Annotated in this window: 51 protein-coding genes and 1 tRNA gene (1 of these 52 running past the window's edge); 35 read left to right on the top strand and 17 right to left on the bottom strand. The window is 35.5% G+C overall.

Going from position 1 to position 57,671, the window contains the following annotated elements; all coding sequences use genetic code 11:
- Positions 1-2,237, bottom strand: partial view of a DUF5686 and carboxypeptidase-like regulatory domain-containing protein gene (locus tag EKM02_RS05735; RefSeq protein ID WP_126452981.1) — the 5' portion only. The gene continues 250 nt to the left of window position 1, outside the view; only the first 2,237 of its 2,487 coding nucleotides appear in the window; its start codon is at positions 2,235-2,237; its stop codon lies beyond the left edge, outside the window.
- Between the two features lie 221 nt (positions 2,238-2,458).
- Positions 2,459-3,526, bottom strand: coding sequence for a pyruvate dehydrogenase complex E1 component subunit beta (locus EKM02_RS05730; RefSeq protein WP_255416277.1), 1,068 nt, complete (start codon positions 3,524-3,526; stop codon positions 2,459-2,461).
- A gap of 224 nt (positions 3,527-3,750) precedes the next feature.
- On the opposite strand from EKM02_RS05730, the gene EKM02_RS05725 reads away from it, so the two are divergent.
- From EKM02_RS05725 to EKM02_RS05705, 5 genes are all read left to right on the top strand, one after another.
- Entirely contained in the window at positions 3,751-4,497 is a 747-nt protein-coding gene (locus EKM02_RS05725; protein WP_126452978.1) for an electron transfer flavoprotein subunit beta/FixA family protein, read from the top strand.
- A gap of 102 nt (positions 4,498-4,599) precedes the next feature.
- Complete coding sequence (locus EKM02_RS05720; RefSeq protein WP_126452975.1) at positions 4,600-5,580, top strand: electron transfer flavoprotein subunit alpha/FixB family protein; 981 nt, start codon at positions 4,600-4,602, stop codon at positions 5,578-5,580.
- A gap of 138 nt (positions 5,581-5,718) precedes the next feature.
- Positions 5,719-6,348 (top strand): bifunctional nuclease family protein, encoded by a 630-nt coding sequence (locus EKM02_RS05715; protein WP_126452972.1) that lies wholly within the window; start codon positions 5,719-5,721, stop codon positions 6,346-6,348.
- 153 nt (positions 6,349-6,501) lie between these two features.
- Entirely contained in the window at positions 6,502-7,806 is a 1,305-nt protein-coding gene (locus EKM02_RS05710; RefSeq protein ID WP_126452969.1) for a metal-dependent hydrolase family protein, read from the top strand.
- A gap of 13 nt (positions 7,807-7,819) precedes the next feature.
- Positions 7,820-8,644: a thymidylate synthase gene (locus tag EKM02_RS05705; protein ID WP_126452966.1), complete on the top strand. Its 825-nt coding sequence runs from the start codon at positions 7,820-7,822 to the stop codon at positions 8,642-8,644.
- 22 nt (positions 8,645-8,666) lie between these two features.
- Here EKM02_RS05705 and EKM02_RS05700 read toward each other — a convergent pair whose 3' ends face one another.
- On the bottom strand, positions 8,667-8,963 hold the full coding sequence (locus EKM02_RS05700) for an isoamylase early set domain-containing protein (protein ID WP_126452963.1): 297 nt from the start codon (positions 8,961-8,963) through the stop codon (positions 8,667-8,669).
- 238 nt (positions 8,964-9,201) lie between these two features.
- On the opposite strand from EKM02_RS05700, the gene EKM02_RS05695 reads away from it, so the two are divergent.
- From EKM02_RS05695 to EKM02_RS05675, 4 genes are all read left to right on the top strand, one after another.
- On the top strand, positions 9,202-9,534 hold the full coding sequence (locus EKM02_RS05695) for a 2TM domain-containing protein (RefSeq protein ID WP_126452960.1): 333 nt from the start codon (positions 9,202-9,204) through the stop codon (positions 9,532-9,534).
- Between the two features lie 12 nt (positions 9,535-9,546).
- The gene (locus EKM02_RS05690; RefSeq protein WP_126452958.1) at positions 9,547-10,029 is read left to right on the top strand and encodes a dihydrofolate reductase; all 483 of its coding nucleotides are present in this window, start codon (positions 9,547-9,549) and stop codon (positions 10,027-10,029) included.
- 600 nt (positions 10,030-10,629) lie between these two features.
- Positions 10,630-11,361, top strand: coding sequence for a bifunctional demethylmenaquinone methyltransferase/2-methoxy-6-polyprenyl-1,4-benzoquinol methylase UbiE (gene ubiE / locus EKM02_RS05680; protein ID WP_126452956.1), 732 nt, complete (start codon positions 10,630-10,632; stop codon positions 11,359-11,361).
- A 1-nt stretch (position 11,362) separates the two neighbouring features.
- Positions 11,363-12,067, top strand: a complete 705-nt coding sequence (locus tag EKM02_RS05675) for a porin family protein (protein ID WP_199878461.1) — start codon at positions 11,363-11,365, stop codon at positions 12,065-12,067.
- Positions 12,068-12,120: 53 nt separating this feature from the next.
- Here EKM02_RS05675 and EKM02_RS05670 read toward each other — a convergent pair whose 3' ends face one another.
- The gene (locus EKM02_RS05670) at positions 12,121-12,846 is read right to left on the bottom strand and encodes a TrmH family RNA methyltransferase (RefSeq protein WP_126452954.1); all 726 of its coding nucleotides are present in this window, start codon (positions 12,844-12,846) and stop codon (positions 12,121-12,123) included.
- A 37-nt stretch (positions 12,847-12,883) separates the two neighbouring features.
- On the opposite strand from EKM02_RS05670, the gene EKM02_RS05665 reads away from it, so the two are divergent.
- From EKM02_RS05665 to accD, 3 genes are all read left to right on the top strand, one after another.
- Positions 12,884-15,451 carry a BamA/TamA family outer membrane protein gene (locus EKM02_RS05665; RefSeq protein ID WP_126452952.1) on the top strand — a complete coding sequence of 856 codons (2,568 nt, stop codon included), beginning with the start codon at positions 12,884-12,886 and terminating at the stop codon, positions 15,449-15,451.
- A gap of 59 nt (positions 15,452-15,510) precedes the next feature.
- Complete coding sequence (fbaA, locus tag EKM02_RS05660) at positions 15,511-16,578, top strand: class II fructose-bisphosphate aldolase (protein ID WP_126452947.1); 1,068 nt, start codon at positions 15,511-15,513, stop codon at positions 16,576-16,578.
- Between the two features lie 108 nt (positions 16,579-16,686).
- The gene (gene accD, locus EKM02_RS05655; protein WP_126452945.1) at positions 16,687-17,541 is read left to right on the top strand and encodes an acetyl-CoA carboxylase, carboxyltransferase subunit beta; all 855 of its coding nucleotides are present in this window, start codon (positions 16,687-16,689) and stop codon (positions 17,539-17,541) included.
- 155 nt (positions 17,542-17,696) lie between these two features.
- Here accD and EKM02_RS05650 read toward each other — a convergent pair whose 3' ends face one another.
- Positions 17,697-18,947, bottom strand: coding sequence for an ABC transporter permease (locus EKM02_RS05650; RefSeq protein WP_126452943.1), 1,251 nt, complete (start codon positions 18,945-18,947; stop codon positions 17,697-17,699).
- Between the two features lie 196 nt (positions 18,948-19,143).
- On the opposite strand from EKM02_RS05650, the gene purH reads away from it, so the two are divergent.
- The 6 genes from purH to rodA all read left to right on the top strand — a co-directional run bounded on the left by purH (position 19,144) and on the right by rodA (position 26,370).
- Positions 19,144-20,670 (top strand): bifunctional phosphoribosylaminoimidazolecarboxamide formyltransferase/IMP cyclohydrolase, encoded by a 1,527-nt coding sequence (gene purH, locus EKM02_RS05645; protein WP_126452941.1) that lies wholly within the window; start codon positions 19,144-19,146, stop codon positions 20,668-20,670.
- 54 nt (positions 20,671-20,724) lie between these two features.
- On the top strand, positions 20,725-21,753 hold the full coding sequence (locus EKM02_RS05640; RefSeq protein WP_126452939.1) for a rod shape-determining protein: 1,029 nt from the start codon (positions 20,725-20,727) through the stop codon (positions 21,751-21,753).
- A 106-nt stretch (positions 21,754-21,859) separates the two neighbouring features.
- Positions 21,860-22,684, top strand: coding sequence for a rod shape-determining protein MreC (gene mreC / locus EKM02_RS05635; protein ID WP_126452937.1), 825 nt, complete (start codon positions 21,860-21,862; stop codon positions 22,682-22,684).
- A complete protein-coding gene (locus EKM02_RS05630) occupies positions 22,677-23,183 on the top strand; it encodes a rod shape-determining protein MreD (RefSeq protein ID WP_126452935.1) in 507 nt (168 codons plus the stop codon). The genes mreC and EKM02_RS05630 overlap by 8 nt, the downstream gene beginning before the upstream one ends.
- Positions 23,180-25,129 carry a penicillin-binding protein 2 gene (gene mrdA / locus EKM02_RS05625; protein ID WP_126452933.1) on the top strand — a complete coding sequence of 650 codons (1,950 nt, stop codon included), beginning with the start codon at positions 23,180-23,182 and terminating at the stop codon, positions 25,127-25,129. The genes EKM02_RS05630 and mrdA overlap by 4 nt, the downstream gene beginning before the upstream one ends.
- 5 nt (positions 25,130-25,134) lie before the next feature.
- On the top strand, positions 25,135-26,370 hold the full coding sequence (gene rodA / locus EKM02_RS05620; protein ID WP_126452931.1) for a rod shape-determining protein RodA: 1,236 nt from the start codon (positions 25,135-25,137) through the stop codon (positions 26,368-26,370).
- 355 nt (positions 26,371-26,725) lie between these two features.
- On the opposite strand, the gene EKM02_RS05615 is transcribed toward rodA, so the two are convergent.
- A complete protein-coding gene (locus EKM02_RS05615; protein WP_126452929.1) occupies positions 26,726-28,984 on the bottom strand; it encodes a carboxy terminal-processing peptidase in 2,259 nt (752 codons plus the stop codon).
- Between the two features lie 206 nt (positions 28,985-29,190).
- On the opposite strand from EKM02_RS05615, the gene surE reads away from it, so the two are divergent.
- The 5 genes from surE (at position 29,191) to EKM02_RS05590 (ending at position 34,128) form a co-directional block, all read left to right on the top strand.
- Positions 29,191-29,970, top strand: coding sequence for a 5'/3'-nucleotidase SurE (gene surE / locus EKM02_RS05610; protein ID WP_126452927.1), 780 nt, complete (start codon positions 29,191-29,193; stop codon positions 29,968-29,970).
- Complete coding sequence (locus tag EKM02_RS05605; protein ID WP_234423155.1) at positions 29,930-30,235, top strand: hypothetical protein; 306 nt, start codon at positions 29,930-29,932, stop codon at positions 30,233-30,235. Before surE ends, EKM02_RS05605 begins: the two co-directional genes overlap by 41 nt.
- An 80-nt stretch (positions 30,236-30,315) precedes the next feature.
- Positions 30,316-31,428, top strand: a complete 1,113-nt coding sequence (lpxB, locus tag EKM02_RS05600; protein ID WP_126452925.1) for a lipid-A-disaccharide synthase — start codon at positions 30,316-30,318, stop codon at positions 31,426-31,428.
- 49 nt (positions 31,429-31,477) lie between these two features.
- The gene (locus EKM02_RS05595; protein ID WP_126452923.1) at positions 31,478-31,996 is read left to right on the top strand and encodes a C40 family peptidase; all 519 of its coding nucleotides are present in this window, start codon (positions 31,478-31,480) and stop codon (positions 31,994-31,996) included.
- A 95-nt stretch (positions 31,997-32,091) separates the two neighbouring features.
- The gene (locus EKM02_RS05590) at positions 32,092-34,128 is read left to right on the top strand and encodes a ComEC/Rec2 family competence protein (RefSeq protein ID WP_126453149.1); all 2,037 of its coding nucleotides are present in this window, start codon (positions 32,092-32,094) and stop codon (positions 34,126-34,128) included.
- 4 nt (positions 34,129-34,132) lie between these two features.
- Here EKM02_RS05590 and EKM02_RS05585 read toward each other — a convergent pair whose 3' ends face one another.
- From EKM02_RS05585 to EKM02_RS05570, 4 genes are read right to left on the bottom strand one after another with little or no spacing between them, the layout of a single operon-like run.
- Positions 34,133-34,591 (bottom strand): thioredoxin family protein, encoded by a 459-nt coding sequence (locus EKM02_RS05585; protein ID WP_126452921.1) that lies wholly within the window; start codon positions 34,589-34,591, stop codon positions 34,133-34,135.
- A gap of 45 nt (positions 34,592-34,636) precedes the next feature.
- Positions 34,637-36,442, bottom strand: a complete 1,806-nt coding sequence (locus EKM02_RS05580) for a peptide MFS transporter (protein WP_126452919.1) — start codon at positions 36,440-36,442, stop codon at positions 34,637-34,639.
- A 4-nt stretch (positions 36,443-36,446) separates the two neighbouring features.
- Positions 36,447-37,991 carry a peptide MFS transporter gene (locus tag EKM02_RS05575; RefSeq protein WP_126452917.1) on the bottom strand — a complete coding sequence of 515 codons (1,545 nt, stop codon included), beginning with the start codon at positions 37,989-37,991 and terminating at the stop codon, positions 36,447-36,449.
- Positions 37,992-38,000: 9 nt separating this feature from the next.
- Positions 38,001-40,172, bottom strand: coding sequence for a S9 family peptidase (locus tag EKM02_RS05570; RefSeq protein WP_126452915.1), 2,172 nt, complete (start codon positions 40,170-40,172; stop codon positions 38,001-38,003).
- A gap of 179 nt (positions 40,173-40,351) precedes the next feature.
- Here EKM02_RS05570 and EKM02_RS05565 point away from each other — a divergent pair, with 179 nt between their 5' ends.
- Together EKM02_RS05565 and EKM02_RS05560 are read left to right on the top strand one after the other, a co-directional pair.
- Positions 40,352-41,668, top strand: a complete 1,317-nt coding sequence (locus EKM02_RS05565) for a hydroxymethylglutaryl-CoA reductase, degradative (RefSeq protein WP_126452913.1) — start codon at positions 40,352-40,354, stop codon at positions 41,666-41,668.
- A gap of 51 nt (positions 41,669-41,719) precedes the next feature.
- Positions 41,720-42,637 carry a GYDIA family GHMP kinase gene (locus EKM02_RS05560; RefSeq protein WP_126452911.1) on the top strand — a complete coding sequence of 306 codons (918 nt, stop codon included), beginning with the start codon at positions 41,720-41,722 and terminating at the stop codon, positions 42,635-42,637.
- Between the two features lie 104 nt (positions 42,638-42,741).
- Here the strand turns inward: EKM02_RS05560 and EKM02_RS05555 are convergent, their stop codons facing one another.
- The 6 genes from EKM02_RS05555 to EKM02_RS05530 form a co-directional block, all read right to left on the bottom strand.
- On the bottom strand, positions 42,742-44,838 hold the full coding sequence (locus EKM02_RS05555) for a peptidylprolyl isomerase (protein ID WP_126452909.1): 2,097 nt from the start codon (positions 44,836-44,838) through the stop codon (positions 42,742-42,744).
- A gap of 108 nt (positions 44,839-44,946) precedes the next feature.
- Entirely contained in the window at positions 44,947-46,206 is a 1,260-nt protein-coding gene (locus tag EKM02_RS05550) for a hemolysin family protein (RefSeq protein ID WP_126452907.1), read from the bottom strand.
- 3 nt (positions 46,207-46,209) lie between these two features.
- Positions 46,210-46,404, bottom strand: coding sequence for a hypothetical protein (locus tag EKM02_RS05545; RefSeq protein WP_126452905.1), 195 nt, complete (start codon positions 46,402-46,404; stop codon positions 46,210-46,212).
- A gap of 11 nt (positions 46,405-46,415) precedes the next feature.
- The gene (gene lptC, locus EKM02_RS05540; RefSeq protein WP_126452903.1) at positions 46,416-46,970 is read right to left on the bottom strand and encodes an LPS export ABC transporter periplasmic protein LptC; all 555 of its coding nucleotides are present in this window, start codon (positions 46,968-46,970) and stop codon (positions 46,416-46,418) included.
- A gap of 45 nt (positions 46,971-47,015) precedes the next feature.
- Entirely contained in the window at positions 47,016-48,266 is a 1,251-nt protein-coding gene (locus EKM02_RS05535) for a hypothetical protein (RefSeq protein ID WP_126452901.1), read from the bottom strand.
- On the bottom strand, positions 48,259-48,993 hold the full coding sequence (locus EKM02_RS05530; RefSeq protein ID WP_126452899.1) for a type III pantothenate kinase: 735 nt from the start codon (positions 48,991-48,993) through the stop codon (positions 48,259-48,261). The genes EKM02_RS05535 and EKM02_RS05530 overlap by 8 nt, the downstream gene beginning before the upstream one ends.
- A gap of 98 nt (positions 48,994-49,091) precedes the next feature.
- On the opposite strand from EKM02_RS05530, the gene EKM02_RS05525 reads away from it, so the two are divergent.
- The 8 genes from EKM02_RS05525 to EKM02_RS05495 all read left to right on the top strand — a co-directional run bounded on the left by EKM02_RS05525 (position 49,092) and on the right by EKM02_RS05495 (position 55,162).
- A tRNA-Phe gene (locus EKM02_RS05525) sits at positions 49,092-49,164 on the top strand.
- Positions 49,165-50,068: 904 nt separating this feature from the next.
- Complete coding sequence (locus EKM02_RS05520; protein WP_126452897.1) at positions 50,069-52,228, top strand: S9 family peptidase; 2,160 nt, start codon at positions 50,069-50,071, stop codon at positions 52,226-52,228.
- Positions 52,229-52,648: 420 nt separating this feature from the next.
- Positions 52,649-52,999 carry a nitrite reductase (NAD(P)H) small subunit gene (locus EKM02_RS05515; protein ID WP_126452895.1) on the top strand — a complete coding sequence of 117 codons (351 nt, stop codon included), beginning with the start codon at positions 52,649-52,651 and terminating at the stop codon, positions 52,997-52,999.
- Between the two features lie 29 nt (positions 53,000-53,028).
- Positions 53,029-53,616, top strand: a complete 588-nt coding sequence (locus EKM02_RS05510) for a DUF4202 domain-containing protein (protein WP_126452893.1) — start codon at positions 53,029-53,031, stop codon at positions 53,614-53,616.
- Between the two features lie 12 nt (positions 53,617-53,628).
- Positions 53,629-53,796: a hypothetical protein gene (locus EKM02_RS14755; protein ID WP_158614723.1), complete on the top strand. Its 168-nt coding sequence runs from the start codon at positions 53,629-53,631 to the stop codon at positions 53,794-53,796.
- Between the two features lie 12 nt (positions 53,797-53,808).
- Complete coding sequence (locus tag EKM02_RS05505) at positions 53,809-54,348, top strand: hypothetical protein (RefSeq protein ID WP_126452891.1); 540 nt, start codon at positions 53,809-53,811, stop codon at positions 54,346-54,348.
- Positions 54,349-54,387: 39 nt separating this feature from the next.
- Positions 54,388-54,822: a hypothetical protein gene (locus EKM02_RS05500; protein ID WP_126452889.1), complete on the top strand. Its 435-nt coding sequence runs from the start codon at positions 54,388-54,390 to the stop codon at positions 54,820-54,822.
- The gene (locus EKM02_RS05495) at positions 54,785-55,162 is read left to right on the top strand and encodes a hypothetical protein (RefSeq protein ID WP_126452887.1); all 378 of its coding nucleotides are present in this window, start codon (positions 54,785-54,787) and stop codon (positions 55,160-55,162) included. Before EKM02_RS05500 ends, EKM02_RS05495 begins: the two co-directional genes overlap by 38 nt.
- 41 nt (positions 55,163-55,203) lie before the next feature.
- Here the strand turns inward: EKM02_RS05495 and EKM02_RS14870 are convergent, their stop codons facing one another.
- Entirely contained in the window at positions 55,204-55,491 is a 288-nt protein-coding gene (locus EKM02_RS14870) for a helix-turn-helix domain-containing protein (RefSeq protein WP_255416278.1), read from the bottom strand.
- Positions 55,492-55,640: 149 nt separating this feature from the next.
- Here EKM02_RS14870 and EKM02_RS05485 point away from each other — a divergent pair, with 149 nt between their 5' ends.
- Together EKM02_RS05485 and EKM02_RS05480 are read left to right on the top strand one after the other, a co-directional pair.
- Positions 55,641-56,969 carry an RHS repeat domain-containing protein gene (locus EKM02_RS05485; protein WP_126452883.1) on the top strand — a complete coding sequence of 443 codons (1,329 nt, stop codon included), beginning with the start codon at positions 55,641-55,643 and terminating at the stop codon, positions 56,967-56,969.
- Between the two features lie 11 nt (positions 56,970-56,980).
- A complete protein-coding gene (locus tag EKM02_RS05480) occupies positions 56,981-57,571 on the top strand; it encodes a hypothetical protein (protein ID WP_126452881.1) in 591 nt (196 codons plus the stop codon).
- Positions 57,572-57,671: the final 100 nt, after the last annotated feature.

Here is a 57,671-nt window from a genome sequence, read left to right as displayed (position 1 = left end):
ATGAACGGTATTCTGGAAAAAAGACGCCCGTTGAAATTGTGATTCCACTGTAAAGTAGCATATTGATCCGATACAAATTCATAGAAATTAAGATTACTGAAGGTGTTTTCAATCGTGAAAAAAGTTTGATTTCCCGGAATCACATTTATCAATCCTAACGGAACTGTTCCAAAAGTTTTTCCTACTTCCATAATAATATTGGTTCGCCCCAATGGACCAATAACTATAGGCTGTTTGTAATATAATTGTACTTTGTCATATTTGAAATTACTGTTCAAAAGCCCTTTGAATCCATGGCTGTAATTAATAAAAAAACGACTAAAAGGACTGTCAACATTGCTTCTTTCAACCCCAAAACCAATCGTTTTTCGCTTTGGAGAATACTCGATCTGAATGTTCGCTTCGGATTGTTTTACATCACTTTTAGTAGCTAAATTGGCTATGTTGGTATAATAATCCAGGCTAAAAGTAGGCGATGCAGACTCCAGCGTACGATACGAAATCCCAGCCTGAAAAGTCAAGTTTTTTACTGGCTCCATTTCTATGGCAACATTAGTCAAATTGATGTTGGTTAACTTCCCGTTACTGCCAGATGAGAATACGGACGACGAAGCAAAACTTCGGCCTAAAACATCATTTGTAGTAGTTAAACTGGCTCCTATTTGTTCAATGTCTCGCCTATTTCCGCCGGATAAAATGATCCTATTTTTCTTGTCGACCATCCATTTTCCGGAAAGTCCGTATTTAAATTTATCATCATCAAACCCATACGCAGTATACGCCTGAATGCGCCAAGGATCGTTAGGACCAAAATAGGTTCTTCCTCCTACTCGCAACCGTACACCCTCTACTTCATTGTATCCAAATGTAGAAAAAACAGGTCCATAATCAAAGTTATTAAACTCCACATAACCACTTCCTAGTATGGATACTAAGCTGTACAATTGTTTGAATTTATTTACGGTTTGCAGGGTATCAAGCATTTTATAAACGCCCAATTCATCCTTGCTTAAGTTTTCAAAACGGTTTTCATTCCAATATTCCTCGGATTTATTGTAGACTTCGTCATCCATATAATTGACTTCGGCTTTATAAAAAGCAACAGGCAATTCTGTATTGAACTGATGGTTCCGGTAAAAACTAGTTCTTTTTCCATAAACACCTTTCGAATTTTCTTTTTTGTTCAAAGCAAAGTCAGACATCAAATAATCCTTGGTCAACAAGAAAACCGAGTCACTGACTACTTCAAATTCCTGCTCTAAGTAAATATCTTTTACCCAGTTGATATTGGCACTTTTGGTCACTGCCATATTGATTTTCTTGATGGCAAATGTGGAATCATTCACCCAAAAATCTCCTTTGAAAGTCAATTCGTTTTTTCGTCTTGGATAAAAAACAATATTATAGCACCATTTATCATCAATATACGAACTGTCTTTCAGTACATAATTGTAGACATCAATTCCTGTTTTAGACAGCGGACTTGTAAAGCTTTTGTCAAAAAAAGTCAAGTAATTATTGTAGATATTATAATCTGAATACAAGTCTTTTATAAAAGATAAAATCTGTTGATTTCCATCAAATCCGGACGTTTTATTGGCTTTAATTTTTTCTTTTACCTTATTTAATTTGTTGTCTCCATAAACATCATGGAGTGATTCATTTATAAAAATAGGCAAATAGGTTTTCCCGGTTACTCGGGACGTATCCATTTGATCGAATATAAATTCCATCCCTTTAAAAAGTTTGCTTTTCATAAAAGCACTGTCAATAGAATTCATATCAAATTCTATTTTCTCGTACTTTTCCATCTGGTATTGGTCAAACTGATACAACCCGTTTTTACGTTTCCTTTCCCAGATTTTCCTCAGAATATCGAGCGCAGGATTGTCCTTTTTTGATGTTTTTCCGGCAAAAACCACTACTTCGTTTAAACTTTCGGCTTCATTCAACTGAATTTTGAAATTATAATTTACCGGTTTATCTAAGTAAATTTCTTTTTCAGAAAACCCAACGGAGGATATGAGTAAAGTAGTATATGTTTTTTTGGATTCCAGGTAAAACTTACCGTCCTCATTAGTCACAATTCCTTCACTGGAACCTTTGAAAACTACATTGGCAAATGGAATGGGCAGGTTGGATTTATCAACCACAACACCACTCACTTTTGTTTGCGCAAAACTAGTAGTTGCTGAGACCAACAACAAAAGCAGAAACAATAAGAGATTCTTTTTCATATGTAGATAATATTTGTTTTTGTAGGAATATGGTATCGCCAGATCTTAATTGGTGTTTGAGACAGCTTCTGTCATGGCGCTTTCATAGTCATTCAAAAAAAAACTTCATCAAATTAAAGAATTGATGAAGTTTCAAATATAGTTAATTAAGACCGCAGGATTAATTGATTATTAAAAAACGGGTTATTAGCCCTTATTCCAACTCAAACGATTCCAACTGACTATTTTTTATACAGTACTTTTTTAACCGCTTTTACTACATCACCAGCATTAGGCAACCATTCTTTCAATAAAACCGGAGAGTACGGCGCTGGCGTATCTGCAGTCGTAATGCGTTGAATAGGCGCATCCAAGAAATCAAAAGCACGTTCTTGAACAATATAGGTAATTTCAGAAGCCACACTTGCAAAAGGCCATGCTTCCTCAAGAACTACTAATCTATTTGTTTTTTTAACCGATGTTAAAATCGTCTCATAATCCATAGGACGTACAGTTCGCAAATCGATAATTTCACAAGAAATTCCTTCTTTGGCTAATTCATCCGCGGCAATGTGTGCTTCTTTGATGATTTTTCCAAAAGAAACAATTGTCACATCCGTACCTTCACGCTTGATATCAGCAACTCCAAGCGGAATTACATATTCGCCATCTGGAACTTCACCTTTATCCCCATACATTTGTTCAGATTCCATGAAAATCACAGGATCGTTATCACGAATAGCCGCTTTCAACAAACCTTTGGCATCATAAACCGTAGAGGGAACTACCACTTTAAGACCCGGAGTATTCGCAAACCAGTTTTCTAACGCTTGTGAGTGCGTTGCTCCTAATTGTCCTGCCGAAGCTGTTGGACCACGAAAAACGATTGGCACATTAAATTGTCCACCCGTCATCTGACGCATTTTGGCAGCATTATTTATGATTTGGTCAATACCTACTAAACAAAAATTGAACGTCATGTATTCCACAATCGGTCTGCATCCATTCATGGCTGATCCTACTGCAATACCAGTAAAACCAAGCTCAGCGATAGGAGTATCAATGACTCTTTTCTCGCCAAATTCAGCCAGCATACCTTTAGATGCTTTGTAGGCACCATTATATTCTGCAACTTCTTCACCCATTAAGTATATGGACTCATCGTGACGCATTTCTTCACTCATCGCTTCGCAAATGGCCTCTCTAAATTGTATCGTTCTCATATTTTTTTTATATTTTGTCCTCCTGAGCGCAGTCGAAGGATAATTTTCGAAAAGCAAAAATAAATATTTAATATCATTTAAAAGCATAAATTACTCTAAATTAATTCAGGATTTATAGCGATAATTTTCAGGAGCTATTTCCGGCTCTCCGCTGTATCTTCCTGTGGCTAAAGGAGCCACAAGAAGGATGCCGCTGCTATCCGGGCTACGAAAACGTAGTAGTTCTGTAAAATATTATGCATGCATAGTATATTATTCAAATTAATATTTTAAATTTGTAAAAGAAATTACGAATAATTAAATATATCAGTATGAAAATATTAGTTTGCATCAGTCACGTTCCTGATACTACTTCAAAAATTAACTTTGTCAACGGCGATTCTGAATTTGACACCAATGGAGTTCAATATGTAATCAATCCAAATGACGAATTTGGTTTGACACGCGCTATTTGGTTCCAAGAACAACAAGGCGCAACGGTTACTGTTGTAAATGTTGGAGGTCCAGAAACCGAACCTACTTTAAGAAAAGCGCTGGCAATAGGCGCTAACGAAGCCATTCGTGTGAACGCAACTCCTACTGACGGATTTTTCGTAGCCAAACAACTTGCTGAAGTAATTAAAAACGGAAGTTACGATGTAATCATTGCCGGAAAAGAGTCTTTAGACTATAATGGCGGAATGGTTCCTGGAATGATAGCCGGGATTTTAGGATACAACTTCCTTAATTCTTGTACAAGTCTTACTGTTGATGGAACTAATGTAAAAGCAGTTCGTGAAATTGATGGTGGAAAAGAAACCGTTGCTACAACTTTACCATTAATCATTGGAGGACAAAAAGGTTTGGTGGAAGAAAAAGATTTGCGTATTCCAAACATGAGAGGAATCATGACTGCAAGAACAAAAGCATTAACAATACTGGAGCCTGTTGACGCTGCTGTGAATACAAAAGCAGTAAAATTTGAAAAACCAGCTCCTAAATCAGCCGTAAAATTGATTGCTGCTGACAATTTAGATGAATTAATCAATTTATTACATAACGAAGCAAAAGTAATCTAACTGTCATAAAGCGGAATGTCAAAAGTCAAATGAATAGAAGTTTACACTAATTTCCCTTTTTGACTTTAGACTTTTAAACTTTAAGACTAAAATAAAAAAATCATGTCAATATTAATATACGCGGAATACGCTCCCGACGCTTCGGGAGGAAAATTTAAAAAAGTAGCATTCGAATTGGCTTCCTATGCAAAAAAAGTAGCCGAAAGTCTAGGAACCACTGTTACGGCTGTAACCGTAAATGCTGGGGATGTTTCTGAATTATCAAAATACGGAGTAGACAAAGTATTAAAAGTAACCAACGATAAATTATCCGGGTTTACTGCAAAAGCATACGCTGATGTGATCAAACAAGCCGCCCAAAAAGAAAACGTAAAGTTAGTTTTACTTTCATCCACTACAGACAGTATTTATCTTTCCTCACTTGTTGCAGTAGCTTTAGAAGCCGGCTATGCGTCAAATGTGGTTGGATTACCAGTTTCAACGTCGCCTTTTCAAGTAAAAAGAAATGCTTTTTCAAACAAAGCGTTCAATATCACTGAAATTGCCACAGACGTAAAGGTACTTGGGCTTGCCAAAAACTCGTATGGAGTTTTTGAAACACCTTCAACATTAACCGAGGAAGATTTTAACCCAAATATTGGAGAAGCTGATTTTGGTGTAAAAGTAGAATCAGTTGAAAAAGTTTCTGGAAAAGTTTCAATAGCTGATGCGGATATTGTAGTATCGGCTGGACGTGGATTGAAAGGTCCGGAAAACTGGGGAATGGTAGAGGAGTTAGCAACTGTTCTTGGCGCTGCAACTGCTTGTTCAAAACCAGTTTCTGATTTAGGATGGAGACCTCACGGAGAACACGTTGGGCAAACAGGAAAACCGGTAGCTACAAACCTTTATATTGCAATTGGAATTTCAGGAGCGATTCAACACATTGCGGGAATCAACTCTTCTAAAGTAAAAGTGGTCATCAACAGTGATCCCGAAGCGCCTTTTTTCAAAGTAGCGGATTACGGAATTGTAGGTGACGCGTTTGAAATTATACCGCAATTGATTGAGAAGTTTAAAGCTTTCAAAGCTCAGAATTCATAAATTATAGCATCCCATTAATTTAAATGCTACTTAAAAATAAGATATTTGTATCTTTGCTTTTAAGTAGCATTTCTTTTTTATAATTGCTGCTTGATTTTTATTAAAAAAAGTACCTCGTACTTTCCCATTACATCAATTATGAGCTTAGTTAAACTATCTATAAAAGGAATTTCATACAGTCAAACTCAAAACGGAGCCTACGCATTAATCTTGAATGAGGTTGACGGAGAACGAAAATTACCCATTGTCATTGGTGCTTTTGAAGCCCAATCCATCGCTATAGCATTGGAAAAAGAAATAAAACCACCACGTCCTCTGACCCATGATTTGTTCAAAAACTTCGCAGAACGATTTGACATTGTAGTCAAACAAGTCATTATTCACAAACTTGTGGACGGTGTTTTTTATTCGAGTATCATTTGCGAAAGGGATAAAATTGAAGAAATTATTGATGCCCGAACTTCAGATGCCATTGCGTTAGCATTGCGTTTTAACGCACCTATATTCACTTACAAAAACATTCTGGACAAAGCCGGAATTTATTTAAAATCAAATCCTTTAGATCCTAATAAAGACTCGCAGGAAATTGACGATGTACTTTCTAATCCGGACACTTTTGGTCGTGAAGAAGAAAGCAATCAATCCGGAGAAACCTATTCTAAACACAGTCTACCGGAATTAAATGAATTGTTAGATCAAGCCGTGTCGCACGAAGATTATGAGAAAGCCGCAAAAATTAGAGATGAAATCTCAAAGAGAGAACTGTAATTGTACCCATTTTTACTTTCCGTAGGATTGAAATAAAATCAGATTGTTACTAAATTTCAAAGGATTGAATCGCTTGTTTTTGAATAAATACACTTAAATTCACCAAAAACACTTAGTACCATGTTTCTTTTATAAAATTGATAAAAATAAGCTATGAAAAAAAACCACTTTCTACTTCTCGCAACATTATTTATTTGTTCAGCTGCCTCATCCCAAGACTATTATCTGCATTGTGGAAAAATTTTAAATACACTATCAGGTAAAGAATTAACAAACCAAACGATCATTGTTTCTAAAAACAAAATTACAAAAGTACAAGAGGGTTTTATCGCTAAAGTCAAGCCTGAAGACATTGAGATCAACCTGAAAAACAAATATGTTTTACCGGGTCTTATTGACTTACATGTTCACATAGAAGGCGAACATGACACTAAGAGCTACATGTCAAAATATATAGACAACGAAGCTGATGTTGCATTTCAAGCCGTTCGATGTGCCGAAATCACTCTTCTAGCCGGATTCACTACGGTGAGGGATTTAGGTGGAACCGGAGTAAATATCTCCATAAGAAATGCCATCAATAAAGGAATCGTAAAAGGTCCCCGAATTTTTACTGCCGGAAAATCAATTGCTACAACAGGCGGTCATGCAGATCCTACTAACGGAAGCAACCGAAAACTGGTAGGCGATCCAGGTCCACATGAAGGCGTAATCAATTCTCCAGAAGAAGGAGTAAAAGCAGTGAGAGAGCGTTATAAAGAAGGAGCTGATGTTATTAAAATTACAGCTACAGGTGGTGTTTTGAGCGTGGCAAAAAGCGGTAAAAATCCGCAGTTCTCTCTAGAGGAAATTAAAGCCATCACCACAACAGCCAAAGATTACAACATGCTCACCGCTGCCCATGCCCATGGCGACGAAGGAATGCAAAGAGCCATATTGGGCGGTATAAAAACCATTGAGCACGGCACCTTTATGAGTGAAGAGACAATGGAATTAATGAAAAAATACGATGCTTATTTAGTTCCTACCTTAACGGCTGGAAAAGAAGTAGAAAAAAATGCAGAAATTACTGGTTTTTATCCTGACATCGTAGTTCCAAAGGCCAGAGAAGTTGGCCCACAACTGAAAGCTACTTTTGCCAAGGCGTATAAAAAAGGAGTCCAAATTGCTTTTGGAACTGATGCCGGCGTTTTTGCTCATGGTACAAATGCAAAAGAATTTGGGTATATGGTTGAAGCCGGAATGCCTGCATTAGCCGCGATACAATCAGCAACGATTACGAATGCTATGTTATTAGGGCTTGAAAATGAAGCAGGTCAAATCAAAGAAAACTTTTTGGCAGACATCATTGCAGTGGATGAAAATCCTTTGAATGCGATCAAAACTCTGGAAAAGGTCGTATTTGTAATGAAGGACGGAAAAGTATATAAAAACGAACAACCGCTTACCGCACAATAGAATCATATAGACAATGAAGCAATATTTAGATTTAGTACAACACGTAATGGAAAACGGTTGTCAAAAAGGAGATCGTACGGGAACCGGGACAAAAAGTGTCTTTGGTTACCAAATGCGTTTTGATTTAAATGAAGGTTTCCCGATGGTAACTACTAAAAAACTACACCTAAAATCCATTATCTACGAATTGCTTTGGTTCTTAAAAGGAGACACAAATATTAAGTATCTTCAAGAAAACGGCGTTAAAATTTGGGATGCTTGGGCTGATGCCAATGGAAATTTAGGGCCTGTTTACGGCCACCAATGGCGCAATTGGAATAGTGAAGAAATTGATCAAATATCGGAATTAATTAAAGAGTTAAAAACGAATCCTAACAGCCGCAGAATGCTGGTTTCAGCATGGAATCCATCGGTTCTGCCTGACACGACAAAATCATTTGACGAAAATGTAAGTAACAATAAAGTTGCCTTGCCGCCTTGTCATGCGTTCTTTCAGTTTTATGTTTCTGGGGGTAAGCTATCTTGTCAGTTGTACCAGCGAAGCGCTGATATTTTTTTAGGAGTTCCTTTTAATATCGCTTCGTATGCGTTACTCACCATGATGATTGCGCAGGTTTGTGATCTAGAACCTGGTGAATTCATTCACACTTTTGGCGATGCACATATCTATAACAACCATTTTGAACAACTGGAATTGCAATTGACCCGTGAGCCAAAACCATTACCAAAAATGATTTTAAATCCCAATATAAAAGACATCTTTGCGTTTGGTTTTGAAGATTTTACCCTTGAAGGCTATGAACCTCATGCCACGATAAAAGGAAGTGTTGCGGTATAAAATAATAAAAAACGGTGTTTAGCTATACTACTAAAACACCGTTTTCATTTCCAGCAAACGCATTCCATTTGAAAGAATCTGCTTCTGGTTCATTGACAAATACTCCGTCGATAACGTATTTGAATTCGTAAGCAGCGTCTTTGGCTAGATCAAATACTCCCTTGAAAGTTCCGTTTTTTAATTTGCTTAAAGCCCCTTCAGCAACATTCCAATTATTGAAATCACCCACAACAGAAGCATGACTTGCTGCCTTTGCCGCTACTGAAAAAGTAACTTTACAAACTGGCTTTGTTTTTATAAATTGTTTTTTAATCGGCATAACATATTCATTTATAGGTTTATAAAACAAAGTAAATGAAATATATTGAAGTTTCAATAGCCCTTGTAAAGTTTTAATGGAATACCGTAAACTATGTTAATTTTTGATAAATTCAATAATTTAAGTGATTGTAAATTTACTATTCAAAAATCAGAAAACGTTTTCTGGTGAAATAATCCCGAAGCAAAATAGTGACTTTGCAAAATAAATTTTACCTTTATAAACTAAAATCAGGGCGATGGAAAAAGAATTACACGAACAATATGAATATGCAAGACGAAGAATAAAACAAAAGAAACGATTATATTTTCATTTTGTTCTTTTTGTTTTGGGAAGTTTATTGCTATTTGTTGCTCATAATTTCCTTGACAGTACGGTAGTCTCGTATTGGTATCTTTGGATTATTACAATATGGCTATTCCTTTTTATTTTGCATTTTATAAAAATTTTTATCACGGATCGATTTATGAATAAAGATTGGGAAAGAGAACAAATTGACAGACTTGTAGTTTTGCAACAAAGGAAAATAGAGCAGCTACAATCCAAAATAGCAAATGACGAACCTAAATAATAGTATGAAATTATGATTATAATGATTGCAGCGGCAGCTGAGAATAACGCATTAGGAAAAGATAATAAGATAGTGTGGCATTTACCAAATGATTTTAAAAGATTCAAGATGCTAACTTCGGGGCATCATATCATCATGGGGCGAAAGACGTTTGAAAGCTTAGAAAAACCGTTACCCAATAGAACACATATTATTATCACGAGACAGCAAAACTATAAAGCTGATGGATGTATAATAGTTGCAAGTATGGAACAAGCTCTTGAATCTTGTCCAAAAGAAAAGGACTCCTTTATTATAGGCGGTGGTGAAATTTACGCTTTAGGAATGCCTTACGCCGATAAATTAGAAATTACCAGAGTCCACGAGAGTTTTGATGTTGATGCTTATTTTCCTGAGATCGATAAAAAGAAATGGAAGATTGATGCAACCGAGTTTAATGCAAAAGATCAAAACCACAAATTTGATTACACTTACGAAACATTCGTCAGAATATAAAATTAAAAAACATCCCAATTTAGGGATGTTTTTTTTTAACCATTGATTAAGAGCAATGACCTAGTCTTGAAACAGTATTTGATAAACTAATATAAAAATTACAAACACTAGTAACACTCCAGAAACGAAGATTATAATGTTTGATGTTTTTTGAGAATACATCTCAAAAAAGCCTTTAATACCAAATACCACGAAGGTACTAAAGACGAAAAAAATTAAAATTTCCAAAAACAAATTTAATCCTAAGAACGTATGTTGCGCTTTAACTACAATACTGCCTTGTAAAACAGCATTTTCAAAACAGCTAACAAGAACAAATGAGATAAATAGCGCTAAAAATATCCATTTGATTAGGTTCACTGACTCTTTTTTAATCATTTAATATGGTTCTTTCTTGAGTAACAAATTTGTGCAATAAAAATGGGAGATACAATACCCACTTTTAGTGATATTTCAAATAAAAAAAGGGGTCTTATTTTAATGAACTTAGTCTTATTTAGTTCGCAAAAAATCATTCCGGCACATAAAACAAAACTTACTTCTAATTTAAAGAACTCGTTTTTAGTTCATCCCGTTTGTATTATATTTGCATAAAAAAAAATGTCAGAAAAGATAACTCCTTATAAAAGTTCTGCCTTAGGTAAAAAAGAACAGGTTGCTCAAATGTTTGACACCATTTCAGGCAACTATGACAAATTGAATCGTGTCATTTCTTTTGGAATTGATATAAAATGGCGTAAAAAAGTTTTGCAGATGGTTGCTAAATCCAATCCAAAAATAATTCTGGATATTGCTACGGGCACCGGAGATTTAGCGATTTTAATGGCACAAACCAATGCTGAAAAAATCATTGGCTTAGACATATCTGCCGGAATGCTGGAAGTTGGAGTCCAAAAAATTGCTGCCAAAAACCTTACTGCTACTATTGAAATGATTTTGGGCGACTCAGAAAACATGCCTTTTGAAGACAATTATTTTGATGCGATTACCGTTGCTTTTGGTGTTCGAAATTTTGAAACGCTGGAAAAAGGATTAGCTGAAATTTTAAGAGTTTTAAAACCAAATGGTGTATTTGTAATTTTAGAAACGTCAGTGCCAGACCAAACGCCTTACAAACAAGGCTATACTTTTTACAGTCAAAACATCCTGCCTTTGATAGGTAAATTATTCTCTAAGGATAACGTTGCCTACGGTTATTTATCTGAATCAGCTGCCGCTTTTCCTTATGGTGAGGCGTTAAACAATATTTTAAGAGAAATTGGGTTTATAGATGTTGTAGCATTGCCGCAAACCTTTGGTGTGGCCACCATTTACTCAGCTTCTAAAAAATAACATGAAAAAAATAATTGCCTTACTCTTTTTTGCTTTTATTCTAAACGGATATGCCCAAAAGTCTCGAACTATTTTCAGCAGAGATCCCATTGTTAATTTGGAAAATTTTCAAAAAAAGAAAGTTTATTATGGCTTTTACTTAGGATTCAATTCCTATGATTTTAAAATTGATTATAAAACAAAAGGTCCTGATATACTGGTCAAAAAAACAACCGGTTTCAATGTGGGAATTGTTGGTGATGTAAAATTACAGGAATACATTAACTTGCGATTTGAACCTGGATTGTATTACACAAAAAGAGACTTGTATTACCCTAATTTTTCAAACAGCGGCGATGCGCTTAGAGAAGTGAACAGCACATACATCCATTTTCCTTTATTGTTGAAATTTTCCTCCCTAAGAACCGGCAATATTCGCCCCTATTTAGTGGGAGGATTATCCGCTACTTTGAACTTATCCAGCAACTCTAAGTTGATGGATGATAATTTGCAGCAACGCTTTCGGGTTAAATCATGGACTACTAATTATGAATTGGGTTTTGGAATTGACCTTTTTTCAGAATATTTTATATTTTCGCCTTCCATAAGAGGTGTTTTTGGACTTAATGACGAACTAATTAGAGACAATGACCCCAGCAGTCCTTGGACAGGGAACGTTGAAGCCTTAAAGACCAGAGCCATTTTAATTAATTTTACTTTCCATTAAAAAGTAGTTTGGCCGTTTTAAGTTCTCCCGTAAACTATGACTGCACGTTGCTATCAGCCTCTACAAAACTCACTTAAGACAATTGCTGTTGCTGCAGCTACATTTAGACTTTCCGTTTTTTGAAGATTCCCAAAACGAGGAATTGTGAGTCGGTTGTGGACCCCTTTTTCAAGAGCTGGAGAAATTCCATTAGCTTCATTCCCCATGATAATAATTCCCTGTTGAGGAAGAGTTGCTTTATAAATATTTTCTCCATCCATGAAGGTTCCAAAAATTGGAAATTTTGTCTGCGATAAAAAAACATTCAAATCAACATAATTTACATTCACCCTAGCAATGGAGCCCATTGTTGCCTGAACCACTTTTGGATTATACAGATCCACCGTTTCCTTTGAACACAAGACTTGTTGTATCCCAAACCAGTCACACAAACGCAATATAGTCCCTAAATTTCCAGGATCCCGAATAGAATCAAGCGCTAAAATCAAACCGGTTTCAGTAATTGATTTTTCTACTGGCATCTTAAAAACGGCTAAACACGTATTCGGAGTAGCTAATGCGGTAACTTTTTTTAAATCGTTTTCTGAAATAATGGTTTTTTTTTCTTGGCTTACCGAATCAAAATCATTTTGGGTGGTAAACAGATGCTCCAATTCAAAATTAGAATCCAATAGTTCCTGAATTCCTTTGACACCCTCGGCAAAAAATAATTTATTAGCTATCCTATATTTTTTTTGCTGCAAACTCGTTATAAGTTTTATTTGGTTTTTACTAACCATAAAATAATGTACTTTTGAATTAAATATTTTAGAACACTTGAAAAAAATTTCTACAAAAATAACTGCATTTATTGTAATTGCAATACTAATTTGCGCTTGTGACGCTGTAAAAAGAGTTCCTGACGGGAAATTACTGCTTACAAAAAATGAAATTGAGGCCAATGGCAAATCCATTAAGGAGGAAGCTATTTTTAATCAGTTGTATCAAAAACCAAACAGTACCTTGCTGGGCTATCGTTTGCGCTTGAACCTTTACAATCTTGCCAATCTAAATCCAGATTCAACCTATCAGGCTAAGTTTGCTAACAACCCCGAAAAATACAAAAGACAATCCAAATGGCTGTCTGAAAAACAAGTCAACAGACTAGGAAAGTCTTTTTTATATTATGGCATCCATAATTTTTTAAAAAAAACAGGAGAGCCTCCTGTAATTATCGACAAAGAAAGAGCTGACAAATCAGTATTGCGATTGAAATATTACTATTTCAACAATGGCTATTTTAATGTAAATGCAAATTACAACATAGACACTCTGAGCCTTAAAAAAGCTAAAATAAAATACGCCATAACGCCCGGAAATGCCTTTTTCCTAGATACTTTAAAAACCACTATTTTAACTCCAACATTAGACTCTTTATACCAAACCAATAAATCCAATACCTTTCTAAAATCAGGCAATCAGTACAAAACAGAAGATTTTGAGAATGAAAAAAACCGAATTACCACTCATTTTAGAAATAACGGAGCCTATTATTTTCAGTCCAACTACGTTACTTTTGATATTGACACGATTAACAAAGTAAATCAAGCAAATATAAACCTGGTCATTAATAATTATTCGTACCAAGATCAGGATTCTAGCAAAACGGTGCCTTTTAAAATTTATAAAATAAGTGATGTAAATATTTATACGGACTATTCCTCAGAGAATAACAACCGGACTATTACAGATAGTACAACCTACAAAAACTTCAATTTATACAGCCATCAAAAATTAAAATACAAGCCTCGCGCCATCACGAACGCCATATTCATTACGAAGGGAGGTTTATATGCTGATTACAAAACAGTCTTGACCACACGCTACCTAAACAACCTCAAAGTATTCAACTACCCCTCTATACAATATGAAGTTGACAAAAGAGACAGTACAGCACAATCGCTGATCGCTAAAGTATACCTGACTCCCCGAAAAAAATATAGTTTTGGGACTACACTAGATGTTACCCATTCTAACATTCAGGATTTTGGTATCGGATTGAGTGTTTCAGAAACAATCAGAAATGTTTTTAATGGTGCTGAAACACTGGAAATTGCAGCCCGTGGCAATATAGGTTCCTCACAAGATCTTGCCAATCCAAATAATAATTTTTTTAATGTATCCGAGTACGGGTTGGATTTAAAATTAAATATTCCTAGAATTTTCATTCCCTTTAGCACTGAAAAAATCATTCCAAAAAGCATGATTCCCTCCACACTAATCACAGTCGGTTTCGCAAAACAAAGAAATCTGGGGTTAGACAAAGAAAATTTCACAGGAGCACTATCGTACAATTGGATTCCAAAAAGAAACCATACTGCCCGATTTGACCTGTTCAACACCCAGTTTGTTCGCAATCTAAATCCCAATAATTATTTCTTTGTTTACAACTCTTCTTACAGAGCATTGAATGCCATAGGGAAGCAATACAACACCAACCCTAACTACTATAACAATGATATCGATAGGGATTTAGTCATTGAAAGAGGCACAACTGGATTTACCCGTGATGTCTTATCAGGAAATGCGAGTTTCTTAAAACCATTAGAAAATGCTGATATAGAAAGTGTAAAAAGCATTGAGGAAAGAAGACTCCGACTTACGGAAAACGATTTTATACTCGCTACAAGTTTTACGTTTTCAAAAACAACAAAGAAAGACTTATTAGACAATGATTTTTATCTCTTTAGAACAAAAATAGAATCAGCGGGAACACTATTGTCAGCTTTTGCAAAAACGACAAATCAAAAAGAAAATGTCACCGGTAATTATGAGATATTTAATTTAGAATACTCTGAATACCTAAAAACAGAATTTGAATACATCAAACATTGGGATTTATCTAAAGAAAAGATCTTTGCCTTTCGATCCTTTTTTGGTATTGCAGTCCCATTTGGTAATTCAAATTACATTCCTTTTTCTAGGAGTTATTTTTCTGGGGGCTCAAATGACAACCGAGCCTGGCAACCATACAGCTTAGGCCCCGGGAGTAGCGGAGCTGTAGATGATTTTAATGAAGCCAACATGAAAATTGCCATTAGTGGTGAATTTAGATTTAAAATATTAGGCAATTTAAAAGGGGCCCTTTTTGCTGATGCCGGAAACATTTGGAACGTATTGGATAATGTGGTGGATGAGAAATCAACATTTACCAGTTTCAGCGACTTAAAAGACATTGCATTAGGCACGGGATTCGGCCTTCGATATGACCTGAGTTTTTTTGTAATTCGTTTTGATTTAGGATTTAAAACCTATAATCCTGCCAACGAAACCCGTAAAAGATGGTTTCAAGAATATAATTTTGGAAACTCTGTTTTAAATTTTGGAATAAATTACCCGTTCTAATGCTAAATAATTCTTATTTTTGCAAAACTAAAAACTAAAAAATAACTAAAAAAAACACAATGGCACATACTATTAAACCGGGCGTAGCTACAGGAGATCAAGTACAAGAAATTTTCAATTACGCAAAAGAAAAAGGATTTGCACTTCCGGCAGTAAACGTTACTGGATCAAATACAATCAATGGTGTCCTTGAAACTGCAGCAAAACTTAATGCTCCTGTTATCATTCAGTTTTCTAATGGAGGAGCACAATTTAATGCAGGTAAAGGACTTTCGAATGTTGGTGAAAAAGCAGCTATCGCTGGTGGAATTGCAGGAGCTTTACACATTCACACCATGGCGGAAGCTTACGGCGCAGTCGTGATTTTACATACTGACCATTGTGCGAAAAAATTATTACCTTGGATAGACGGCCTATTAGATGCTTCCGAAGCACATTTTGCTAAAACCGGAAAACCATTGTTTTCGTCTCACATGATTGATTTATCTGAAGAGCCTATCGAAGAAAACATCGAAATTTGCAAAGGCTATTTAGAACGAATGAGTAAAATGGGAATGACATTAGAGATCGAACTTGGAATCACAGGTGGTGAAGAAGATGGTGTAGACAACTCTGATGTTGATAGTTCAAAATTATATACACAACCAGAAGAAGTTGCTTACGCATACGAAGAACTTTCAAAAGTAAGCCCACGATTTACAATTGCTGCTGCTTTTGGAAACGTACATGGAGTGTACAAACCCGGAAATGTAAAATTGACTCCAAAAATATTGAAAAATTCTCAGGATTTTGTTCAAAATAAATTCAATACAGGATCTAATCCAGTAGATTTCGTTTTCCACGGTGGTTCTGGTTCTACATTAGAAGAAATAAGAGAAGGGATCAGCTACGGGGTAATAAAAATGAATATCGATACTGATTTGCAATTTGCATTTACAGAAGGAATTCGTGATTACATGGTTAAAAATATTGACTATTTGAAAACTCAAATTGGAAACCCAGAAGGCGCTGATGTTCCAAACAAAAAACATTACGACCCAAGAAAATGGTTGCGTGAAAGTGAAGTTACTTTCAACACAAGACTTGAGCAAGCATTTGCTGACTTGAACAATGTGAATACATTATAAAAATAGTGGTCCGTTTTTAGTGTTCAGATCTCAAATGCTGATAATGGAACACTAAAACTGATTACAAAACACTGAATACCTGATTACTGAACACTGAATACTAAAGAAATGGCTTGGTTTAAAAGAAAAGAAAAAGGGATTACTACCGCTACCGAAGACAAAATGGATATTCCAAAAGGACTTTGGTACAAATCTCCAACCGGAAAAATCATTGATGCCGATGAACTAGCTCGCAACTTATTTGTGAGTCCAGAAGATGGTTTTCATGTCAGAATTGGAAGTGCTGAATATTTTCAAATCTTATTTGACAACAATGAATTTGTTGAATTAGACAAGAATATGACTTCTAAAGATCCTTTGCACTTTGTTGATACCAAGAAATATGCAGATCGTTTGAAAGATGTAATGGAAAAAACCAAACTCAAGGATGCAGTACGCACAGGAGTTGGAAAATCAAAAGGTAAAGATTTAGTTATTTGCTGTATGGATTTTGCCTTCATTGGTGGTTCTATGGGTGCAGTTGTAGGTGAAAAAATCGCACGAGGAATTGATCACGCTATTAAAAACAACTTGCCTTTTGTCATGATTTCAAAATCAGGTGGAGCCAGAATGATGGAAGCTGCTTATTCATTAATGCAATTAGCCAAAACATCTGTTAAGTTAGCACAACTTGCCGAAGCAAAACTTCCTTACATTTCATTATGTACAGATCCTACAACGGGAGGAACAACTGCTTCCTACGCGATGCTAGGGGACATCAACATATCTGAACCAGGCGCGTTAATAGGATTTGCAGGACCAAGGGTAGTACGAGACACAACTGGTAAAGATTTACCTGAGGGTTTTCAGACTGCTGAGTTTTTACTCGAACATGGCTTCTTAGACTTTATCACACCAAGAAAAGAATTGAAAGACAAGATTAACTTGTACATTGATTTGATTCAGAACAATGATATTCGATAAATAAAATCCCGATAAGTTGGGACTTTATATTTGCGCTACATTCTCTTTATACCAAACAAAACAGCTTCCAAAAAAATATTGGAAGCTGTTTTTTGTTATGCCATTATATTTAAAATTAAGTGTTTACAGAAGAGGATTACACAAACCTGAGTTTTTTATATCCCGGTACGAATAGCCTCCACCGGATCTAATTTAGAAGCTGCAATTGCGGGTAGAATTCCGGATATTAGACCAATTATAGCCGCTAATCCTGTTCCTAGGACAATATTACCCATACTTAAGACAAACTCGAAGTCTAAGGCTTTTGTTACAATAAGAGTAATAATCCAAACTAAGAGCAATCCTATCAAACCACCAATAACTGATAATATTATCGCTTCAAATAAAAACTGAAACAATATAAACTTGTTTTTGGCTCCCAATGATTTTTGGATCCCAATCAAATTCGTACGCTCTTTTACAGAAACAAACATAATATTAGCAATTCCAAAACCACCTACAAGCAGAGAAAAGCCGCTGATAACCCATCCTACAAGATTCATTTGCCCAAGGATACCATCAATAAGGTCAGTAAATCCAGAAAAAACATTAATGAAAAAATTATCTATTTCACCTGCTTTCACTCCCCTAAAGCTTCTTAATTTTTGTGCTATTTCTTCTTTATAAGCTGCCATGTCAGCTCCATTTTCAGGTTTAAAAATAATAACATTTGTCAAAGCAGTATTATTATCCCCGTATAGTTGTCGCACAAAATTGACTGGAATATAAGCTGAGGTGTCATTACTATCCCCAAATAAACCCGCTCCTTGTTTCTTCAAAACCCCAATGACCGTAAAACGATTTCCATACAACCGCACGTTTTTTCCAATGGGTTCTGCATCATCAAAAAGTGATTTTGCAATTTCATTTCCCAAAACAACAACTGTAGCTCCGGAATTGGCTTCGGATTCATTGTAAAATCGTCCGCTTTCAAACTCAAGGCCCTGAATATCTATAAATTCCTGAGAAACAGGAACTATATTGACATCACTAACTGTTTTTGAATCAAATTTAATAGATTCTCTTCTGATAAATATTTGATAGGCCATTTGATCCGTGTTAGTCATTGCACCTTTCATATAGGTGTATTCATCATACTTCACATTAGGAAACTGTTCTCTTTTCCATTGTGGAATTTCCGAAGGTCCGAAAGAAAATTTCATCAAATAAATCGTATTTTTATCTAAACTACTCAAATCTTTAGTGATTTTTCTGTCCAAAGAATCTACAGCAGCGAGTACCGCTATAATCGAAAAAATCCCAATAGTAACGCCTAACAAAGAAAGCAGCGTTCGTAACTTATTGTTGCGCAATGCATTCATCGCAAAGCTAAAACTCTCTTTTAATAATCGAAGGTAAACTAACATACAATCTATTTAGTGTTAAGTAAAATTCTATAAATATTAATCAGAAACCTAATGAAAAATTGTTTCGTTACATTGTGGAAGCGCTATTTTATGTTTCCCGTTGCAATAGCCGTAAAAATTACAATTATCTCAATTTCAAATGGCTTAATTTTGACATTAAAAAACTATTTTTGCATTTTATAACTATAACTACATAATGAGCACAACTAAAACAATTCAATCTGCATTAATCTCCGTCTTTTCAAAAGAAGGATTGGAACCTATAGTAAGACAACTAAACAGTCAAAATGTTACACTTTATTCTACTGGAGGGACTGAGGATTTTATAAAAAATTTAGGAATTCCCGTAATACCCGTTGAAGATGTAACCTCCTACCCTTCTATTTTGGGCGGAAGAGTAAAAACATTACACCCAAAAGTCTTTGGTGGAATACTAAATCGCCAAGATAATGAGAGTGATGCACAACAGATGTTAGAATTCAACATTCCACAAATTGATTTAGTCATTGTTGACTTATATCCTTTTGAAAAAACGGTTGCTTCCGGAGCAAGTGAAACAGACATCATTGAAAAAATAGATATTGGTGGTATTTCTTTAATTCGTGCTGCTGCAAAAAACTTCAAAGACACCGTAATTGTGGCTTCGGTAGATCAATACGGCTTGCTTTTAGATTTAATTATCGATCAAAATGGCGCTACAACACTGGAAGACCGAAAATTATTGGCAACAAAAGCATTTCATGTTTCTTCTCATTATGACACTGCAATTTTCAATTATTTTAATACTGACGAAACCATTTACAAAGAAAGTATTCCTAACGGTCAAGTGCTGAGATACGGTGAAAACCCACATCAAAAAGGATTTTTCTTTGGAGATTTTGAGGCTATGTTCAACAAAGTGCACGGAAAAGAATTATCATACAATAATTTGTTGGATGTAGATGCAGCTGTAAATTTGATAGCTGAATTCAACAATGACGGCCCTACATTTGCGATATTAAAACATAACAACGCATGTGGTTTAGCGACACGAACAACTATTACCGAGGCCTATTTAGCCGCATTAGCTTGTGACCCGACATCTGCATTTGGAGGTGTTTTAATTTCCAATACTAAAATTGATGCAGTGACTGCAACAGAGATAAACAAATTATTTTGTGAGGTGGTCATTGCGCCGGAATATGATACTGAGGCCCTGACTATTTTACAAGAAAAGAAAAACCGGATCCTATTAGTTCAGAACGAGGTTGCTTTACCCCAAAAAACGGTACGAACCTGCTTGAACGGACTTTTAATTCAAGAAAGAAATACGGTAACTGACAATAAAGAAGACCTAAAAACCGTTACCATAACAGCTCCTACTGAACAAGAAATTCAGGATCTAATTTTCGCTTCCAAAATTTGCAAAAACACAAAATCAAACACGATTGTTTTTGCTAAAAACGGAACACTTATTGCATCCGGTACAGGACAAACATCCAGAGTTGATGCCTTAGTACAGGCGATAGAAAAAGCTAAAAATTTTGGATTTGACCTACGTGGAGCCTCTATGGCAAGTGATGCGTTTTTCCCTTTCCCAGACTGTGTTGAAATAGCTAAAAAAGCAGGTATTACGGCGGTAATTCAGCCAGGCGGATCCATCAAAGACAAGTTGAGCATTGACTATTGCAATGAAAATAAAGTTGCAATGGTATTTACGGGAACACGTCATTTTAAACATTAATTTGTTTAACTTTGTCCGTTTCAAATTTATAACATTTTAACCCCTAAAAAATTTATGGGATTTTTTGATTTCATGACTGAGGATATCGCGATAGACCTTGGTACCGCCAATACTTTAATCATACATAATGATAAAGTTGTAATAGATAGTCCATCAATTGTTGCAAGAGACAGAGTTTCTGGTAAAATTATTGCTGTGGGTAAAGAAGCCAACTTGATGCAAGGTAAAACACATGAAAACATTAAGACAATACGCCCATTGAAAGATGGTGTAATTGCTGATTTTGATGCTTCAGAAAAAATGATCAGTATGTTTATCAAAAGCATCCCGGCATTAAAGAAAAGAATGTTTACTCCTGCGTTAAGAATGGTAGTTTGTATTCCCTCTGGTATTACCGAAGTGGAGATGAGAGCCGTAAAGGAATCATGTGAAAGAGTCAACGGTAAAGAAGTTTACCTAATACATGAACCTATGGCAGCAGCAATAGGTATTGGTATTGACATTATGCAACCCAAAGGAAATATGATCGTGGATATTGGTGGCGGAACAACTGAAATTGCCGTAATCGCCTTAGGTGGTATTGTTTGCGACAAATCAGTAAAAATAGCTGGCGATGTATTCACAAATGATATCGTATATTATATGCGTACCCAACACAATCTTTTTGTTGGAGAAAGTACAGCTGAAAAAATAAAAATTCAAATTGGTGCCGCAATAGAAGATTTAGAAACACCTCCTGAAGACATGTCCGTTCAGGGTAGAGATTTACTTACTGGTAAACCAAAACAGGTAGAAGTATCGTACCGAGAAATCGCAAAAGCATTAGATAAATCAATCCAAAGAATTGAAGATGCCGTAATGGAAACGTTATCACAAACTCCCCCAGAACTAGCTGCCGATATATACAACACAGGAATCTACCTTGCCGGTGGAGGCTCTATGTTAAGAGGTCTTGACAAGCGAATTTCACAAAAAACAGATTTACCGGTTTACATTGCAGAAGATCCGTTAAGAGCTGTAGTAAGAGGGACAGGAATGGCACTGAAAAACATTGCTAAATTTAAAAGTATTTTAATCAAGTAATTTGTTAGCGCTACTCTCGTCAATTTACAGGACTGAGTTAGCATCCAGCAACAACTATTAGATTCTAAAATAAAAGAGACAGCTACTTATATTATACCGTTAGAAAATGCAGCAAATATTTAATTTTATTTTTAAAAACAGTAATCGGTTACTGTTTTTGCTGCTTTTGGGTGTTTCACTATCCCTTACCATTCAATCCCACTCCTTTCACAGAAGTAAAATAATTAGTTCTGCAAATTTTCTAAGCGGAGGTGTCTATGAAAAAGTAAATAACCTTAATGAATATCTGAATTTAAAAACTGAAAATGAAGCCCTCGCGCTTGAAAACGCAAAATTAAAGAGTCTTATTTTTAACAAAAAAGATACCACTGCAATAAAAAAACTAGACAGTCTAAAAGGAATTGAATCAGGCGATATATTAGTGTCAAAGGTAATACACAATTCTTATAGTGCTCACGAAAATTATTTAACCTTAAATTCAGGAGAACTAGAAGGTGTGAGACCGGACATGGGCGTTATAAACAGCTTAGGAATTATAGGAATCATAGAAAATACCTCACCTAATTATGCCACTGTGATTAGCATTTTAAATAAGAAATTTCAAATTAATGCTAAAATCAAAAAATCCAATCATTTTGGATCTTTGATATGGAACGGAAAAAGTACTGGCTTTGTACAATTAATAGATGTTCCTAGATTAGCCGCTATTAGAAAAGGAGACACCATTGTAACAGGAGGACAATCAGTAATATTTCCGGAAAACGTTAATATAGGAACTATAGACAAAATAGAAATAGACAATCAGACTAATTATTACACCATAAATGTTAAATTATTTAACGATATGACAAATCTAGGTCACGTTTATATTATTACGCGCAAAGATCGTGAAGAAATTATTAATTTAGAAAAAGGAAATAAGGATGAATAGCGCACTGTTAGTCAATATTTCCCGATTCCTTTTGTTATTAGCAATTCAGATTATTATATTTAATAACATGAATTTTTTTGGGTATATAAGCCCATTTCCTTATGTGTTATTTATCATACTTTATCCCGTAAATGGAAATAAATCAGGACTACTAATTGCTAGTTTTTTACTTGGACTTGTAATGGATATGTTCAGTAATTCTGGAGGAACACATGCGACCGCATGCTTAGTATTAGCCTACTTTAGACCTTCTGTTTTTAAGTTTTCCTTTGGGTTAAGTTATGAATACCAAACTATAAAACTGAATGATGTATTAACACCAGAAAGATTTTCTTTTTTATTACTATCAGTTACCATTCATCATTTTACGATGTTTTTGCTAGAAGCTTTTCAATTTAGCTTTATATTAGATGTCGTATTACGAACTTTATTGAGTACCATATTCACACTCTTTATTTGCATAATTATAATATACCTTATCAAGCCTAATAAAAGATGAGAAAAGTACTATTGCCTTCCCTAATCATTCTTGCTACTTCTTTACTAGTATTGCGTATTTTTTATTTGCAAATCGTGGATGACACCTTAAAGTTAAAATCTGAAAATAACGCAATTAAAAAAAAATATGAATATCCTGAAAGAGGCTACATCTATGACCGTAAAGGTGTATTACTGGTCGCAAACCAAGCATCTTATGACATTATGGTCATTCCTAGGGAATTAAAAAACACAGATACTTTAGAACTTTGTCAATTGTTGAAAATTACAAAAGAAGATTTCATTAAAAGAATTGAAAAAGCTAGAATATATAGTCCGCGGTTACCCTCTGTTTTTTTATCACAATTGAATAAAAGTGAATTTGCCGCTTTTCAAGAAAAAATAAGAAAATATGAAGGTTTCTATTTTCAAAAACGTTCCCTTCGTGATTATGAAGTAAATTTTGGAGCCAATGTTTTTGGGGGTATCACTCAGGTAAATGAAAAACTAGTAGCCAAAAATCCATACTACAATAGCGGTGATTTAATTGGAAGACAGGGAGTTGAAGAAAGCTATGAAGATCTTTTACGCGGGGTAAAAGGGGTTAAATACATTCAAAAAGACAAATACAATAGAGAAATTGGCTCGTATAAAGAAGGGAAATACGACACTATAGCCGTGCAAGGAGAAGATATAAATCTTACTATTGACGCCGAACTTCAAAAATACGGAGAGGAATTGATGATTAATAAAAGAGGCGGAATTGTTGCTATAGAACCTCACACTGGCGAAATACTAGCACTGGTAACCGCTCCTTCTTATGATCCAGGAATATTGGTAGGAAGACAACGCTCTAAAAATTACACTCAATTATACCATGATTCAATAGCCAAACCACTCTATGACAGAGGTTTACTAGCAGAATACCCGCCAGGATCACCGTTTAAAATTTTAACTGGCTTAGTTGCTCTACAAGAAGGTGTAATCGATGAAAATACAAGCGTATCCTGCAATAATGGTTTTAGTTATGCAAGAGGTCGATTTATGAGATGCCATTGCAGAGGAGGCTCTCTTCAGCTGCACAGAGGTATATATGAATCTTGCAATTCCTATTTTGCCACAGCGTATATGAAGACAATAAACAAATATACAAAACCGGCCACAGCTGTTGATGTTTGGAGCAACCACATAAAAAGCTTTGGACTGGGACAATTTATGGGATATGACTTACCAACAGGTAAAAGAGGAAATATTCCGGATTCCAAAACATACAAACGCATTTATCCAAATGGAGGCTGGAGAAGTACCACGATCGTTTCTAATTCAATAGGACAGGGCGAAGTTCTAATGACACCCATACAACTTGCTAACATGATGGCAACTGTTGCAAATGAAGGTTATTATTACACCCCTCACATCATCAAAAAAATTGAAGGCCACAAAATTGATAAAAAATTCACGACAAAACACACCACTACCATCGACAAAAAACACTTCAAACCCATAATTAGCGGTTTGTTTGATGTGTACAACATGGGGACTGCTAGCGCACTTAAAGTAGAAGGAATAGATATTTGTGGTAAAACCGGTACAGCTGAAAATTTTGCTAAAATTGGAGGCAAAAGAATTCAACTTAAAGATCATTCCATATTTGTAGCTTTTGCACCAAAAGATAATCCTAAAATTGCCATTGCTATCATGGTTGAAAATGGGGGCTTTGGATCAACAATAGCCGGACCAATTGCCAGTTTGATGATTGAAAAATACCTACGACAAAAAATCACACGGATAGATCTGGAAAAAAGAATACTTGCAACCAGCTTACAAAGTCAATATGCCAAATTAGGTGGACTTTCTGACGCAATCAAATTACAATTACGCATTAGTGACTCGCTTTTAAATAAAAGGACAATTCCTGCCGTAAGGATTAAAACAGATACCTCAAAAGTAAAAAAACAAGTTATTTAATTGCAATGAAAAACCAAAGTATCACAAATAATATTGATTGGATAAGCATAATCATCTATGCGGTATTAGTTATTTTGGGCTGGTTAAATATCTATTCCTCCTCGATGTCATCGATGCAAGACACCTATGAAAAACAACTGATCTTCATCGTATTGACCATTCCATTAATATTCATAATACTCTCGGTTGACGGGAAATTTTATGAGAAATATGCGAGTATCATATTTGGAGTATCACTACTCACATTAGCCGGGCTGTTTTTATTTGGCAAAACAATTGCTGGTCAACGTTGCTGGTATGCTATTGGAAGCTTCACGATCCAGCCTTCTGAATTTGCAAAAGCAGCCACTTCATTAGCATTAGCCAAATATTTGAGTGACACACAAATTAATTTAAAAGAAGTCAATAGACAAATACAGGCTCTTGCCATAATCTTCCTACCTGTGCTACTCATTTTGCCTCAGCCAGACCCTGGAAGCGCATTGATATACAGCATATTCATCATTGTTTTGTATCGTGAAGGACTTCCGGCTTGGTATGTTTGGACTGGATTTATTACAATTCTTTTATTTGTGTTTACCTTATTATTAGAACCAGAATATGTAATACTTATTGGATTAGCAATTATAATATTAGTTCATTTCAAATCAAGACTGGGAGATCGAAATATTATTTTGAGCAGCATCATCTTTACTCTGATTTCTGGATTTGTGCTATCTGTAGACTATGTATTTGACAACCTATTCAAACAACATCACCGAGATCGTTTTAACATCCTTTTAGGAAAAGCTGTTGATCTCAAAGGAATTGGATATAACACCAATCAATCCGAAATAGCCATAGGATCTGGAGGCTGGTTTGGAAAGGGATTCCTAGAAGGAACGCAAACCAAAGGTGGTTTTGTACCGGAACAACACACGGATTACATCTTCACAACAGTAGGCGAAGAATGGGGATTTTTGGGTTCTCTTGCAGTAATTGCCCTTTTTGCCTGTTTGCTTCTTCGAATAATATACCTTGCGGAAAGACAAAAAACAAAGTTTAGCAGAGTATATGGCCATTGCGTTGCAGGCATTCTTTTTACTCATTTCTTTGTAAACATAGCCATGGTAGCCGGTATTTTCCCCACCATTGGCGTACCCTTACCTTTCTTTTCCTACGGAGGTTCCGGTCTTTGGGGATTTACAATATTGCTTTTTATATTTATAAAAATGGATGCCAATAAAGTAAATGAATGGTAATTTGGTAAATTTAAGACAAAAGTAATCCATGAACCTCACTATGGATTATTACTCTTTGTTTTTGAATCAAAGACTTAAACAATAAATATATTTATCTTATTGTTACATTGAATTGAATCCTAAAGTTATACGATGATACCGAAATTCAGATGGTAATTTGCAATAAATCCAGTCTTTTTAAGTAACATTTTACACACTAAATTGATAGATAAACAGCATTGATTTACTTATCTATTCTCCTTCAATGAGTTACAAAACTCAAAAAAACAATTACCCAAATAGAAAAACCCTGCACGTTCTGAAGAATGTACAGGGTTTTTCTATTATTATTGACTGAAACTTGCTGAAAAACTACCTAAGATTTCGCTAATTTATCTTTTTTAATTTTAACGGGAATACTTTTTTTAGAAATTGCTTTTGATTGCAAATCTTCTAATACATTCAGTGCTTCCTCAACATAAATATCTTTTGATAAAGCTTCATGCCATCTTTCTCTTTTTTCTTTTAAAGAAGCGTCTTTATTAATTTCATCTGCTTCATAAGGCAGTGAAGTAAACGTAAGTAGATTTTTGTAATCTACAATTGGTTTGTATTTTTTAGCTTTTTCTTCAATTTCAGATTGTGCGATTTTAAATGTATCAATATTCAAACTATACACATTCTCCTCACTTCGACTATCAATCCACTTCGCATTCTCTTCAATTAATTGAAACTGTGCATTTTTACTAATTCGGCTTTTGCTATTTGTTATCGCCTGATTAAAGTTGTCATTATTAGTCCAAACACTGTAGTCTGCCCGATCAATTTTGTCCCAAGGCATTGCATTATCCATATCGCGCTCTCCCATTTTCAAGTAGGCATAACGATCCGGCATAACGATATCACTTCGTACTCCATCCAGTTGAGTAGAACCACCGTTGATTCTATAAAATTTTTGTGTGGTGGTCTTAATAGCACCTAAATCCCCAACGGAACTACTGCGCACAAACTGGTTCAGGTCAATCACATTTTGAACGGTTCCTTTACCGTACGTTTGTTTGCTCCCAATTATAATTCCTCTTTTGTAATCTTGAATTGCAGCTGCTAAGATCTCAGAAGCTGAGGCAGAAAAACTATTCACCATAATTACTAAAGGGCCATCCCATTCTATTTTTTTATCTCGATCGTACAACACTTCTTTTTTTCTCCCTGCTGATTTAATTTGAACAATGGGACCCTGCTCAATAAATAAGCCAGCAATATCTACAACCGTGGATAATGATCCGCCGCCGTCATCGCGAACATCAAGAACAATTCCATCAACACCGGATTGTTTCAGTCGCTCAACTTCAATAGCAACATCTTTACCAGCATCTCTCCCGTCTTTATTTTCAAAATCAATATAGAATTTAGGCAAATAAATTATTCCATATTTCATCCCGTTTTTATTTACGATACTTGACTTGGCGTACGTTTCCTCAATTTCAACAATATCTCTGATAATAGAAATAATCTTGATTGTTCCGTCTACTTTTTTAACTGTAAGCCGAACTTCCGAACCTTTTGGTCCTTTAATTTTCTTTACCACATCATCAAGCCGCATCCCAACAACATCAACTGAAACTCCAGAGCCTTGCCCTACTTTCATTATTAAATCTCCCGCTTCCAGTTGTTTCCCCCTCCATGCGGGACCACCAGAAATAAGTTCCGAAATCTCAGTTAAATCATTTTTCTTTTGTAGACGAGCACCAATACCTTCTAATTTTCCACTTATACTTACATCAAAACGTTCTTTTTCCTCCGGAGCAAAATAATTCGTGTGCGGATCAAAACGAGCCGTAATAGAATTTATGTAGACGGAGAACCAATCATTTCGATCCAAGTCGTTTACAAAACCAAAATATTCATCTAATGATTTTCCAGAATTTCTTCTGGTTTCTTTTTCTAGTTCTTCAAAAGTCTTTGGTTTATCTGGAGTTACCGTGCTGTCTTTTGCTGCTTCCTTAGTCGGTTCTTCTTTTAATCTTTCCTCTTTTTTCAGTATTACAGCATCAAGTTTTGCCCCTTTAGTCTTGTTTTCTTGTAAAGCCAAACGATCTACTAGAGAAGAAAGAGTTGATAATTTAATTTGCTTGCGCCATTTATCCTTTAATTCATTTGCACTCTTAGCATAGGGAGCCTTTTCATAATCTATATTAAAGTTTTCATCGACAGAATAATCAAAAGGCTCACTCAAGACATCCTTATAAATCTTTTTACTCTCTTCCATTCTTTTCATCAAACGATCATAGGTAAGATTAAAAAAAGACAAGTCTTTGTTCAACAACTGATCGTCTAACAACAACTCAAATTTCGAAAATTCATCGATATCGGATTGCAGGAAAAAACGTTTAGATGGATCTAAAGCCTCAATGTAATCTTTATAGATTCCTTTTGAAAAAGTATCGTTAATATCGGCAGGATTGTAATGTCCTTTCTGGATTACAAAAGTCAACAACTCTAGGAGTAATTTATCTTTTTCTGGGTCGTTCTCTTTTGATGCATTATATTTAAAAGCAAACAATGTTAACGAAAGGCATACAACAACAAGTATGATTTTATAATTTCTTTTCATAAAGCTAAGAATTGTATTCATGAATTTTTAATCTAAATTATGGTAAAAACTATGCCAACCGCAGCAGTAGCCCCATAAATTTTTGTTAAAGATATAAATTGTTTTTATTATTTTAAGTTAAATCAACCAACATAACCTATTTTTATATTTTGTTTAGTGATTTCATTCAGGGGGATTACATTTACGCTGAAAACCAAAAACAATCAATCTTTTTACAAACAGATATAATGAAAAAAGCAAGACCTTTAATTCTAATAACGAATGACGACGGAATTTCGGCACCGGGACTTCGAGCCTTAATTGCCGTTATGGCAGAAATAGGGGAAATCGTCGTGGTTGCGCCTGACAATCCACAAAGTGCCATGGGGCATGCCATCACCATAAACAGCACGTTGTATTTGAATAAAATCTCTAAAGATAGTGATCCGTTTTTAGAGTACAGCTGCTCCGGAACTCCAGTGGACTGTGTGAAACTGGCTGTAAATGAAATCCTAAAAAGAAAACCAGATTTATGTGTTTCCGGTGTCAATCATGGTTCAAATTCATCCATAAATGTAATTTACTCCGGAACCATGAGTGCGGCAGTCGAGGCAGGAATAGAGGGAATTCCAGCTATAGGCTTCTCTCTTTTAGATTATGACTGGAACGCCAATTTTGAAACGATCAAAACTTTTATACGCAAAATCTCTTTAGAAGTTTTAGAAAATGGACTTCCAGAAGGGGTCGTTTTAAATGTTAATTTCCCAAAATTAAACGAAAAGGACATCAAAGGAATCCGTATTTGTCGCCAAGCCAAAGCACTTTGGGTAGAAAAATTTGATAAAAGAAAAACACCGCAAGGAAGGGATTACTATTGGCTGGCAGGAGAATTTGTCAATCAGGACAAAGGCGAAGACACAGACGAATGGGCGCTCGAAAATGGATACATATCAGTTGTTCCAGTTCAATTTGACTTGACAGCACATCATGCCATACAGCAACTTAATACCTGGAAATGGAATGAATAAGAACGATTTAGTCTGGGGGATTTTGGTAGGATTTCTCACTACACTAGTTGGTTGCTATCTCTTTATTACCTTTTTTACTGACTTCCAGTTTATCATTGGAATTCAGATCATAAAAGCGCAGGGAAATTTAGGAAAAATCATCACACTGGGATCCATCCTTACGTTGATAGCCTTTGGCATTCTGCTAAAAATGAATAAAGAAATGATGGCGCGTGGTGTCGTATTGGCCATCATACTAATGACAGTACTCACTTTGTTTATTTAAGAAGGCTTATTAGTTTACCTTTGTAAATTGACATACCATTTATAACAGACCTGAATTTATACCTTTCTAATCCAACAAACATGAAATACTACATTATAGCAGGGGAAGCTTCAGGCGATTTGCATGGTTCCAATTTAATGAAAGCGCTTTATAAAAAAGATCCTAAAGCTGACATTCGGTTTTGGGGAGGCGATTTAATGAATACAACAGGCGGAACCTTAGTAAAACATTACCGAGAATTAGCTTTTATGGGCTTTATCGAGGTAATTTTTAATTTGAAAACTATTTTAAGCAACATCAAAGTCTGCAAAAAAGACATTCTTGAATTTCAGCCGGACATCCTTATTTTCATTGATTATCCTGGTTTTAATTTACGGATTGCAAAATGGGCAAAAGCGTTAGGAATGAAAACGCACTACTACATTTCTCCACAAATTTGGGCTTGGAAAGAAAGCAGAATTACAGCTATCAAGCGTGATATTGATAAAATGTATGTGATTTTGCCTTTCGAAAAAAAATTCTATGAAGACAAACACCATTTTCCGGTAGAATTTGTCGGGCATCCACTGATTGATGCCATCCACAACCAACCCGAAGTTGATTCAATCCTTTTTAGAACAGAAAACCAATTAAACGACAAACCGATAATTGCAATTTTACCCGGTAGCCGAAAACAGGAAATAACTAAAATGCTATCAGTCATGCTCAGTGTGGCAAATGATTTTCCAGACTATCAGTTCGTGATTGCAGGGGCACCAAGTCAGGAATTTTCTTTCTATAAAGAATTCATCACTCAAGAAAACATTAAATTCATTTCTAATAAAACCTATGATTTACTGCGTAATGCAACAGCTGCATTAGTAACCTCAGGAACGGCAACACTGGAAACAGCGCTTTTCAAAGTGCCGGAAGTAGTTTGCTACAAAGGCAGCTGGGCTTCCTACCAAATTGCTAAACGAATTATTACCCTGAAATACATCTCATTAGTCAACTTAATTATGGATGAGGAGGTGGTGACCGAACTAATTCAAGAGCAATGCAATCCAAAACGCATTCGAGAAGAACTCAAAAAAATATTAGAAATCAACCACCGCAATACTCTTTTAGAAAAATATGCGTTATTAGAACAGCAATTAGGTGGCATTGGCGCTAGTGAAAAAACAGCAAGACTCATCGTGTCTGATTTACTGTAGATTATCTCTTATTTATAAATAGCTCCCTTTACAAAAAAATTACACTCTTTTGAAACATTTCCTATTTCTTGTATTGGTTCTTACCTTTTTTACGGCTTGTAAATCAACTTCCCCGATAACCAACTCGAAAAAAGCAGACCCAAAAGAGCAATCCATTCAATCCGAAAAAAGGAAAGTACAACGTCTGGTCGAACAATTAATCGATGCCGCTGCTGAAAACATTGGTGTGAAATACAGATATGGCGGGACAACAAAATCAGGTTTTGACTGTTCCGGCTTGATGGTCAACATCTTTGATTCAAATGAAATAAGTCTGCCTCGCACCTCGATTCAACAATCAAAACACGGTATTATCTTAGATCATGAACAAGAAAAAGCTAAAAAAGGGGATCTGATATTCTTTAAAACCAAGAAAAACCGACAAATAAACCACGTAGGAATAGTCATTGAAGTCAATGAAGACGAGATAAAATTCATTCATGCGTCGACCTCAAGAGGCGTTATAATTTCCTCCACAAAAGAAGTGTATTACAAAACCAGATTTGCTCAACTCAACAGGGTTTTATAGCTCGAGTTCTTCATTACTAATCTCTGTGTTTCTATTTCTACCTATTTTCAAAAAAAATAAATTCGTTACGTACTAAAAATATGTACTTTAGAGTCATGAAAGTACTACAATTTCCTTTGGCAAGAATAACAATTGGGTTTGTTTCAGGACTTCTTTTCGCTTTTTACCTTCATCCTCCATTAGTAGCAGTCATTGTTATACTTTTAACCGCTATGAGTCTCTTTGGGGTGTTGTTTTTTTTATCCAAAAAAAGCAACACCCGTACCGCTTATTTTGGTATTGCCACTTATTTTTTGTCTTTTATCATTGGAACCACTACACAAGTAACCCACACGGATTATTTTCAAAAAGACAACTACACCCACAATACAAATGCTTTTGAGCAGCCTCATTCTATTTCTGTTGTTGTAAGAGAAAAGCTAAAAAGCTCCTTATTTAGCGACCGTTATATAGTCCTTGTCAACCATATTAATGAAAAAGAACAGTCTGGCCGATTGCTCCTTAACGTTCAAAAAATTCATTTAAACCCCGTATTTGCAGCAGGAACCCCTTTGCTAATCAAAGGCACGTTGTCAAGGAATAAACAACCTATGAATCCGAATCAATTTGACTACGGCAAATACCTTGAAAACAAACAAATCTATGCACAACTGTTTGCTGCTGGTGATGAAATAAAAATTGGAAATAAAACAGCGAAAAATATCTGGTACTATTCTTCAAAATTGAGAACGCGAATTATTCGGAATTTAGAAAAAAACAACTTCAATAAAACGGAATTGAATGTTGCCATTGCTCTGATCATGGGGCAACAACAAGATATTTCACCTGATATCATACGGGATTACCAGTATGCGGGAGCCGTACATATTTTATCCGTTTCAGGACTGCATATTGGCTTCATTTTGCTTTTTGTAACTTATATTCTAAAGCCTATTCCAAATACAAAAAAGGGCTCGTTCCTTAAACTACTCCTTATTCTGGCATCTTTGTCTATTTTTGGTATAATTGCAGGTTTAGCACCATCAGTAGTTCGCTCGGTGACTATGTTTTCCTTTGTGGCTATTGGGAATCATCTGCGCAGAAGCGTCAATATTTACCATACTTTATTAGTTTCTGTGTTATTGATTTTGTTTTTTGAGCCTTCGTTTCTATTTGACGTTGGTTTTCAGTTGAGTTACATTGCTTTGTTTTTCATTATTTGGTTGCAACCTCTTTTGGCCTCTGTGTGGCAACCAGAAAACAAAGCTTCAAAATACGTCTGGAACATTCTCACCGTTTCCTTGGCGGCGCAAATAGGTACTTTACCCCTGAGTATTTATTATTTTCATCAGTTTCCGGGTTTGTTTTTTGTGACCAATCTAATCATTATTCCAGTACTGAGTTTCATAATGATAGTAGGCGTTTTGGTAATGATTTTGGCCGCATTTGACCTTATTCCGGTTTTTCTCTCCCACCTGCTGGAAACCAGTATTTACTATTTAAACAAAATTATCAACGCAATAGCTTCGATAGAACAGTTTATAATTCAAGATATTCCGCTTAATTTATACCTGTTACTCAGCAGTTATTTAGCTCTAATAAGCCTTGTCATTTGGTTTAAAAAACCAACTTTCCACAAATTAGCAATCGCTTTAACTTGTATTATAGTTGTGCAATTTTCTTGTTTTACAACCCATTGGAACGTGCAAAACGAGCAGGAATTTATTGTTTTCAACAGCCGAAAGAATACCTTGATCACTGAACGAAATGGAGCAAATATCATTGTTTACGCCAATGACAGTCTTTTAAAAACGGCACAAGAAAACAGTCTTATAAAATCCTATCGCATTGGAAACCTGAGCACTTTACGACAGAAAAAAGAACTCCGAAATTTCCTGTATTTTAAAGGCGAAAAAATATTTATTGTAGACCATTCCGGAGTGTATCCCAAAAACATCAATCCGGATGTTATTGTATTGACACAATCCTCTAAAATAAATATGGACCGCCTACTCCAAATAATGAAGCCAAAATTAGTTGTGGCTGATGCGTCCAACTTTAAATCCATACAAAAACAATGGAAAGCCAGTTGCGAGAAACAGAAAATCCCTTTTCACGCAACAGGCGAAAAGGGATTTTATAAATTGAATTAATATATTATTTTTTCAAAAAACCATTTGCAACTGCTAACCAGGCTGCTGGTCCGCCGGCTACATACCCCGTACTGCCAATACCTTCAAAATTGACTTTCCCTTCTTTTGTAGTACCATTTGCGAGTATAATAGTTGGAAACCCTTGTATGCCAAAAATTTGTTGTAATTCATTATTCTGCTTTTTTACCTCTTCAGTCTGTGGTACTCGTCTTGGATAATCTAATTCGACCAAAACGACATTTTCTTTTGCCCAAGCTGCAAATTCAGGAGTCTTCAAGACCTCTTTTTGTAACCGGATGCACCAACCACACCAATCGCTTCCGGTAAAAAACATTAATAATGGTTTTTTAGTTAAGGCTGAAACTTCAAGAGCCTTACTGACATTAGTCTCCCACACTAATTCTTGTGCTTCAGCAGCAAACGAACCAACTAACAATAACAACGTTATTATACCTTTCTTCATATCTATATTATTTACGGTGAACAAATCAAAAACGATGCCTAAAATTTATCGAACACCATGCATTAATTTCTTAATTATTGGAGTCATCAAAACAGAGAACAAAGCAACTACAATAGAGATAATAGTCAACATCCAAAAGAAGTAACTCAATCCGTGTTCATTGGCGATTTTATCAATGTTTTCACCAAACATCCCTGCACCTTTCATACCAATTGCTACTGCTAAGTACCAAACTCCAAACATAAAGGCAATCATACGGGCAGGAACTAATTTACTTACATACGACAATCCTACCGGTGAGATACACAGCTCTGCCATTGTATGGAAAAGATAGACTAAAATCAACCATATCATACTTACTGAAGCTGTTTTTGCACCCGCTTCGATTCCGCTTGCCCCAAAAGCGACACAAGCCATACCAAGCGCTAGCAATGCCATTCCGATTCCGTATTTTAAATTTGCAGAAGGATTGTATTTACTTTCCCACCATTTTGAAAACAATGGAGCCAAAGAGATTATGAATAACGAGTTTAAAGTAGAAAACCAAGTGGCAGGAACTTCTGTCAATGCAGTAGTTACTTTATCAATTTTCAATGCTTGCAATGTTGAATCTGATAAAGTAAGATAACCCGCAGTGTAATAATCTTTAGTCAACATCCATAGTGCTATTCCCCAAATAATTATAAAACTGACACTAAGGATCATATTTGCAACAGCATAAAGTTTAAATGTTTGCTTAAATAATAAAATTAAAACCCCGGTAATAATAACCAACGGTAAAATAGTAATTAACGAATTAATCACTAAAAACACCACACTCCAATTGCCTGTTAAAACACGATCCGTATAATCACTAGCAAAAATGGTCAAACTGTTTGGTGACTGCTCAAAAATTGCCCAAAAGAAAATGGTAAGAAAGGCAAAAAAGGTAACCGCTATTAATTTTTCTTTAGTAATTTTAGAATATTGAGTAAATCTATAAATTAACAATACAATAAATACAAGTAGAGCTGAAGCAATTGCAATCGCATTTCCATTAGGACCTAAGAAAGAAAAAATATTTATTTTGCCCCCGGATATTTTTGAAGCAGGATCATTTATAAGCCATAATAATGCTAATATAGAAGAGAAGGCTATTGCTGCCAATTGTATTGGCGAAAAAGGATTTCTTTTGTCAGTATCTAATGCTTCTGCTTTCGCTTTGCTTTCTTTATTTGGTTTTAAACCAATATCTCCAAAGATATCCTGAGACAGCCAAAACTGCAACATTCCAAAGAACATAAAAATTCCGGCTAAACCAAAACCGTAAGTCCAACCCACTTTTTCCCCTAAATAACCGCAAAGTAAAATCCCAAAGAACGCTCCGGCATTAACTCCCATATAAAACAAAGTATACGCGCCATCTTTCTTTTCAGGACGGTCTTTGTACATTTCAGATACGATAGAGGTCATGTTGGGTTTAAAAAAACCATTCCCAAAAACCAACAATACTAATCCTAAATAAATAGAGAATTCTGTTTCAACAGCCATAGAAGCATGCCCCAAAGTCATTAAGCTTGCCCCAACAACAACAGCCCATCTAAAACCAATTACTTTATCCGCAAAATACCCCCCTAACATTGTGGACAAATAAACCAATCCTACATAGGATCCAAATAAGGCAGAAGCATTTTCGCGAGTCCATTCCCAACCACCATCTGTAAAGGAAGCGGTTAAAAATAATATCAACAAAGAACGCATTCCGTAGAATGAAAATCGTTCCCACATTTCTGTGAAAAACAAAACGAACAATCCCGCAGGATGTCCTAATACGGTATTCTTAAAAAATTGATCTGTTGTATTTTCACTCATCCTATTAATTGTTTAATTCCTTATCAACTCCGTGCATTAATTTTTTGATTACTGGTGAAAGCAGCAGTAAAACAACCCCAAAACCAAGCCCTGTATAAAATAAATATTCAAAAAGCACTAAATAACTCTGCTTTGCTAAATTTAAATCAGGTGCTGTACCATTTGAGGTGTCTACCGAAGCAATATTTGCTAAAATAGACGCAATAAATTCAGAACTGGCTGTTGCCAAAAACCAAACGCCCATCATAAACCCAACGATTTTTACCGGAGATAATTTGGTTACCGCAGAAAGTCCAACTGGTGACAAACTCAATTCTCCACAAGTATGTAAAAAATAAGCCAATATTAGCCAAATCGCTGCTACTTTTCCAGCACCAGAAAGGTTTATTCCCATCACTAATGCTCCAAAACCTAAACCTACTAATGCTAATGCTAATGCAAATTTTACAGCTGTATTTGGATTGTATTTCCCTAATTTCGGCCATATCCAAGCAAAGACAGGCGCTAGCAATATTATAAACAAGGCATTAAAACTTAAGAACTGCCCGGCAGAAACTTCATAACCAAATATAGTTCGGTCTAAAATCCGGTCAGCAAATAAATTCATGGAAGTATACGCTTGTTCAAACAATGCCCAGAAGACAATAGTAAATACGATCAGAATAGTTAACGCAATCAACTGATCACGTGCTTTACCATCGAGTTGTGTAGCTGCGTAATAAACAATATAAATAAAAGAAATTCCACCCGCAATTTTTAAAGCCCATGAAACTGCATCGTGATTTTGGACCATTTGCCAAAACAATACCGTTGACAAAACACTTCCAATATAAATCAACCACTCATTTTTAAATCCAAAAGATTTGTTTTCTAGGAAAGAAGGGTTGTTTGATTCTCCTTTTCCCATCAATAATTTTCTGCCGGATATAAAAGTCAATAGTCCAAAAAACATTCCGACACCAGCTGCACCAAAACCATAACTCCAACCGTACGTTTCGCCCAACCAAACACATATTAGCGTAGCCATAAAAGACCCTAAGTTGATTCCCATATAAAACAACGTGAATCCAGAATCTCTTCGTTTATCGCCTTTTTCATATAATTCTCCAACTAATGAAGAGATATTGGCTTTCAGAAAACCAACCCCGACAATGATTAACGATAATGAAAAGTAAAATATTTGCAAGGCGGTTTCGTCCCGTGTAATTGCGCCGGTAATGGATTGTGTGGCAGCATTTCCTTCATAAGCCATTCCTATATGACCCAACACCAACATAATCCCACCAAAAACAATGGCTTTTCTAAATCCCAGATATTTATCAGCAATAAAACCGCCTAACACTGGAACGGCATACACTAAAGCAGCGTAACTACCAATTAATAGATTTCCTGAAGTATCCGAAAACAAATGGTACTTTGTCAAGTAAAAAATCAACAATGCTTTCATACCGTAGAACGAAAACCGTTCCCACATTTCGGTAAAAAACAATATAAAAAGCGCTTTTGGATGTCCAAAAAAATCTTTTTTAATCAATGCGTCGTTCGTCATAAAGCGCTGTTATAAATTTTCTTTGATGAAATTAGTCATTTTTGTGTACAATTGAATTCTGGTTTTCCCACCATAAATTCCGTGATTATTGTCCGGGTAAATTTGGGAATCAAATTGTTTATTAGCCTGAATCAAAGCTTCCATCATCTGCATGGAGTTTTGAACGTGCACATTATCATCTCCTGAACCGTGTATCAAAAGGAATTTCCCTTTCAATTTATCTACATGATTTATTGGGGAATTATCATCGTATCCGCTAGCATTTTCTTGTGGGGTCTGCATGTAGCGTTCCGTGTACACACTGTCATAAAAACGCCAGTTCGTCACAGGAGCTACAGCAATTGCCATTTTGAACGTATCATTTCCTTTCATGATGCAATTAGACGCCATAAAACCACCATACGACCAGCCAAATATACCAATTCTAGCCTTATCAACAAATGCGTAATTTCCTATTACTTTAGCAGCATCAATTTGATCTTCTACTTCGTATTTCCCTAGTTGTAATTGTGTTACTTTCTTGAAATCAGCTCCTTTAAAGCCAGTTCCGCGCCCGTCAACACAAGCTACAATATATCCTTGTTGTGACAGCATCATAAACCAATAATCATCAGTGCTGTTCCACTCATTGTTTACTTGCTGGGAACCCGGACCCGAATATTGGTACATGAAAACAGGATATTTTTTAGTTGGGTCAAAATCTTTTGGTTTAATCATCCAAGCATTGAGCTCATTCCCTTTTGCTGTTTTTAAAACAAAAAACTCTTTAGCCGGTAAATTATAGCTTTTTAGTTTCGTAGCCAATGATTCATTGTTTTCAATAACTTGTACTTGTTTTCCAGCCTTGGCCTCGTTCAATGTATACGTCGGAGGTAGAGACGCACTAGAAAACGTGTTAATGTAGTATTGGAAATTCGGACTGAATGTTGCCGCATTAGTTCCTGTATTTTGTGACAAACGGACTTTGTTTTTTCCGTCAAGACCTATTCTATAAACATCTCTGTTAATAGATCCGTTTTCTACCGACTGATAGAAAACTGTATTTGTTTTTTCGTCTAAACCGTAATAATTCGTCACTTCCCATTTTCCTTTGGTCAGTTGGTTTTTCGATTTTCCATTTTTATCATATAAATAAATATGATTGAAACCGTCTTTTTCGCTGGTCCAAATAAAACTGTTGTCTTTCAAGAAAGTCAAGTTATCTGTCACATCAACGTAGGCTTTGTCTTTTTCGTTCAAAACTACTTTTACAGCTCCTGAATTTCCATCGATAAACAACAAATCCAAATTGTTTTGGTGGCGATTCAATACCTGTGCTGATAGTGTATTCTCATCATTTGTCCATTTCATTCTGGCAATATAAAAATCGTTATAATTCCCAAGATTTATGTTTTTTACTGCATTCAAATTTACATCATAAATATGTAAAGAAACTAGAGCATTCTTCTCCCCGGCTTTTGGATATTTGAACGTTTGCATCGTTGGGTACAAGTCTTTTCCAAACATTGACATTGAAAATTCCGGAACCTGACTTTCGTCAAAACGTATGTAGGCTACTTTTTTGCTGTCAGCACTCCAGTCAAAAGCCTTTACAAAAGCAAATTCTTCTTCGTAAACCCAATCCGTAATACCATTAATAATACTGTTTTTTTGTCCGTCTGTAGTTATTGGAGTTGATTTATCAGCAACTAAATCATGTACATACAGATTATTTTCTTTGGCGTATGCAATCTTTTTCCCATCAGGTGAAAAAGTAGGCTCCTGAACGGGAGAATCGAATAGTTTTCTTAATTTCTTATTGGCGATGTCATATAAATAGTAATCCGCTGTAAAGGAGTGGCGGAAGATTTGATTGGTATTGCAAGCCAATAGAATCATTTTTTCTGAAGCGTCAAACGTATAACTGTCAATCCCTCCTGATAATTCGGCGTACGATTTTGTATCTATTAATGTGGACACTTTTTTTAAAGTTGCAAAATCATACAAATCAATCTGCATGCTTCTGGACTGTCTGTCGGTATTCAAAACCGTATATTGATTTGTGTTTTTCAACGACTGCAATTCATCCATGCCTTGCGCCCGAAAAGTGCCGTGATAAATGGCATCAATGGTGATTTTTTGCTGCCCTGCAACTGCAAAACAAACGAATAAAAATAATGCAATAATTTTTCTTGAATACATGATATTTATTTAAATATAAAAACCGGTAATTTTAGTGAAAAATTTACAATAATTTCACATTATATGTGTTAAATCTTAAAAACAATATTTTAAACCCCCTTTTATTGAGGATAATAGGATTGCTACTAAAACGGCTAAAACCGTATATTTGCATTTAATTATACTATAATCAATTGAAAATGAATAAGGCCATTAGCGGATTTTCTAAACTATCCAAAGAAGAAAAAATTAAATGGATTGCCGATCAATATTTTTCAACACCCACAGAAGCCATCGCCTTGCTGAAAAACTACTGGAATTCTGATGAAAAAATACAGAAATTACACGATGAATTCATCGAAAATACGATAACAAATTTCTACATACCGCTTGGAGTTGCTCCTAATTTCCTGATTAATGGAAAATACAGCACGATTCCCATGGCTATTGAAGAAAGCTCTGTGGTTGCCGCTGCCGCAAAAGCTGCTAAATTTTGGTCTACGCGTGGCGGATTTAAAGCAACCGTAATCAATACCGAAAAAATTGGTCAGGTTCATTTTATTTATAAAGGTGATGTTTCAAAATTGAATTTGTTTTTTGTCCAACACAAAAATAAATTCTTTTCAGAAACCGAGTCGATTACCACAAATATGCAAAAACGTGGTGGCGGAATTTTAGATATTATTTTAAAAGACAAAACCGATTTATTGCCCCATTATTTCCAGCTGCATGCCACTTTTGAAACCAAAGACAGCATGGGCGCTAATTTTATCAATTCGTGTCTGGAACAGTTTGCTAAAACCTTAAAAGAAGAGGTCCAAAACTATAGTCTATTCACCGAATCAGAAAAAGAGATTGAAGTAGTAATGAGTATCCTTTCGAATTACGTTCCTAATTGTATCGTAAGAGCCGAAGTTTCTTGTCCGATTGCTGACTTGGAAGAAAAACACATTTTAAATCCTCAAGAATTTGCAGAGAAATTTGTGCAAGCCGTACAAATCGCCGAAGTCGAGCCTTACAGAGCCGTTACGCATAACAAAGGAATCATGAACGGAGTAGATGCAGTAGTTTTGGCAACTGGGAATGATTTCCGCGCTGTCGAAGCCGGAATTCATGCCTATGCTTCGCGAAACGGAAAATACTCCAGTCTTTCCCACGCCAAAATAGAAAATGGTATTTTTACTTTTTGGCTAGAAATCCCTTTAGCAGTAGGAACGGTTGGTGGTTTGACTTCCTTACATCCATTGGTAAAATTATCCTTAGAAATGTTAGAAAAACCTTCTGCCAAGGAATTAATGCAGTTTGTAGCCGTAGCCGGTTTAGCTCAAAACTTTGCGGCATTGCGTTCTTTGACTACCACAGGAATTCAGGAAGGACACATGAAAATGCATTTAAATAACATCATCAACCAATTTGAAGCTACTGATGAAGAACGTATTTTAATCCAGAAACATTTTAGAAAAAATGCCGTTTCGCATAGTGCTGTGGTCACCTATATTGAAAGTTTAAGAAAATAATTTTATCTTGAAGCAACAAAGAATAAGGTTGCTTCGTTCCTCGCAAAGACAATGAAGAAAACATTTTACAGTAACGGAAAACTTTTAATCACAGGAGAATATCTTGTCCTTGATGGCGCCAAGGCCTTTGCATTACCCACAAAAATGGGGCAAAACCTCATTATAGAAAAGGGAAATAATAAGGAAATCATCTGGAAAAGTTATGATGCAGATGGAAGTATTTGGTTTGAAGACACCCTTTTATTTTCTGATATTTCAAAGGAAGTTCAAACTAAAAATGAATCGGTCAAGGCTACACTTACTACCATTTTACACGAAGCATTTAAACTAAACCCGAATTTCATTTTAAATTCAGAGGGATACACAATCACGACTGAACTTAGCTTTCCCAAAAGCTGGGGTTTGGGCACGTCATCGACTTTGATAAACAACATTGCTCAGTGGTTAGACATCGATGCTTTTACATTGCTTAAAAACAGTTTTGGAGGTAGTGGTTATGATATTGCCTGTGCGCAAAACGACACCCCTATTGTATATCATCTGGAAAAAGGTACTCCTATTGTTGAAAAAGTATCTTTTAATCCGGATTTTACTAACGATCTTTACTTTGTCTATCTGAATAAAAAGCAAAGCAGCAAAAGCGCAATAGCAGCCTACGATATGAATAAAAAGAATAATCTCCCGAGAACGATTGCTTTAAATGACGTGATAACCTCTGAAGTTTTGAATGCGACTACAATTCAATCTTTTGCTGCAGCACTACAAAAACACGAAGTACAAATGAGTATTGTTCTGGAAACACAAACGATAAAAGAGTCTTTGTTTCCAGATTTCAATGGCGTGATAAAAAGCCTGGGAGCTTGGGGAGGCGATTTTGTAATGGCAATTGCAATTGAAAATCCAACTGACTATTTTATTTCAAAAGGATATGAAACTATAATTTCTTATGATGAAATGATTTTACCATAATTATTTGTATAAATAGTCATAGCGGTAAAAAAAGCTGTCGAAAAGCAAAATCCCGATACATTCAGCATGTATCGGGATTTTTATTGTGATTACTTACGCTTTGACTAGTAATTGAATTCTTGTCTGTTGTCTTCAATTTTAGCATTTCCTTTCAAGGCAGGAACTACTCTATTAGCATCTGAAGCGCTTTGTTCTTTTAATTTAGAAACATAAGAAGCATGGCTTTTCAATGCTGGCGCTTTTACAGTGCTATTGTTTTTCACTACATAAACACCTGTGTTTCCTTCAATTGGAGCTGACATTTTATTTGCTGCCAAAGCAAATGCATTTCCTACTACACTTGGCTCTTGACCAACACCTGGCAACATCGTGTTTAGCATTGTCAAGTCAGTAGCTTGTTGTACGGTAGCTCCTACTGCTTTCGCGATTGCTTCCAGCGAAGAACCTGTCATTTTTGCCTTTATCAATGCTGCTTTTTTCTTGTTTTTTAGTATTTGTTCCACATAAGGTCTCGCCACAGAAACAGCTACTAAACCAGAATTGTCAATACTCTTTAATTTTGCAATTACGTGACCTACATTAGCCACTTCAAATCTTTTTACAGCACCTACTTTTACTCCTTTTTCAAAAGCCCAACGAACGATTGATCTTTGATTTCCTAAAGTTCCAAAGTTTTCGTCCATCCCTTTTACAGAAACAGCCGGAGCTACTACAAGCCCCATATCTTTTGCAACTTTGTTAAAATCTTTGTCCACAGCATCCATTTCTAATTTAGTTGCCTGCGTAAACATTTTATCTGAAGTGGCCTCAGATGCTTCTATTTTCTGAGCTACAGTAGCCAAACGAATTCCGTCTTGCTTATCAGTAACTTTGATAATATGAAATCCAAAAGGCGTTTCTACTAACCCTATTTTCCCAATACTGCTATTGAAGACAAAATCATTAAATGGTTTTACCATTTGGTTTGGACCAAAATAACCCAAATCTCCCCCTTGTTGCGAAGATGAATCATCAGAAGCTGTGAAAGCTAACATCAAGAAACTATCCGGACTGGCAGTAACTTGTGCTAAAATACTTTCTGCTTTTGCTTTTGCTTCTTCTTTTGTTCTTTTTTCCTTTTGATTTGGAACTTGAGTCCCTTCATAACTGATCAAAATATGACTTGCTTTTGCATTCACACCTGATTTCATTCCCATTGATTTTGAAATACAGAAATATTTCCCGTATATGTAAGGCCCATAAACGGCTCCAGGAGCAAGATTAAATAATTTATCCGCATCAATTGCAGGCAAATCTTTTTTGGCCACATAAGACGAATCATAAGGAACATCTGAATTTGAATTCACAAACTCAATTGTATTAGTTGCTGCTCTGAATCCTGGTAAGGTATCATTTTTTCCGGTAGCTTGATTGTATACTACTGTTCCGGCTAACAATGCATTTATTTTTGATTTTACTTCGGCTTCATCAGCTGGTGAGGCTTTGTCTTCAATCAAGACATATTCTACTTCACGAGATTCTTCTGCTTTGAATTTTTTTTCATTTTTCTTCATATAATCAACAATTTCAGCATCAGTCACTTTTACTTGACTGTCTTTGATTGTTGAATATAATCCGGCAACATAAGCAAAGTTTACTTTATTTGCTTCCATCTCATACTGCAACTTGCCTTCGCTCTCCGTTGTAAAAACGGCCGCTTTAATTAATGTAGTATATATTTGATATTTAGCATTAAGATCTGCATCTTTTTCTCTGTCTTTCAAAAACTGAGCTTGGGCAGGGTTTGCTTTGAAATATTCTTTAAATTTTGCAATATCAAAAACACCGGCTGCATTCAAAAACAATGGATTCCCACCAATATTTTGATCGCCTTTCAGCACTTCTAATAGGTGTTTTTCACCTACTCGTAATCCTAATTTTTCAAATTCAGCCGTTAGCAAAGCAACCGAAACTTCTTGTTCCCATACTCTGTTAGCCGCTTCAGTTGAAGTAATTCCTTGACCACTTTTTTCAACATTACTTACTTTAACTCTAAAATCTTCAAATGAAATATCTTTCCCGTCAATGCTTCCTACATCTTTTGATGTACTGCTGAAACCTCCACTGCTAAATATATCACCTATGATAAATGCTACTAAACAAAACCCAATAACTAAGATCAGAAGAAGCGAGCGTTGTCTAATTTTTTGTAATAATGCCATTTTATTGTTGTTAAATTTTATATTCAGGTTGCGAAAATACAATTATCTAATTAATAATTATAGTAGTAGCGTTTTATTTTATAAGAAATTTCAATTTTACAAAAAAAACTACTCTAGCATGGTCATATTTACTAATTCTATTTTCTTATTTGTTGCTTCTTCAATTACAAAACGATACGCTCCAATGGTGATAACCGCTCCATTTTGAGGAATTTCAGTAGTGAAATTCACAATAAACCCACCAAGTGTTCCATACGAATCACTTTCCGGAATAGCCAGTTTATAGGTGTCATTAAGGTACTCGACGTCTAACCGGGCTGAGAAAACGTATTCGCCATCACTGAGTTCTTTTTCAATCAATTCTTCATCTGAATCGTGTTCATCTTCAATTTCACCAAAAAGCTCTTCCACAATATCCTCTACGGTAATAATTCCGGAGGTGCCGCCGTATTCATCTAATACAATAGCTACACTTTTACGTTTTTTGATCAGCAAACTCATCGCATCTTTGATAAAGATTGTTTCCGGAACAAATTCTACCGGAATCACAATATCCTTGATACTATCTGGTTTTTTGAACATATCAAAGGAATGCACGTAGCCTACAATGTCATCGAGTGAATTTTGAAACACCACTATTTTAGAATAGCCTGTTTCTATAAACAATTCTCGGAGATCTATAATGGTATCCGACAAGTCAATGGCCATAATTTCAGTACGAGGATTCATTACATCTCTGGCTTTGACTCCTGAAAATTCTAATGCGTTTTGAAACATCAGAATTTCAGAATCCATGGCGTCATCATCTTCAACACTGCTCATTTGTTCCGTAATGTAATTCCCCAGCTCAATTTTACTAAAATAAAGCTGCACATTATCACCTTCGGTTTTGAAGAATTTTATCAAAACAAAATCAGAAACCCAAATAAAAAATGCAGCTATAAAATAGAAAACACTAAAAAAGAAATAGGCGGGAATTGCAAAAAACTTAAATAGAAAATTGGCATAAATTTGAAAAAAAACTTTTGGCAAAAACTCTGCGGTAATCAGCACAATGATAGTAGAAATTATGGTTTGAATTAATAAACCCAAGAAATCCGAAAACTGAAACCCCAGAGTAACAAACCAGCGCATCAATAATTCGCCCATAAAAAAACCGTAGACCACCATGGTGACATTATTCCCAATGAGCATGGCTACGATAAACTTGGAGGGCTTTTCAGTAAGCTTTGTCAGTATTCTGGAAACAAAACCGCCTTGTTTTTTTTCAATTTCAAGATATATTTTATTTGAAGAGACAAACGCTATCTCCATTCCTGAAAAAAAAGCACTTAGTATTAGACACAAAAAAATAACACTAATTTCCATGAATTAGGATTTTTTGTTTCGGTCTTCAAATTTTTTAGCAAATTTTCTTCTAAAGAAAAACATAAAAACGGCTAATCCGGCAATCATGAAACTCAACCACGGATTTCCTCCCTCGGTATTTAACTTTATGAGGCCATCGTAAATAAAATAGGCTCCAAAAACAAGATAAACGTATTGTGTGTATTTTAAGTAGTTCATAGGGTGTTGTGTTATTCAGCGGTTTCGAGTTCGCCGGTTATTTTTTGAGAATTAATCACTTTGAAATCCTTGCTAAAATCGATTCCTTGTCCATTTGAAACACCTTTGGGGTCTGTTAATTTAAACCTTCTTTCGGTAAAAAACCACTCATTCCTTTGGTCAAAATAAAGTTGCTCTGTTTCTAACAGCTGTCCATTTTCAGTAGAGATCCTTACTTTTCCCTGCAGATCAATTACTGCAGTTCCTTTGTAAGAAATGGCATAATTTGATTTGATAAATGTTTTCTTCCCTTTTTTGTCAAATAAAGTAACATCAATCCCTTTTGGGAATTCCGTAAAAGGAAAGCTCACGTTAGAATAATCTAACATTTTAGAGCTGATCAAAATGGATGTAATCCTTCCTGAATCTGTATATTTGAGATTTACCATATCAGCATCACTACTGGGAACAAACTCGGAGAAATTTATTTTTTGTATTTCCTTAAAATTACTTTCGCACCCCAAAAAAAGCGCCCCGGCGAAAACCGTGATCCCTAATTTGATATAATATTTTTTGACTACTGTCATAAGTTGGCCTGGACGAAAAAATTGGAGAAAGTACTTCTTTTTATTCTAGTTGAATTTTCTTCTGATAAACCATTGGTCATTAAGAGAAAAACTCACACTTACATTGGCGTAATTTTCTTGAACTAAATTAGATGCTGTAGTTCCTTTTTTGCCTAATTCAAATCCAATATTCACATTAGAGAACTGACCTGTTAGTGGCAATCCAACGCCTAGAGTTAATCCCATATCATCGATGGATTCTGAATTGATCACCATTCCGGTTTTTTCAAATCTCAAACCACCTCGGTATGTAATCCTTTTTGTATAGCTTGTAAACGAGTTGTAATTAGGAATATAATATCCTCCAATGCTGTATTTCGAATGCTTCTCGTAGGTAACATTTGGCATTGAATTAAAATTATTTGCCAACGACCCTGCATCCTGTAGCGTCACACCAATGCCTACGAGCCATTTTCTGGCCTGGCCAAAACCTGCTGCTAATGCTAATGTGCTCGGCATTTTCAAATTAACTTGGCTCTTTACATCATCCAGCGCATCTACAACCACCACATCAAAATTAGAACTAAAAACCACTGTCGAAATATTCCTGTTGTTTTTAGACACCAATGTATTTTCCAGCGTATAATTTGCACTACTAAAAAAAGAGATTTTTTTATAGATTTTAGTCTGATACATCATCCCTACATTAAAATTCACCCCAGACAAATCAATCGTATTCAATTCTCTGGTTCCAACAGGAACTCCACTAATGAATTCAAGGTTATTAGATTCAATTTTTCCAAAATTATACTGCACATCGGCACCTACACTAAAATTTGGTGTCACTTTATACCCTACTCCTAAAAAGGCCTTGTTCAAACCACCAGTACCATTGAAACGCTTGCTGTTTTGCGAGGGATCAGTAGCAATAGATTGTATTTTATATCCTACCGATGAATACGGAATTAATCCAAAACCCAACCCAAACTTACCGATAGGCAAACCCACGGCCAGGTAATCCAGAGTCGTTCTTCTTGTATTTGCGGCTTCAGTGTCTGTTTTCATTTTTGTGGTCGCTTGCGTACCACCCAGGGTAAAAGTGGTTAGTTTAAGACTTGCATAACTGGCTGGATTTTGCAAGTTCATGTGTATACTATCTTGTTCAATGGCTATTCCTGCCATCGAACGGTTTTCCAACGTTCCTTTGAACCTAACATCTCCTATTCCATAAAAAGAATACGGAGAGGCTGTCCCTTCTTGAGCAAAAGACACTAATGATAAAAGCAAACAGGCGCTTATTATAATTTTTTTAATCATTTTTGGTTTTATGTTGAAATGTTTGGCTTAAACTTTCCAGAAGAAAATTTGAATTGGCAAATATGGTATTTTTTAATCGTTTAGCCAAAAAATCTGTGTCTCCACCCGTTAAAATTATTATAAAATTTAAATACCGTGCTTTATATTGATTTATAAACCCGTCAATCTCATAAACTAAACCGTTTACCACTCCGGAATGAATCGATTCTGAAGTTGATTTCCCAATCAAATCTTCCGGAATCCCCAGAGACAATAAAGGTAATTTTGCGGTGTAGTGATGCAATGCTTCATAGCGCAATCGCAGTCCCGGCGAGATCGCTCCCCCTAAATAATTATTTTCCTGATCTATAAAATCATAGGTAATGCAAGTTCCGGCATCAATGACCAGCCGGTTTTGATCCGGATACCGGAGCGTAGCCCCTGCAGCAAGAACCATACGGTCAATTCCCAAAGTTTGTGGCGTTGCGTATTTATTTTGGAACGGAAAAGAATCCTTATTCGAGATAAAATGCACTTTTATCTCTTTATCGAAAGCTAAAAACGGCTGTTTTCCGAGATCTCCAACTGAAGAAACCACCAAATCAGTTGTTTTTTTAAAGTTTTTTAAAATATTTTTAATATTTTTTTCCAATTCAATTTGGCTAAAAATAAAAACCTCCAAAAGCATAGCGCCCTCAAAAACAGCGGCTTTAATTCTGGTATTTCCCACATCAACTACTAAAATCATAATTTCTTTTTTGATGGGACAAAGGTACGAATTGATTTTTTTTTAAAATTGTTTTGGATAAACTAAAAATCATACTATATTTGCACCCGCATTAGCGAGGTACCTTAGCTCAGATGGTAGAGCAATGGACTGAAAATCCATGTGTCCCTGGTTCGATCCCTGGAGGTACCACAAAACCCACTCAAACGAGTGGGTTTTTTGTTTTTATACAAAATCAAAAACAACTTTGTTCAAGACTTGATCTAAAACACATTCCTTTCGTCCTTGCGCAACGCAGTATTACAAGAAACAAAATACTCGTACAGCAATAAAATTCCCCCTCAAAAGACCTCATAAAAGCGCCTTCGTTTCTGGAATCAGTAGTTCTCTCTTGTTTCCAAAAAAATATTTTATTCCGTGTACAAACTCCATAAAAACAGCCCGCACTCTCGTTTAATGCATTGCCTCCATATTCTTTTAATTAAAAACAAATAGGCCTAATTGCAAAAAACACAATCGCACACAAACCCTTTCCTGTCTTTTTAATAATTCCCCTACAAAAAGATTACGCTTCTCTGTTTGCAAAAAACACTTTTTAAATAAGTAGGAGAATGAGGCTTATAAAAGGATCAACACATACCCATGAAAAATAAAGACAGAGTAAAAAGAGGTCCTTTTACAATTTAGCTTTGCATTTTTTTTCCGGCAGCAACAGCTCCCACAGTCGCTTTATCTCCCACATTTGAATTGAAAGAAAAAACAGGTATTCCAATACGGATTTCAAAAATCATACCGAGCATCGCCCAGTGGCCATGATACAACTACAACTGGTTTTGGCGTCTTGTAAAGATTTATTTCTTGCTTTCCTCACAAAAAAGGTTCTCAGAATTATCAAAGAGTACTGACAACAAGGAGAAGAATACTCTTATTTTGATGTTTTTATCGGACTACACTGTTCTTTTTTCCTATATTTACTAAAAACCAAACTTCCTTTTTTGCCGGAACAAGCAAATTATGACCAATTGTAACACCAAGAATTAGTTGCCTGTATGCCTTTTCTCTTGAATTAAATAAAAATTAGCGATACCATTACACTATGAAAAAAATTTCCCTGTTACTGCTTTTTATTGCCACGCTGCAAGCCACTATTGCTCAAAACGGAACAGAACCCGTACACCTTACAGATCTGCTAAAAATTAAAACCATCAACAACGTCACACTAACTAAAGACGGAACAAAAGTGGCCTTTACCCTGACCACTATCGAGCCAGACCAGACTAGTACGGAGGATTATAAGTATCGAACCCAGATATATAGCGCATCCACGGCAAACACAGCCGCTCCGTTGCAGTTGACTACTAGCAAAGAAGGTGCTACAAAACCCGCATGGAGTCCAGACGGAAAGCAGCTTGCTTTTACGCGCTCCGTAGAAGACAAATCTCAAGTTTTTATTTTATCCCTTGATGGAGGAGAATCTATGCAATTGACCAGCCATAAGTACGGCGCAAACAACCCAAAATGGTCTCCAGATGGCAAAAAAATACTTTTTTCATCAAGTCTTTCTCTACAAGAATTAATTGCAGACTCTATCCTAAACAAATCACATGACATACCAACTTGGGCCATGGAAAAACCTGGTTTTACCAATAATGAACATTTGTTACCCAATAGCGACAAACCAAACCCAAATGGGAGCTTATCCCAGATAAGAGCCTATCTTGAAAAAAATGCCGTGGATAAAAAAGCAATCGTCCTAAACAAATTAAACTTTCAAAGTGAGTCGGCTATCTCATCCGAAATGAATTACAATCATTTCTTTGATATCAATGTGACTAAAGATGCTGTGCCACGGCTGCTCACAAAAGGATTTTATAGTTTTACCAATGCTGACTATACTCCAGACGGCAAACAACTCATTTTCTCGGGCGATATGGACACCGCAGAAAATCCGGATCGCTCTTTAGAAAGCGAAATTTATTTAGCGGATAGTGATGGGACTAATTTAAAAATGATCTTAGGCGAAAAGGACAAAAGATACAGCAATGCCTCCGTATCGAATTCCGGAAAATGGCTTGCCTTTCTTTTTAGTTCTACTTCTTTCGTCTCAGTCCCTATCTTAGCAATAATGCCAATAAACGGAACCGAAAAAGACATTATAACGATCCCATTTGATCGCAATAAAACAAATCTCATTTGGAGTACTGATGACAAACACCTCTACTTCACTGGACAAAGCAATGGTGGAAATGTCCTGAACAAAGTCACTATTGCCACCAGAAAAGTAGATTCTTTATCGAGCAGTGAGATTGGCATTACCAGTTTTGACATTGCAAACAAAACCCTTGTTTATTCTAAAACAGCGATTTCAAATCCATCCGAACTGTATTTTTCCACTACGGATTTCAAAAAAGAAAGAAAAGCCAGTACTTTTAATGATTGGGTGCAAACTAAAAAATTATCCTTCCCTGAAAAGAAAACGTTTGTCAACGATTTAGGGATGACCATTGAGTATTGGGTAATGAAGCCTGCCAACTACCAAGCAGGAGAAAAATACCCTTTGTTGCTGGAAATTCATGGAGGGCCATCTGCTATGTGGGGACCAGGTGAAGAAAGCATGTGGCACGAATACCAATATTTTTGTAGCAAAGGATATGGTGTAGTGTATAGCAATCCTAGGGGTTCCGGCGGTTATGGTTTAGATTTTTTACGGGGTAACATCAATGACTGGGGCAAAGGTCCTGCAAGCGATGTGCTGACCGCTTTAGATAAAACTATCGATCAAGGCTGGGCTGATCCCGATAAACTATTGATAACCGGAGGTTCTTATGCTGGTTACCTGACGGCTTGGATTATCAGCCATGACAATCGATTCAAAGCCGCCTGCGCACAACGTGGCGTGTACGACCTGAACACCTTTTTTGGCGAAGGGAATGCCTGGAGACTGGTTCCTAATTATTTTGGCGGCTATCCGTGGGAACCCAAAGTGAAAGAAATTCTGGCGAGAGAATCCCCTTTGACATACGTTGAAAACATCAAGACACCATTTATTATTTTTCACGGGGGCAATGACCGTCGTACGGGATTCGTTCAGGGAGAAATGATGTATCGCAGTCTCAAGGTTCTGGGGCGTCCAGTTGAATATGTCGTCCATCCAGGAGCAACACACGAAATCACTCGCAATGGCGACAACAGACAGCGAATGGATCAAATGTTGCGAACCTATGAATTCTTTGAAAGATGGATTACTAAAAAATAAAAAACTCAATTTTAAAATTACGTAGAATAAAAAAATTAAATTAAGTACGTTTATATAAGTATTAACCCGTTGGGTGCAATTATTCAAAACGTCAGTTCGAGGGTTTTTTGTGTAGTAAAACGGAACAAAAAATGTATCGAGAACCGTTTTTAATACTAATTTTCTAGTTCTCGATATAATCCCGCCCAAAAGCGGGATCACTCGAACTGACGAAAATTATCATCAAAAATTAATTGCACCCAACGGGTTAAATATTAATACTTGTATTTACGTAACAATACTTAATTAATTGGATTATGATTAAAGTAACAGTAGTCGGAAACGGCATCCTAGGATACAAGTTTTGCGAAAAATTTATTACAAAACCTGGACAGGAAAAACATCAAATTACCGTATTTGGAGAAGAGCCCAGACGCGCGTATGATAGCGTTCACTTATGTGAATACTTGGTTCAAGGCCGGAAAAATAAGTAATTTTCCAAGCAATAGAGGCGGTTGCCTCAAATACAAAGACAAGCAAATTGCCATCATCAACTTTGAACGCAAAAAAGAATGGTATGCTTGTCAAAACGCCTGCCCTAATAAAATGGAAATGGCTCTTTCCAGAGGAATGTTGAGTTCTATGCGAGATATTCCCAAAACAGCCTGCCACTTGCACAAAAGAACTTTTTCACTTGTGGACGGTACCAATTTAAATGGAGACGATCTAAAAATTGCGACTTATCCTGAAAAAATTATAGGTAACGAGGTATTCGTTGGCTTTTTGGATTAATTATGTATCTTTGATTTTAAACCTTTCAAATGACAATCTTACAATTCCAAAATGCCAGCGCATGGATTGATGCAGAAAATGCACAAGATCCAAATCATGAAATAGACCACTCTGTTTCGCAGCCAAAGGAACTATTGTACTCTAATCGAATGTACGAAAGGCTGATGGATTTTTATCCAAATGCATCCGAAGCTGTTCAAATTTCGGCCAAAGCACAACACATTTGCCGATGGAAAATGCCCCGAGAATCCTATCCAATGGATCGAGTGGGCTATTTAAAATGGCGCGAAGATTTGAAAAAATTTCACGCTAAAACCACTGCTGAAATTTTAGAAAAAGCAGGATATTCCACAGCATTTATTGCACGGGTTTCTTTCCTTATCGAAAAAAAATTACTCAAAAAAGATATCGAAACACAACTCCTTGAAGATGTAATTTGTTTGGTGTTTATGGAATTTTATTTGGATCCTTTTGTTCAAAAACACGACCGAGAGAAAATGAAAAATATTATCTTGAAAACCTGGAATAAAATGTCTGAAAAAGGACAACAGGAAGCCCTAAAAATAAAATTTAGCGCTGAAAATTTCGATTTGATAAAAGAAGCGCTTGGTTTGTAAATCGACATGCTTATGAAAAACAGAGCCACAGCATCTGTTGACAAAGACACCTTCAAAAATCTAAGACGATTCTATCTATTTGCTTTATTGACTATTGCGGTTACGGTTCTGTTAAGTCAACTTCTAATTCAGTCCAACCTCAACCGTCAGTTGAGCGATTCTAAAATAATCAATATTTAGGTTCAACACAAAATGCAGCAAGAAATGGATGGTAAATTAAAAATGATAGTACTGATGGCTTTTGTATTATTTTGTAGTTGTAAAAAACAAAATAATATAAAAAATAATGGTAAAGAATTAATCGTTCAAAATATAAATATTTTAATAGATTCTGTTGAATATTTTGATATGAGTAAAGTGCCACGCCCTGAAAAATTTAAGAATATTAAAATTGAAAAAATTACAGTTGGTTTATTAGATTCTATTTTAATTGAAAAAATAGATTTTAATAAATCTAAAAAAATTAATAAAACTAGTTTTTTACAATTCAATATTAAAGATAGCGACTTAGTCGATTTTAGATCAGATTATAAAATTAATATAGTCAAAATAAATAATTATGATATTAATATCCTGTTTGTAAGGTTTTCAAATTTAACTATCAATGAAAATGAAGCAAGTGTTATTGTTACAAAAGTAATTGGCATAAGTATGATTAAAAACAGGTATTATTTTAAAAATAAAAAAGGAGTATGGGTTTTTATTAGGAAAGAATTACTAGGTATGGGTTAATAAGTACTCGATCTTGTCGTTAGTGGACTCAATCACGCAATGCATCAGATGGATGGTCCAAATGATGAATATGACCAAGAAGGCAGAAAAGTTACTAAAGAATCTTTAGGAATTAAAAAAGGAGATTCTTCAGAAACTATGATGGGAAAATTAATGAAAGGTATGAGACCCGGAGATTATATAGATGGTGGCGATTTAGACTTTTTGAATTCCAAAATTGGACTCATTCTTGATAAAGCTACAATGTCCCCAAATGGCACTTTGCAATTAGACAGAACGTTTGCAGGAAGAATTGCAGGAGTTGGAACTGATGCTAAATTAAGTATTAAAGCACAGACTTTAAACGGAATGAAAGGTTACGACTTTAAACTGACAGGAGTTTCTACAACTAAAATTTATACATCAGGTTTTGTAAATGATAATAAACTATATTTTTATGAAAAAGGCAAGTTATTTTCTGCACCAATTAAATAGTGATAAGAAAGCCCTAGCTTTTTGTTTACTTATCTTTTTTGTAAATCTTTTGTATTTGTATCAAAATAATGATAATTATTTTATTTTGGGTTACGGTTATGGATTAGAAAAAATAATAAATTTAAATGAAACATCAAGTCCAATTATAGACATCAATGTTTTTTTCTTGAGAGTATTTAGTTACCTTGGGAATATGATTTTCTTTAATTTTATTTTTCTAATGATTTACAATCTTGTTTTTAAAACATTTAAGCCTTGTAAAATAGAAACATTATTTATTTATTTTATAAATATTCTATTAATATTAGGGATTTTATATTTTTATATAATGATGGTCTAATTAAAATATTTCACTAAAAAGCCGAGCGATGCTCGGCTTTTCTATTTTACATCGTGAAGTACGTTTTGCAGAGCGTCTTTAAGTTTTCTTTTACCAATAAAGGCATCGAGCATAATATAAATAGTTTGTTTTTCTTCTTCGTTTAAACTTTCCATAAGCGATACTTTTTCCATAATCGATTTATCGAAAGAATTTATTTCTTTGAGTTCTTCGGTAGAAGCAAATAAATCAGATAATGAAACGCCCATAGCATTTGCAATACGTTCTAGAGTTGCAACAGAAGGGTCAGTTTTTCCATTTTCAATACGGCTATATTGTGCTTTGTCAATACTTGCCCCTGCTAGTCCAAGCAGAAATTAATAGAAAGGCTAGCGCGATGCCTCTGGCTCGTGCCCAGAAGCGCTATCAGACAAAATTAAACTACATCCTTAAATAAGTTGTAGTTTTTTGTTTTAGGTAGAATACAAATTGGCGTTGGGTGGCAATAGAACGCCGTCATTTTGATGCTTGGGGAAATTTAGCTAAATTGCAACAAAATGGAGTAGCTATAGCTTTACCAACAGATGGTACTAGCGCGCGACTAATGATGATGGACAGAGGCTACACCAGCCACGAGCATTTAGCAGAAGTTGGATTGATACACATGAACGGTCGTTTATATGATCCTGTTTTACGTTCTTTTTTAATGCCAGATAATTTTATCCAGCAACCGGAGAATACCCAAAACTACAACCGCTATGCGTATGTGTTGAACAACCCACTAATGTATACCGATCCTAGTGGGGAAATAATTCCTTTTTTGGTTGCAGTTGCTATTGGCGCAGCTGTTTCAGCTACCGTTTATACTTTAACTGCTCTAATGAGCGATGTACCTTTTAGTGTTGGTGGCTTGCTAAAAGCCACTTTTATAGGAGCAGCTAGTGCAGCAGTAACTTTTGGTATAGGTAGTGCTTCTACAGCATTGTTTACTAATTTCTTTTCACAAGCAGCTTTTCAAGCTGTTGCTCATGGCACTTTTCAAGGAACAGTGACAGCTATAAGTGGTGGAAAGTTTTGGTCTGGTTTTGCAGCAGGAGCACTGAGTAGTATTGCGAGTAGTGCTTGGGGAGGAGGTACTAGCCAAACGGAAGGTTTTTCAGCAGAAAACAATTGGGCTTACGGTGCAAAAACAATTCATCATGCAGGTTTAGGTGCAGGAACAGGTACCGCAGGCATGATCGCTTTTGGAACAGTTTCTGGTGGTGCCGGTGCAGCATTAACTGGAGGAAACTTTTGGCAAGGTGCGGTTACAGGATTGGTGGTTAGTGGACTGAATCACGCAATGCATCAAATACAGGAAAAACAAGACCTAGATGCCTTTGCAAAAGAAAAATTTGGAGCAGACTACAAATCCAAGTATGGCGTGAAATCTCTTAAATGGGGTAGTCAGATGCCTAAAAAAGGAATATTAACAATTGATGGTATGGCTAAATACAATGCTAATTCAGAAATGATTACGGTTGGAGGTGATGAAGCAGGAGGTTTTAGTTTAAACGGAACAACATATATTTCAGATAGTGTCAGAAGTTATGGATCTGAATTTTTAGAAGCAACCATAGGTCACGAATTTGTACACGATTATCACAATAAAATTTTTAATGGTAATTACAATCATAGTGCTTCCGAATATGCAGCATATAAATATTCAATAAATTATATGAAGAATAGCAGTACCTTAAAGATGAATGTAGGAACCTATATCAATTATCAAAGTATGTATTCTAATGGAGGAAATAAATACAACAGGGTACCGGGTCTTTTACCTTAAATAAAATATATATGAAAAAGTTATTATTTATAATCTTTATTTGTTTGTTAACAATGAGTTATAAACGAGTAAGTAATTTGCAAAATATAGCGTTCTATTATTTTGGATATGAAAGAGAAGTTTTTTTAAATAATCTTGTTTTACTTCAATTTGAAATAGAAAACAAGATGAATGACACAATTTATTTATCTAAAAAAAACATCCGTTTAAGGATTTTTAAAGATAAAAAAGAAATCAATGAAGATAAACTTCCAACATATTTGCCGTTTATTAAACCAACAAAAGCAAAAAAAGAATTTAAATGTGAGGAAAAAGATAAATACGAAAGATATTTAGGGAATTTAAAACTCAAGTTTGCTAATAAACTGTACGAGAAAAATTTTGGTTCTAATACTTCTTACAAAGACTCTAAAGATTTTATTATTGAAAGTATAGTTAACGATTGTATTGTTTTAATGCCAAATGAATCAATAGATTACAGTAGTGGTTTTTATTCTAAAAAATTTGACAAAGCTTGTAAAGTATCTGTAAAATATTTAGATAGTAAAAGGTTTACTTATTTTATAGATGATAGTGGAAAAAAGATTGATATTAACAATTAAATTTATTAAAAACCCGATCGCGCATTCTATGATAAAAAACAAGCGATATTTTAAAAATTAGCAGGCAAATTTATATGTATTTATGTATGGGGTTTGCCTG

It is taken from the genome of Flavobacterium sp. RSP49 (genome assembly GCF_003968735.1).
GTDB lineage: Bacteria > Bacteroidota > Bacteroidia > Flavobacteriales > Flavobacteriaceae > Flavobacterium.
The sequence above is the reverse complement of the archived record's forward strand: the minus strand, read 5'-3'. Positions and strand labels throughout refer to the sequence as shown.

Excerpts from the sequence above, each read along its gene's own strand:
- EKM02_RS05730 (WP_255416277.1), bottom strand. The coding sequence starts at position 3,526 with ATGCTTTTAAATGATATTAAATATTTATTTTTGCTTTTCGAAAATTAT.
- EKM02_RS05725 (WP_126452978.1), top strand. The coding sequence starts at position 3,751 with ATGAAAATATTAGTTTGCATCAGTCACGTTCCTGATACTACTTCAAAA.
- EKM02_RS05720 (WP_126452975.1), top strand. The coding sequence starts at position 4,600 with ATGTCAATATTAATATACGCGGAATACGCTCCCGACGCTTCGGGAGGA.
- EKM02_RS05715 (WP_126452972.1), top strand. The coding sequence starts at position 5,719 with ATGAGCTTAGTTAAACTATCTATAAAAGGAATTTCATACAGTCAAACT.
- EKM02_RS05710 (WP_126452969.1), top strand. The coding sequence starts at position 6,502 with ATGAAAAAAAACCACTTTCTACTTCTCGCAACATTATTTATTTGTTCA.
- EKM02_RS05705 (WP_126452966.1), top strand. The coding sequence starts at position 7,820 with ATGAAGCAATATTTAGATTTAGTACAACACGTAATGGAAAACGGTTGT.
- EKM02_RS05700 (WP_126452963.1), bottom strand. The coding sequence starts at position 8,963 with ATGCCGATTAAAAAACAATTTATAAAAACAAAGCCAGTTTGTAAAGTT.
- EKM02_RS05695 (WP_126452960.1), top strand. The coding sequence starts at position 9,202 with ATGGAAAAAGAATTACACGAACAATATGAATATGCAAGACGAAGAATA.
- EKM02_RS05690 (WP_126452958.1), top strand. The coding sequence starts at position 9,547 with ATGATTATAATGATTGCAGCGGCAGCTGAGAATAACGCATTAGGAAAA.
- ubiE (WP_126452956.1), top strand. The coding sequence starts at position 10,630 with ATGTCAGAAAAGATAACTCCTTATAAAAGTTCTGCCTTAGGTAAAAAA.
- EKM02_RS05675 (WP_199878461.1), top strand. The coding sequence starts at position 11,363 with ATGAAAAAAATAATTGCCTTACTCTTTTTTGCTTTTATTCTAAACGGA.
- EKM02_RS05670 (WP_126452954.1), bottom strand. The coding sequence starts at position 12,846 with ATGGTTAGTAAAAACCAAATAAAACTTATAACGAGTTTGCAGCAAAAA.
- fbaA (WP_126452947.1), top strand. The coding sequence starts at position 15,511 with ATGGCACATACTATTAAACCGGGCGTAGCTACAGGAGATCAAGTACAA.
- accD (WP_126452945.1), top strand. The coding sequence starts at position 16,687 with ATGGCTTGGTTTAAAAGAAAAGAAAAAGGGATTACTACCGCTACCGAA.
- EKM02_RS05650 (WP_126452943.1), bottom strand. The coding sequence starts at position 18,947 with ATGTTAGTTTACCTTCGATTATTAAAAGAGAGTTTTAGCTTTGCGATG.
- purH (WP_126452941.1), top strand. The coding sequence starts at position 19,144 with ATGAGCACAACTAAAACAATTCAATCTGCATTAATCTCCGTCTTTTCA.
- EKM02_RS05640 (WP_126452939.1), top strand. The coding sequence starts at position 20,725 with ATGGGATTTTTTGATTTCATGACTGAGGATATCGCGATAGACCTTGGT.
- mreC (WP_126452937.1), top strand. The coding sequence starts at position 21,860 with ATGCAGCAAATATTTAATTTTATTTTTAAAAACAGTAATCGGTTACTG.
- EKM02_RS05630 (WP_126452935.1), top strand. The coding sequence starts at position 22,677 with ATGAATAGCGCACTGTTAGTCAATATTTCCCGATTCCTTTTGTTATTA.
- mrdA (WP_126452933.1), top strand. The coding sequence starts at position 23,180 with ATGAGAAAAGTACTATTGCCTTCCCTAATCATTCTTGCTACTTCTTTA.
- rodA (WP_126452931.1), top strand. The coding sequence starts at position 25,135 with ATGAAAAACCAAAGTATCACAAATAATATTGATTGGATAAGCATAATC.
- EKM02_RS05615 (WP_126452929.1), bottom strand. The coding sequence starts at position 28,984 with ATGAATACAATTCTTAGCTTTATGAAAAGAAATTATAAAATCATACTT.
- surE (WP_126452927.1), top strand. The coding sequence starts at position 29,191 with ATGAAAAAAGCAAGACCTTTAATTCTAATAACGAATGACGACGGAATT.
- EKM02_RS05605 (WP_234423155.1), top strand. The coding sequence starts at position 29,930 with ATGCCATACAGCAACTTAATACCTGGAAATGGAATGAATAAGAACGAT.
- lpxB (WP_126452925.1), top strand. The coding sequence starts at position 30,316 with ATGAAATACTACATTATAGCAGGGGAAGCTTCAGGCGATTTGCATGGT.
- EKM02_RS05590 (WP_126453149.1), top strand. The coding sequence starts at position 32,092 with ATGAAAGTACTACAATTTCCTTTGGCAAGAATAACAATTGGGTTTGTT.
- EKM02_RS05585 (WP_126452921.1), bottom strand. The coding sequence starts at position 34,591 with ATGAAGAAAGGTATAATAACGTTGTTATTGTTAGTTGGTTCGTTTGCT.
- EKM02_RS05580 (WP_126452919.1), bottom strand. The coding sequence starts at position 36,442 with ATGAGTGAAAATACAACAGATCAATTTTTTAAGAATACCGTATTAGGA.
- EKM02_RS05575 (WP_126452917.1), bottom strand. The coding sequence starts at position 37,991 with ATGACGAACGACGCATTGATTAAAAAAGATTTTTTTGGACATCCAAAA.
- EKM02_RS05570 (WP_126452915.1), bottom strand. The coding sequence starts at position 40,172 with ATGTATTCAAGAAAAATTATTGCATTATTTTTATTCGTTTGTTTTGCA.
- EKM02_RS05565 (WP_126452913.1), top strand. The coding sequence starts at position 40,352 with ATGAATAAGGCCATTAGCGGATTTTCTAAACTATCCAAAGAAGAAAAA.
- EKM02_RS05560 (WP_126452911.1), top strand. The coding sequence starts at position 41,720 with ATGAAGAAAACATTTTACAGTAACGGAAAACTTTTAATCACAGGAGAA.
- EKM02_RS05555 (WP_126452909.1), bottom strand. The coding sequence starts at position 44,838 with ATGGCATTATTACAAAAAATTAGACAACGCTCGCTTCTTCTGATCTTA.
- EKM02_RS05550 (WP_126452907.1), bottom strand. The coding sequence starts at position 46,206 with ATGGAAATTAGTGTTATTTTTTTGTGTCTAATACTAAGTGCTTTTTTT.
- EKM02_RS05545 (WP_126452905.1), bottom strand. The coding sequence starts at position 46,404 with ATGAACTACTTAAAATACACACAATACGTTTATCTTGTTTTTGGAGCC.
- lptC (WP_126452903.1), bottom strand. The coding sequence starts at position 46,970 with ATGACAGTAGTCAAAAAATATTATATCAAATTAGGGATCACGGTTTTC.
- EKM02_RS05535 (WP_126452901.1), bottom strand. The coding sequence starts at position 48,266 with ATGATTAAAAAAATTATAATAAGCGCCTGTTTGCTTTTATCATTAGTG.
- EKM02_RS05530 (WP_126452899.1), bottom strand. The coding sequence starts at position 48,993 with ATGATTTTAGTAGTTGATGTGGGAAATACCAGAATTAAAGCCGCTGTT.
- EKM02_RS05520 (WP_126452897.1), top strand. The coding sequence starts at position 50,069 with ATGAAAAAAATTTCCCTGTTACTGCTTTTTATTGCCACGCTGCAAGCC.
- EKM02_RS05515 (WP_126452895.1), top strand. The coding sequence starts at position 52,649 with ATGATAGCGTTCACTTATGTGAATACTTGGTTCAAGGCCGGAAAAATA.
- EKM02_RS05510 (WP_126452893.1), top strand. The coding sequence starts at position 53,029 with ATGACAATCTTACAATTCCAAAATGCCAGCGCATGGATTGATGCAGAA.
- EKM02_RS14755 (WP_158614723.1), top strand. The coding sequence starts at position 53,629 with ATGAAAAACAGAGCCACAGCATCTGTTGACAAAGACACCTTCAAAAAT.
- EKM02_RS05505 (WP_126452891.1), top strand. The coding sequence starts at position 53,809 with ATGCAGCAAGAAATGGATGGTAAATTAAAAATGATAGTACTGATGGCT.
- EKM02_RS05500 (WP_126452889.1), top strand. The coding sequence starts at position 54,388 with ATGCATCAGATGGATGGTCCAAATGATGAATATGACCAAGAAGGCAGA.
- EKM02_RS05495 (WP_126452887.1), top strand. The coding sequence starts at position 54,785 with ATGAAAAAGGCAAGTTATTTTCTGCACCAATTAAATAGTGATAAGAAA.
- EKM02_RS05480 (WP_126452881.1), top strand. The coding sequence starts at position 56,981 with ATGAAAAAGTTATTATTTATAATCTTTATTTGTTTGTTAACAATGAGT.